This window comes from Pseudomonas sp. FW305-7, assembly GCF_058786735.1.
In genome coordinates this window covers 1-52,829 of record NZ_JBYSZA010000037.1, presented here as the reverse complement: position 1 = coordinate 52,829, position 52,829 = coordinate 1, and the positions used below count along the sequence as shown (strand labels likewise).

52 protein-coding genes are annotated in these 52,829 nt (G+C 59.3%); 20 read left to right on the top strand and 32 right to left on the bottom strand.

All coding sequences use genetic code 11. From position 1 onward, the window contains the following. Positions 1-193: 193 nt before the first annotated feature. From AC3WMT_RS28175 to AC3WMT_RS28155, 5 genes are all read right to left on the bottom strand, one after another. Entirely contained in the window at positions 194-601 is a 408-nt protein-coding gene (locus AC3WMT_RS28175; RefSeq protein WP_103306526.1) for an HvfA family oxazolone/thioamide-modified RiPP metallophore, read from the bottom strand. 280 nt (positions 602-881) lie between these two features. Then, positions 882-2,180 carry an NAD(P)/FAD-dependent oxidoreductase gene (locus tag AC3WMT_RS28170; RefSeq protein ID WP_016986237.1) on the bottom strand — a complete coding sequence of 433 codons (1,299 nt, stop codon included), beginning with the start codon at positions 2,178-2,180 and terminating at the stop codon, positions 882-884. Between the two features lie 63 nt (positions 2,181-2,243). Next, positions 2,244-2,417, bottom strand: coding sequence for a DUF3094 family protein (locus tag AC3WMT_RS28165; RefSeq protein WP_103306527.1), 174 nt, complete (start codon positions 2,415-2,417; stop codon positions 2,244-2,246). 51 nt (positions 2,418-2,468) lie between these two features. Next, entirely contained in the window at positions 2,469-2,996 is a 528-nt protein-coding gene (locus AC3WMT_RS28160) for an MOSC domain-containing protein (RefSeq protein ID WP_103306528.1), read from the bottom strand. Then, positions 2,993-3,619: a DUF1780 domain-containing protein gene (locus AC3WMT_RS28155; protein WP_103306529.1), complete on the bottom strand. Its 627-nt coding sequence runs from the start codon at positions 3,617-3,619 to the stop codon at positions 2,993-2,995. Before AC3WMT_RS28155 ends, AC3WMT_RS28160 begins: the two co-directional genes overlap by 4 nt. 130 nt (positions 3,620-3,749) lie before the next feature. Between AC3WMT_RS28155 and AC3WMT_RS28150 the strand changes: the two genes are divergently transcribed. From AC3WMT_RS28150 to AC3WMT_RS28140, 3 genes are all read left to right on the top strand, one after another. Next, positions 3,750-4,217, top strand: a complete 468-nt coding sequence (locus tag AC3WMT_RS28150) for an FAD/FMN-containing dehydrogenase (RefSeq protein ID WP_103306530.1) — start codon at positions 3,750-3,752, stop codon at positions 4,215-4,217. Beyond that, on the top strand, positions 4,214-4,903 hold the full coding sequence (locus AC3WMT_RS28145; protein WP_103306531.1) for an energy-coupling factor ABC transporter permease: 690 nt from the start codon (positions 4,214-4,216) through the stop codon (positions 4,901-4,903). The genes AC3WMT_RS28150 and AC3WMT_RS28145 overlap by 4 nt, the downstream gene beginning before the upstream one ends. A gap of 65 nt (positions 4,904-4,968) precedes the next feature. After that, a complete protein-coding gene (locus AC3WMT_RS28140; RefSeq protein ID WP_007959584.1) occupies positions 4,969-5,184 on the top strand; it encodes a hypothetical protein in 216 nt (71 codons plus the stop codon). Positions 5,185-5,190: 6 nt separating this feature from the next. Here the strand turns inward: AC3WMT_RS28140 and yacG are convergent, their stop codons facing one another. The 5 genes from yacG to pilB are packed head-to-tail and all read right to left on the bottom strand — an operon-like array spanning position 5,191 to position 9,802. Continuing rightward, positions 5,191-5,391: a DNA gyrase inhibitor YacG gene (gene yacG, locus AC3WMT_RS28135; protein WP_103306532.1), complete on the bottom strand. Its 201-nt coding sequence runs from the start codon at positions 5,389-5,391 to the stop codon at positions 5,191-5,193. Beyond that, positions 5,388-6,011: a dephospho-CoA kinase gene (gene coaE, locus AC3WMT_RS28130; protein ID WP_103306533.1), complete on the bottom strand. Its 624-nt coding sequence runs from the start codon at positions 6,009-6,011 to the stop codon at positions 5,388-5,390. Before coaE ends, yacG begins: the two co-directional genes overlap by 4 nt. Then, positions 6,008-6,880 carry a prepilin peptidase gene (locus AC3WMT_RS28125; RefSeq protein WP_103306534.1) on the bottom strand — a complete coding sequence of 291 codons (873 nt, stop codon included), beginning with the start codon at positions 6,878-6,880 and terminating at the stop codon, positions 6,008-6,010. The genes coaE and AC3WMT_RS28125 overlap by 4 nt, the downstream gene beginning before the upstream one ends. 1 nt (position 6,881) lies before the next feature. Next, positions 6,882-8,099 (bottom strand): type II secretion system F family protein, encoded by a 1,218-nt coding sequence (locus AC3WMT_RS28120; protein ID WP_103306535.1) that lies wholly within the window; start codon positions 8,097-8,099, stop codon positions 6,882-6,884. Positions 8,100-8,101: 2 nt separating this feature from the next. Continuing rightward, a complete protein-coding gene (gene pilB, locus AC3WMT_RS28115; RefSeq protein ID WP_103306536.1) occupies positions 8,102-9,802 on the bottom strand; it encodes a type IV-A pilus assembly ATPase PilB in 1,701 nt (566 codons plus the stop codon). A 226-nt stretch (positions 9,803-10,028) separates the two neighbouring features. Between pilB and AC3WMT_RS28110 the strand changes: the two genes are divergently transcribed. Then, positions 10,029-10,472 carry a pilin gene (locus AC3WMT_RS28110; protein ID WP_103306537.1) on the top strand — a complete coding sequence of 148 codons (444 nt, stop codon included), beginning with the start codon at positions 10,029-10,031 and terminating at the stop codon, positions 10,470-10,472. 298 nt (positions 10,473-10,770) lie between these two features. Continuing rightward, on the top strand, positions 10,771-11,127 hold the full coding sequence (locus tag AC3WMT_RS28105) for a BON domain-containing protein (protein ID WP_103306538.1): 357 nt from the start codon (positions 10,771-10,773) through the stop codon (positions 11,125-11,127). A gap of 265 nt (positions 11,128-11,392) precedes the next feature. Here the strand turns inward: AC3WMT_RS28105 and AC3WMT_RS28100 are convergent, their stop codons facing one another. The 16 genes from AC3WMT_RS28100 to dksA form a co-directional block, all read right to left on the bottom strand. Continuing rightward, the gene (locus AC3WMT_RS28100; protein ID WP_103306539.1) at positions 11,393-11,689 is read right to left on the bottom strand and encodes a DUF2845 domain-containing protein; all 297 of its coding nucleotides are present in this window, start codon (positions 11,687-11,689) and stop codon (positions 11,393-11,395) included. Continuing rightward, entirely contained in the window at positions 11,689-14,640 is a 2,952-nt protein-coding gene (locus tag AC3WMT_RS28095) for a DUF748 domain-containing protein (protein WP_103306540.1), read from the bottom strand. Before AC3WMT_RS28095 ends, AC3WMT_RS28100 begins: the two co-directional genes overlap by 1 nt. A 219-nt stretch (positions 14,641-14,859) precedes the next feature. Continuing rightward, positions 14,860-15,876, bottom strand: a complete 1,017-nt coding sequence (locus tag AC3WMT_RS28090; protein WP_103306541.1) for a class I SAM-dependent rRNA methyltransferase — start codon at positions 15,874-15,876, stop codon at positions 14,860-14,862. A 148-nt stretch (positions 15,877-16,024) separates the two neighbouring features. After that, on the bottom strand, positions 16,025-16,897 hold the full coding sequence (locus AC3WMT_RS28085; protein ID WP_103306542.1) for an oxygenase MpaB family protein: 873 nt from the start codon (positions 16,895-16,897) through the stop codon (positions 16,025-16,027). 49 nt (positions 16,898-16,946) lie between these two features. Next, entirely contained in the window at positions 16,947-18,884 is a 1,938-nt protein-coding gene (gene acs, locus AC3WMT_RS28080; RefSeq protein WP_103306543.1) for an acetate--CoA ligase, read from the bottom strand. 266 nt (positions 18,885-19,150) lie between these two features. After that, a complete protein-coding gene (pgi, locus tag AC3WMT_RS28075) occupies positions 19,151-20,815 on the bottom strand; it encodes a glucose-6-phosphate isomerase (RefSeq protein ID WP_103306545.1) in 1,665 nt (554 codons plus the stop codon). A gap of 229 nt (positions 20,816-21,044) precedes the next feature. Beyond that, positions 21,045-21,425 (bottom strand): aspartate 1-decarboxylase, encoded by a 381-nt coding sequence (gene panD, locus AC3WMT_RS28070; protein ID WP_003228271.1) that lies wholly within the window; start codon positions 21,423-21,425, stop codon positions 21,045-21,047. Positions 21,426-21,635: 210 nt separating this feature from the next. Then, on the bottom strand, positions 21,636-22,496 hold the full coding sequence (gene panC / locus AC3WMT_RS28065) for a pantoate--beta-alanine ligase (RefSeq protein WP_103306546.1): 861 nt from the start codon (positions 22,494-22,496) through the stop codon (positions 21,636-21,638). Next, a complete protein-coding gene (gene panB / locus AC3WMT_RS28060) occupies positions 22,493-23,293 on the bottom strand; it encodes a 3-methyl-2-oxobutanoate hydroxymethyltransferase (RefSeq protein ID WP_103306547.1) in 801 nt (266 codons plus the stop codon). Before panB ends, panC begins: the two co-directional genes overlap by 4 nt. 456 nt (positions 23,294-23,749) lie before the next feature. Further along, positions 23,750-24,235: a 2-amino-4-hydroxy-6-hydroxymethyldihydropteridine diphosphokinase gene (folK, locus tag AC3WMT_RS28055; RefSeq protein ID WP_103306549.1), complete on the bottom strand. Its 486-nt coding sequence runs from the start codon at positions 24,233-24,235 to the stop codon at positions 23,750-23,752. A 3-nt stretch (positions 24,236-24,238) separates the two neighbouring features. Further along, positions 24,239-25,639, bottom strand: coding sequence for a polynucleotide adenylyltransferase PcnB (locus AC3WMT_RS28050; protein WP_103306550.1), 1,401 nt, complete (start codon positions 25,637-25,639; stop codon positions 24,239-24,241). Positions 25,640-26,373: 734 nt separating this feature from the next. Further along, positions 26,374-27,810: a sigma-54-dependent transcriptional regulator gene (locus AC3WMT_RS28045; RefSeq protein WP_103306552.1), complete on the bottom strand. Its 1,437-nt coding sequence runs from the start codon at positions 27,808-27,810 to the stop codon at positions 26,374-26,376. A 22-nt stretch (positions 27,811-27,832) separates the two neighbouring features. Next, the gene (locus tag AC3WMT_RS28040; RefSeq protein WP_177431457.1) at positions 27,833-30,787 is read right to left on the bottom strand and encodes a sensor histidine kinase; all 2,955 of its coding nucleotides are present in this window, start codon (positions 30,785-30,787) and stop codon (positions 27,833-27,835) included. Further along, positions 30,771-30,947, bottom strand: coding sequence for a hypothetical protein (locus AC3WMT_RS28035; protein ID WP_003176118.1), 177 nt, complete (start codon positions 30,945-30,947; stop codon positions 30,771-30,773). Before AC3WMT_RS28035 ends, AC3WMT_RS28040 begins: the two co-directional genes overlap by 17 nt. A gap of 77 nt (positions 30,948-31,024) precedes the next feature. Next, positions 31,025-31,921 (bottom strand): tRNA glutamyl-Q(34) synthetase GluQRS, encoded by an 897-nt coding sequence (gene gluQRS, locus AC3WMT_RS28030; RefSeq protein ID WP_103306554.1) that lies wholly within the window; start codon positions 31,919-31,921, stop codon positions 31,025-31,027. Between the two features lie 213 nt (positions 31,922-32,134). Continuing rightward, entirely contained in the window at positions 32,135-32,578 is a 444-nt protein-coding gene (gene dksA / locus AC3WMT_RS28025; protein ID WP_003228250.1) for an RNA polymerase-binding protein DksA, read from the bottom strand. Positions 32,579-32,912: 334 nt separating this feature from the next. Between dksA and AC3WMT_RS28020 the strand changes: the two genes are divergently transcribed. Continuing rightward, positions 32,913-34,085: a pyridoxal phosphate-dependent aminotransferase gene (locus AC3WMT_RS28020; RefSeq protein ID WP_103306555.1), complete on the top strand. Its 1,173-nt coding sequence runs from the start codon at positions 32,913-32,915 to the stop codon at positions 34,083-34,085. Continuing rightward, positions 34,085-34,798 (top strand): DNA/RNA nuclease SfsA, encoded by a 714-nt coding sequence (gene sfsA, locus AC3WMT_RS28015; protein WP_103306556.1) that lies wholly within the window; start codon positions 34,085-34,087, stop codon positions 34,796-34,798. Before AC3WMT_RS28020 ends, sfsA begins: the two co-directional genes overlap by 1 nt. Here sfsA and AC3WMT_RS28010 read toward each other — a convergent pair. Beyond that, entirely contained in the window at positions 34,795-35,112 is a 318-nt protein-coding gene (locus AC3WMT_RS28010) for a Rieske (2Fe-2S) protein (protein ID WP_103306557.1), read from the bottom strand. The genes sfsA and AC3WMT_RS28010 overlap by 4 nt on opposite strands. 163 nt (positions 35,113-35,275) lie before the next feature. Between AC3WMT_RS28010 and AC3WMT_RS28005 the strand changes: the two genes are divergently transcribed. Genes AC3WMT_RS28005 through AC3WMT_RS27990 form a run of 4 tightly spaced genes read left to right on the top strand, consistent with a single transcriptional unit; the run spans position 35,276 to position 38,819 of the window. Continuing rightward, on the top strand, positions 35,276-36,148 hold the full coding sequence (locus AC3WMT_RS28005) for a heme/hemin ABC transporter substrate-binding protein (protein ID WP_103306558.1): 873 nt from the start codon (positions 35,276-35,278) through the stop codon (positions 36,146-36,148). Next, positions 36,145-37,182, top strand: coding sequence for a FecCD family ABC transporter permease (locus AC3WMT_RS28000; RefSeq protein ID WP_103306559.1), 1,038 nt, complete (start codon positions 36,145-36,147; stop codon positions 37,180-37,182). The genes AC3WMT_RS28005 and AC3WMT_RS28000 overlap by 4 nt, the downstream gene beginning before the upstream one ends. Further along, entirely contained in the window at positions 37,182-37,949 is a 768-nt protein-coding gene (locus AC3WMT_RS27995; RefSeq protein ID WP_103306560.1) for a heme ABC transporter ATP-binding protein, read from the top strand. The genes AC3WMT_RS28000 and AC3WMT_RS27995 overlap by 1 nt, the downstream gene beginning before the upstream one ends. Before the next feature lie 21 nt (positions 37,950-37,970). Further along, entirely contained in the window at positions 37,971-38,819 is an 849-nt protein-coding gene (locus AC3WMT_RS27990; RefSeq protein ID WP_103306570.1) for a ChaN family lipoprotein, read from the top strand. 177 nt (positions 38,820-38,996) lie between these two features. Here AC3WMT_RS27990 and AC3WMT_RS27985 read toward each other — a convergent pair whose 3' ends face one another. The 4 genes from AC3WMT_RS27985 to AC3WMT_RS27970 all read right to left on the bottom strand — a co-directional run bounded on the left by AC3WMT_RS27985 (position 38,997) and on the right by AC3WMT_RS27970 (position 42,402). Beyond that, the gene (locus tag AC3WMT_RS27985) at positions 38,997-39,836 is read right to left on the bottom strand and encodes a Crp/Fnr family transcriptional regulator (RefSeq protein WP_103306561.1); all 840 of its coding nucleotides are present in this window, start codon (positions 39,834-39,836) and stop codon (positions 38,997-38,999) included. A gap of 16 nt (positions 39,837-39,852) precedes the next feature. After that, positions 39,853-40,125, bottom strand: a complete 273-nt coding sequence (locus AC3WMT_RS27980) for a TfoX/Sxy family protein (protein ID WP_003228231.1) — start codon at positions 40,123-40,125, stop codon at positions 39,853-39,855. 285 nt (positions 40,126-40,410) lie between these two features. Next, positions 40,411-40,755, bottom strand: coding sequence for a pentapeptide repeat-containing protein (locus AC3WMT_RS27975; protein ID WP_007909940.1), 345 nt, complete (start codon positions 40,753-40,755; stop codon positions 40,411-40,413). A gap of 90 nt (positions 40,756-40,845) precedes the next feature. After that, complete coding sequence (locus AC3WMT_RS27970) at positions 40,846-42,402, bottom strand: bifunctional aminoglycoside phosphotransferase/ATP-binding protein (RefSeq protein WP_103306562.1); 1,557 nt, start codon at positions 42,400-42,402, stop codon at positions 40,846-40,848. A gap of 118 nt (positions 42,403-42,520) precedes the next feature. On the opposite strand from AC3WMT_RS27970, the gene mrcB reads away from it, so the two are divergent. The 3 genes from mrcB to AC3WMT_RS27955 are packed head-to-tail and all read left to right on the top strand — an operon-like array spanning position 42,521 to position 45,946. Next, positions 42,521-44,845 carry a penicillin-binding protein 1B gene (mrcB, locus tag AC3WMT_RS27965; RefSeq protein WP_103306563.1) on the top strand — a complete coding sequence of 775 codons (2,325 nt, stop codon included), beginning with the start codon at positions 42,521-42,523 and terminating at the stop codon, positions 44,843-44,845. 16 nt (positions 44,846-44,861) lie between these two features. Continuing rightward, a complete protein-coding gene (locus AC3WMT_RS27960; RefSeq protein WP_103306564.1) occupies positions 44,862-45,611 on the top strand; it encodes a tetratricopeptide repeat protein in 750 nt (249 codons plus the stop codon). After that, positions 45,611-45,946 (top strand): YqcC family protein, encoded by a 336-nt coding sequence (locus AC3WMT_RS27955; RefSeq protein ID WP_103306565.1) that lies wholly within the window; start codon positions 45,611-45,613, stop codon positions 45,944-45,946. The genes AC3WMT_RS27960 and AC3WMT_RS27955 overlap by 1 nt, the downstream gene beginning before the upstream one ends. An 18-nt stretch (positions 45,947-45,964) precedes the next feature. On the opposite strand, the gene AC3WMT_RS27950 is transcribed toward AC3WMT_RS27955, so the two are convergent. Further along, the gene (locus tag AC3WMT_RS27950; protein ID WP_103306566.1) at positions 45,965-46,381 is read right to left on the bottom strand and encodes a DUF4124 domain-containing protein; all 417 of its coding nucleotides are present in this window, start codon (positions 46,379-46,381) and stop codon (positions 45,965-45,967) included. Between the two features lie 399 nt (positions 46,382-46,780). Here AC3WMT_RS27950 and AC3WMT_RS27945 point away from each other — a divergent pair, with 399 nt between their 5' ends. The 6 genes from AC3WMT_RS27945 to msrQ all read left to right on the top strand — a co-directional run bounded on the left by AC3WMT_RS27945 (position 46,781) and on the right by msrQ (position 52,769). Next, positions 46,781-48,505 (top strand): acetolactate synthase 3 large subunit, encoded by a 1,725-nt coding sequence (locus AC3WMT_RS27945; protein ID WP_103306571.1) that lies wholly within the window; start codon positions 46,781-46,783, stop codon positions 48,503-48,505. A 2-nt stretch (positions 48,506-48,507) separates the two neighbouring features. Beyond that, on the top strand, positions 48,508-48,999 hold the full coding sequence (gene ilvN, locus AC3WMT_RS27940) for an acetolactate synthase small subunit (protein ID WP_003205610.1): 492 nt from the start codon (positions 48,508-48,510) through the stop codon (positions 48,997-48,999). 48 nt (positions 49,000-49,047) lie between these two features. After that, positions 49,048-50,064, top strand: coding sequence for a ketol-acid reductoisomerase (ilvC, locus tag AC3WMT_RS27935; RefSeq protein ID WP_003228216.1), 1,017 nt, complete (start codon positions 49,048-49,050; stop codon positions 50,062-50,064). Between the two features lie 147 nt (positions 50,065-50,211). After that, positions 50,212-51,069, top strand: coding sequence for a CDP-diacylglycerol--serine O-phosphatidyltransferase (gene pssA / locus AC3WMT_RS27930; RefSeq protein WP_103306567.1), 858 nt, complete (start codon positions 50,212-50,214; stop codon positions 51,067-51,069). 63 nt (positions 51,070-51,132) lie between these two features. Next, positions 51,133-52,146, top strand: coding sequence for a protein-methionine-sulfoxide reductase catalytic subunit MsrP (gene msrP, locus AC3WMT_RS27925; protein ID WP_103306568.1), 1,014 nt, complete (start codon positions 51,133-51,135; stop codon positions 52,144-52,146). Beyond that, entirely contained in the window at positions 52,146-52,769 is a 624-nt protein-coding gene (gene msrQ, locus AC3WMT_RS27920) for a protein-methionine-sulfoxide reductase heme-binding subunit MsrQ (RefSeq protein WP_103306569.1), read from the top strand. The genes msrP and msrQ overlap by 1 nt, the downstream gene beginning before the upstream one ends. The last annotated feature ends 60 nt before the right edge of the window (positions 52,770-52,829 follow it).

The window sequence follows — 52,829 nt, the reverse complement described above, 5'->3', positions numbered from 1 at the left end:
GGGGTATAGCGCAGTCCGGTAGCGCGCCTGCTTTGGGAGCAGGATGTCAGGAGTTCGAATCCCCTTACCCCGACCATATTAAAAATCCTCGTATCGAAAGATACGGGGATTTTTTTTGCCTGAAATTCATGAACAGGCAGACACAAAAAAGCCGCGCTTCCCGAAAGAGAGCGCGGCTTGGTTTTTCCGGCAATCAGGCGCCGTCTTGGTCTTTGAGGTGTTCGAACAGACCTTTGGGCATTTTCTTGCCATTGGCTTCAAAGTTGGCCTTCACGTTGTTGTAGGCCTCTTGCTCGTCGATGAAGCCATCGTGGTTGGTGTCGATTTTGTCGAAGTCGGACTTTGGCGCAACTTTCAGAAATTCGGCACGGGAAACCTTGCCGTCGCCATCACTGTCGGTCTTGGCCATCGAAGCGTCGCCGCATTTGCCTTCGCCACATTTGCCTTCAGGGGCTTTCACCGAGGTTTCTGCCGAAGCGACCATGTAGCCCTGAGCCAGCGGCTGTGCAGCGAATACCGAGCCGGACAGCATCAGACCGCCAGCCAATGCAGCGCCGAGCAGGCCAATGGATTTTTTGCCGAGAGTCGAAGTGCGGGACATTTACATTCTCCTGGGCTGCACAGCGCAACCACACGTTATGGACGTTCGCCTGAGCAGGTGTTGCTCGGGTGTGGCCATTAAGCGGTGGCGGTGTATCGCGTCTGTGTCGCGGAGCGGGGGAGTTTGTAAGCGAAGTCGGGATATAGAGGGCGCAGATACACTACGAGACAGAGTTGCGAAGCAAATCTAGGAGTGAGCCTGCTCGCGATAGCGCTGTGTCAGAGGACATATTTGTCATTTGACACACCGCTATCGCGAGCAGGCTCACTCCTACGGGTTTTTAGTGCAGCTTCAGGCGCGGCTCGGTGCCACGACCAATCTTGCTGCCCAGCATCAGCATCGCCGTGCGGAACGGCCCGTACAACGCCATCTGGTGCATGCGATACAGCGACACGTAAAACATCCGCGCCAGCCAGCCCTCAAGCATCACGCTGCCAGTCAGGTTGCCCATCAAGTTACCCACAGCCGAAAAACGCGACAGCGAAATCAGCGAGCCGTAGTCGGTGTACTTGTACTCCGGCAGGGTCTTGCCTTCGATGCGCAGCTTCAGCGATTTGGCCAGTAACGAAGCCTGCTGGTGCGCCGCTTGCGCCCGTGGCGGTACGTTGCGGTCGGTTCCCGGTTGCGGGCAGGCTGCGCAGTCACCGAAAGCGAAGATGTTCTCGTCGCGGGTGGTTTGCAGTGTCGGTAGCACTTGCAACTGGTTGATGCGATTGGTTTCCAGGCCGTCGATGTCCTTGAGGAAACCCGGTGCGCGAATACCGGCTGCCCAGACCTTCAGGCTGGCCTTGATCTCGTTGCCGTCGGCGGTGATCAGGCTGTCGGCCGTCACTTCGCTGACCGAAGCATTGGTCATCACATTGACCCCGAGTTTCTCCAGGGTCTTGTGTACCGGTCCGCTGATGCGCTCCGGCAGGGCAGGCAGCACACGTGGCCCGGCTTCGATCAGGGTGATGTGCATGTTTTCCGGTTTGATCCGGTCCAGGCCATAAGCCGCCAGTTCATGGGCGGCGTTGTGCAGTTCTGCCGCCAGTTCGACACCGGTGGCGCCGGCGCCGACGATGGCCACGCTGATCTGCTCGACCACATCGGTCTGCCCGGCGTGCGCCCGCAGATAGTGGTTGAGCAGTTGCTGGTGGAAACGCTCGGCCTGTTTGCGCGTGTCGAGGAACAGGCAGTGCTGCGCCGCGCCCTGAGTACCGAAATCGTTGGTGGTGCTGCCGACGCTGATCACCAGCGAGTCGTACTGCACTTCACGCGCCGGAACGAGTTCAACGCCGTTTTCGTCGTAGGTGGCGGCCAGCTGGATTTTCTTCTGTGCACGATCGAGCCCGCTCATGCGCCCCAGCTGGAACTCAAAGTGGTTCCATTTCGCCTGGGCAACATAGTTGAGTTCGTCTTCGGAGGAGTTCAGCGATCCGGCGGCCACTTCGTGCAACAGCGGTTTCCAGATGTGCGTCAGGTTCGCGTCGACCAGCATCACACTGGCCGTGCCACGTTTGCCCAGAGTCTTACCCAGACGGGTAGCCAACTCCAGACCGCCGGCGCCGCCGCCGACAATAACAATACGATGGGACATGGGGATAACTCGCAAGGTTTTTAAAGGAAATCGGTGCAGTCAACCGAGCGAGCGCGAGGCAGCTCATAGCGTCAGGTAACTGATAAGTCGGCTCAACAGGCCCAGACCAATGGTCACTGCCAGCACCAGCACCAGGAGCATCCACGACCGGAAAGGCCGGCGCTCGACACGGTGTTGGGACAGTTGCAGGTACTCTTCGACATGCTTTTGGTCTTCGGGGTTCAGGCGGCTGGTCATATTGGCCTCGTCAGGTAGACGTTGCTGAATGTGCAGAAGCTACAGCGGTTTTCAACCGGGGTTGAACGCAGCATAGCCGCTGTCCGGAACAGGCTCGACGGACACGCCATCATCAAGGCGAATGATCCCGCTTTGTAACACTCGCGCAGTAATTCCGCCATGCCCGCGCACTGCTTGAAAAGTGCCGGGGCCGAGGTTGTTTTGCAGGCGTGCGCAGGGCTGACACCAGCCGGTGGTTTCGAATATTGCCTGACCGATGCGAAAGCGCCGACCCTTGAGACTAAACAGATTGATACCGCTGATAACGAGATTGCGCCGCAGATCTTCAGGCTTCACCGGTTGATCGGCCGGGCGCCCCATCAATGCGCTGATCACCGCCAGATGTTCCCACTGAATCAGCGTCACCTGCCGCGCGTTGCGCACACCGGGGCGCGCATGATCACCGGTCAGCCCAGCCTCCAGCCGGGCTTCTACGGCATCGAGTTCGATCATCGGCCCCCGGGATTCAGGACGCACACCAATCCAGCGCACCGTGCCGGTTTGCGGAACATCGGCGATCAACTGCTGAAGTGGCGTCACAGGCTGATCCCGACATCAAAAACAATGCTGCGGCCCAGGTTGCTGCGCAGGAAATCCGGTGCATCCGGGTGGGCGAAGAGCACGCGGGCGAAAGTCGGGCCGACGAGTGACAGCGAACGCCAGCCCTGACGCAAATATTCGGTGGGCGGCGGGAAATGACTGTTCAGGTCGAGCACCTCACGTTTGAGGCTGGCGAAGGCAATGATGTCCAGTTCGCCCAGATCCATCCCGCGCTCCTTGTAGTTGTGCGCTTTTTTGCGCAGGGTCGGCGCCAGCCTCATCAGAAATTCGTTGGCCGGGATCCGTCGCGGCTTGGCTTCACGGCGCACCAGTTGGCTGAGGGAGAAGGCACTACGGCGACGCTGCAATTCATCGCGCCATTCGTCGTTGAGGCGTCGGCCTTCATCAAGGACGAAGAACACCTCGAAATTGGCATCACGAAACAGCACATCCGGCGGCTCGCCGGCGGGCGCGAATTCGTCGGCGCGGTAGGGAATGTTCAGGCCTTGCAGCAGGCGCTGACAGACCCAACGCTCACGCTCCCATTTGCGGGCATTGGACAGGAACGCGTTGGCCTGCTCGGCCGCGATGGTCAGCAGGCGTAAATAATCTGAGTCATCCATAGGCCCAAGCTTAGCGTTCAAATGCGACAAGCAGAAAGCCTTGCGTGGCAAAGTGCGTCAGTGGGCAATCCGAAGAGGCGGTATAGACTGTTGGAAAGCGTCCATTGATACCAAATCGAGGAGATTGAACGTGAATTCACGCTGGCTACTGTTGTTTGCTTTAGTTCCGCTGTTTGCCCATGCACTCGATACCGGCGAACGACTCGCACCCTGGACATTGCTGGATCAGTACGATAAGGCCTACACACTCGATAACGGCGCCACAACGCTGTTGGTGGCGCGGGACATGGATGCCGCCAAACTGATCAAGGAAGCCTTGAAAGATCAGCCCAAGGGCTATCTGGAGGCGCGCCACGCGGTATTCGTTGCAGATATCCAGCGCATGCCGGCGCTGATCGCCAAGATGTTTGCCGTGCCCGCCATGCGTGACTACAACTATCGGGTCATGCTCGACCGAGAGGGCCGGGTCGCATCGCGCTATCCCGGCGTAGAAGGCCAGGTGTTGTGGCTGCAACTGAAGGACGGCCGACTGCTCGAACAACATCAGTACGCCAACGCGATCCAACTGCGCGAGGCTTTGGAGAAGGCGCGGCCATGATCGGTGCCGAGGTGCTGTCGACTGCAAGCCTGGTGCTGGGCTGGCTGATTTATGTGCCAGTGCTGCTCTGGGCGATCTTTCGCGCACCGTGGGTCGAGTTGTTCAGTGACAGCCGCCGTCAGCATTTACTGTTCGGCACGGTGTTCGCGTTGTTTCTGTTGTGGCTGGTGCGCAGGGATTTCGACACCGGTGTGTCGTATCACTTCATCGGCATGACTGCCGTGACGCTGCTGCTCGACTGGCCGCTGGCGATTGTCGGCGGAGTGGTGGCGCAAGTTGGTTTGTTGCTGCTTGGGCGTCAGGATCTCGCGGCGCTCGGGGTCAATGGCGCGTTGTTTATCCTGCTGCCGGTGCTGATCACCGAGTGCGTGGCGATTCTCGTCGAGCGCGCTCAGCCCCGTAATCCGTTCGTGTACATTTTCTGTTCAGGATTCTTCGCTGCGGCGCTTTCAGCCCTTTTGTGCTTGATCCTGAGCCTGACACTGTTGTGGTACGACGGTCTTTTTGCCATGCCGGAGTGGCTGGAAGATTTCATCGGGTATCTGTGGTTGCTGCTGTTTCCCGAAGCGTTCATCAACGGCATGGTGATCAGCGCACTGGTGGTGTTCTGCCCGGAATGGCTGGAGACCTTCAACCGCACGCGCTACCTTTCGGCGCCGTGGAAGGACGACGATCCGAAGTCTTGATCCACATCAAACCCGCCACGCGCCGGAAATTTCATGCTCGCGCAAATCCCTTCAGGAGCAGCGGCATGAGTGTTTACGAGTGGGCTAGGCAGGAAACCCGGCAGAGTCTCGAGATGGCGCAGGAGGTGGGGTTCGATCCGGGCTTGAGCTTGCGCGCCTTGCTCAGTGCGGTGGTGCAACAGAGCAAGGCGGTGCGGAATGCCGAGGACTTGGCCGACGAGTTGCGCTTTCTCGCGGAAAACCTCGACGATGATCAGGACTACGGCTTCATGCGCCCCTGATCGGAATCAGTGACGCGGGTCGAAATCGCCGGAAAACATTTCATCTTCGGCGTCCGGTGCGACCGGGATCTTGTGCTCTTCGGACGCCCAGGCGCCGAGGTCGATCAGTTTGCAGCGATCGGAGCAGAACGGACGGAATTTGTTCTCGGGGGTGAATTCCACGGGTGCGCCGCAGGTCGGGCATTCAAGGGTTGGGATCGGGCTCATGATTGGCCTCCATTTAAAGTCAGGTAAAAGTCATGCAGGCGCTCGACCTCGCTGTGCAGCCAGGCGAGGTCGCGGTCGTTGACCACCACGTCGTCGGCACGGCTCACACGGTCTTCACGGCTCGACTGGGCCGCGAGGATCGCCTGAACCTGCTGTTCGCTGGTCTGGTCACGCTGCAAGGTGCGTTCGATCTGCAGTTGTTGCGGGGCGTCGATCACCAGGATGCGCTGGGTCATTGCGTATTGCCCGGACTCGATCAATAGCGGCGAAACCAGAATCGCGTAGGGCGATTTTGCCTGTGCCAGATGATCAGCGATTTCCTCGGCGATCAGCGGATGCAGCAGGGCTTCGAGCCAGCGGCGTTCCTCCGGGACCTCAAAGATCAGCTTGCGCAGGGCGGCGCGATCCAGCGTGCCGTCAGCCTGCAATACGCCAGCACCAAAGTGCTCGGCAATCTTCGACAAGGCTGGGCGCCCCGGCTCGACCACCCAGCGCGCCGCGTGATCGGCGTCGACCACATGGATGCCAAGGTCGATGAAGTGCTGGGCCGCAGCGCTTTTGCCGCTGCCGATGCCGCCGGTCAGACCGAGAATCCAGGGTTTTTCCACAGGGGTATTCATTGCAAACCGACAAACTGCCAATAGAAGTCGGTTATTTGACCACCCCAGAGCAAGGCAATCCAGCCGGCAATTGCCAGAAAGGGGCCAAAGGGGATCGGCGCCGAAGTTTTCTGTTCACGCACACGCAGCAGAATCACCCCGATGATCGCCCCCACCAACGATGACAGCAGGATCGTCAGCGGTAGAATCTGCCAACCTCCCCAAGCGCCAAGCAGCGCCAGCAGCTTGAAATCACCGTGACCGATGCCGTCCTTGCCGGTCAGCAGCTTGAACAGCCAGAACACCGACCACAGCGCCAGATACCCGGCCACCGCACCCCATAATGCCTCGTGTAACGACACGAACATGCCGAAACTGTTGACGATCAGCCCCAGCCACAACAACGGCAGCACCAGCACATCGGGCAGCAGTTGATGCTCGGTGTCGATCAGGCTCATCGCCAGCAAGCCCCAGGTGAGAAAGATCAACAGACAGGCCGGCCAGCCAAATCCGAAATGCCAGGCGATGAATGCCGAGAGCAGTCCACAGGCCAGTTCGGTCAGTGGATAGCGTTTGCTGATGGGCGTGGCGCAGGCCGAGCAGCGTCCACGCAGCCACAGATAACTGAGTAGCGGAATGTTCTCCCAGGCACGGATTCGATGTGCGCAATGTGGACACTCGGAGTGGGGCAGCATCAGGTTGTAGGTGGGCAACGGTGTTTCGCTGGGCAGACCGAGGACGTCCTGGGCCTGCTGGCGCCAATCGCGCTCGAGCATTTTCGGCAGGCGCCAGATCAGTACATTGAGAAAACTGCCGACCACCAGGCCGAGCAGCAACGCCGTGCAGACAAAAGCCAACGGATAGAGGGCAAACAGTTCGTCGATAGGCATGTCAGATCGCTGAGCCGAGTTGGAAAATCGGCAGGTACATGGCGACTACCAGACCGCCGACGATCACCCCCAGGACCACCATGATGAACGGCTCCATGAGGCTGGTTAGGTTGTCGACCATGTTATCCACTTCGTCCTCGTAAAACCCGGCGACCTTGTCGAGCATCTCGTCCAGTGCGCCAGACTCTTCGCCGATCGCGGTCATCTGCACGGCCATATTGGGAAAGACGCCGGTGGTGCGCATCGAAAAATTCAACTGCATACCGGTGGAAACATCCTGGCGAATACGCAACACCGCGCGCTTGAACACCACGTTGCCGGTGGCGCCGGCCACCGAGTCGAGGGCCTCCACCAACGGTACGCCGGCTGCAAAAGTCGTCGACAGGGTGCGGGCGAATCGGGCGACGGCCGACTTGTACATCAGTGTGCCCACCAGCGGCAGTTTCAGCAGCCAGGTGTCTTTGCGGTCGCGCAAGGCCTGAGACTTTTTCAGGGCGTGGCGGGTGCCGAAAATCGCCGCCGCCAGTACACCGAGAATCGCCCACCACCATTGCTGCATGAATTCCGAGAGGCTGATGACCATCAGGGTGAACGCCGGCAACTCGGCACCGAAGCCGGAAAACACCGACTGGAACTGTGGCACCACTTTCACCAGCAGAATCCCGGTCACCACCGCCGCGACCAGCACCACAGCGGTAGGGTAGGTCATGGCTTTCTTGATCTTGGCCTTGAGCGCTTCGCTTTTTTCCTTATAGGTCGCGACCCGCTCGAGCAACGTATCGAGGGCACCGGACTGTTCGCCGGCATCCACCAGGTTGCAGTACAACTCGTCGAAATACTGCGGCTTCTTGCGCAACGCGTTGGCGAAACTGTTGCCAGCGGCGACTTCCTGTTTCACCTCGTCGACCACTTTGCGCATCGCCGGGTTTTCGAAACCTTCGCCGATGATGTCGAATGACTGCAACAACGGTACGCCAGCCTTCATCATGGTCGCCATCTGCCGCGTGAACAGGGCGATGTCCTGCGCCTTGATGCGTTTACCAAAGCTCAGTATCGAGGCGGATTTCTTGCGCACCTTGCCCGGGTTGATCCCCTGTTTGCGCAACTGCGCCTTGATCAGCGCCGGGTTGAGCCCACTCAGCTCACCAGTCATTTTGCTGCCTTTCTTGTCCGTGCCTTCCCAGGCATAAACACTGATTTTCGCTGCCTTGACCGCCATGTTCAGTCCTTGGTGACCCGGTTGATTTCTTCCAGGCTGGTGATGCCTTGCATCGCCTTGTGCAGGCCGGAAGTGCGCAGGTCATCGAAACCGTCGCGACGCATCTGGATATCGATTTCCAGCGAGTTGCCTTCGGCCATGATCAGTCGCTGCAGTTCGGGTGTGTTCTTCACCACTTCATAAATCCCCACGCGCCCCTTGTAGCCGCCGTTGCAGTGATCGCAACCGACCGGTTCGTAGATCGTGAAACTGCCGATGCGTTCCTCGGGGAAACCTTCCTTGATCAGGGTTTCGCGGGGAATCTCGATGGCTTTCTTGCAATGGCTGCACAGCTTGCGCGCCAGTCGCTGGGCGATGATCAGGCTGACCGAGGTGGCGATATTGAAGCCGGGGATGCCCATGTTGTGCAGGCGGGTCAGGGTTTCGGCTGCGCTGTTGGTGTGCAGGGTCGAAAGCACAAGGTGGCCGGTTTGCGCGGCCTTGATGGCGATCTCGGCGGTTTCGATGTCACGGATCTCACCGACCATGATGACGTCCGGGTCCTGACGCAGAAATGAACGCAGGGCCTGAGCGAAATCCAGCCCCTGTTTGGGATTGACGTTGACCTGGTTGATGCCTTCCATATTTATCTCCACAGGGTCTTCGGCGGTGGAGATGTTGATGTCGACGGTATTGAGAATGTTAAGCCCGGTGTACAGCGACACGGTCTTGCCTGAGCCGGTGGGGCCGGTGACCAGAATCATGCCTTGTGGCTGTTTGAGTGCGGCCATGTACAGGTCTTTCTGCGCCGGCTCGTAGCCGAGCGCATCAATGCCGATCTGCGCACTGGACGGGTCGAGGATCCGGATTACCACTTTTTCGCCCCACAGGGTCGGCAGGGTGTTGACCCGGAAGTCGATCGACTTGCTCTTCGACAGGCGCATCTTGATCCGCCCGTCCTGGGGTTTGCGCCGTTCCGAGATGTCGAGGCTGGCCATGACTTTCAACCGTGCGGCGATTCTCCCGGCCAGTTGAATCGGCGGCTTGGCCACTTCGCGCAGAATGCCGTCGGTGCGTACGCGCACCCGGTAGTTCTTTTCGTAGGGCTCGAAGTGCAGGTCGGAGGAGCCGCTTTTGATCGCATCCAGCAGCATTTTGTGAACGAAGCGCACCACCGGCGCGTCGTCGGCGTCGAGTCCGCCGATGGCGTCCTGTTTGCTGTCGTCGATGGACTCGACATCAACGCCATCGAGGTCGACGTCGGCCATGTCTTCGAGGCCGCTGGCGTGGGTGTCGAAGAACTTTTCGATGGCATCGGTGAGCTTGTCGTCCTCCACCAGAATGGCTTCGGTGCTCAGCCCGGTGCTGAACTGGATGTCATTGATCGCCTGATGATTGCTCGGGTCGGAAATGCCCACGAACAGTTTGTTGCCGCGTCGCCACAAGGGCAGGGCGTGGTGCTGGCGCACCAGTTTTTCACTGACCAGGCCTTTGGGCTGGGTTTCCTTGTCCAGGCAATTAAGGTCCATGAAAGCCATGCCGAAGTGCTCCGAAGCGATCTCGGCCACCTGCCAGCTCTTCACCAGTTTGTTCTGCACCAGATAACTGACCAGCGACAGACGATTGCGCTGGGCCTGTTGCCAGGCTTGCTGGGCGCTTTTTTCCGTAAGCAGTTCGGCCTGCACCAATTGCTTGGCCAGACCGCTCAGAGCGATGTCATTCATGGGGATTCCGCACGCTTGCAGTTCATGACTTATAGCCTAGTCAAGTGACAGCGCCAAACACCCTCGGTGCAGGTGACAAAAAGTGTCAGATAGTGCGGTTGCAGGTTGTAGGAAATGGCGGCGTCCCGAGGACGCGCTCAGTCTTCCGGGCGTTGACCGGTTTGGCATGGGCTATGCTCAGTTCATCTCAGATCATGAGATTTCGACTCATGCATGGAGCGTGTCTATGAAAAAACAACAAGGTTTCACTCTGATCGAACTGCTGATCGTGGTGGCGATCATCGGGATTCTGGCGACCATCGCCTTGCCGCAGTACACCAAGTACCAGGCACGGTCGAAGGTGACGGCGGGGCTGGCGGAAATCAGCGCGCTGAAAGTGCCGTTCGAGGACACCATCAATCAAGGGACCGACCCGACGCTGACGCTGGTAACCGGTAGTGCAACCTATGTGACAACCAACTGCGGTACGGTGACTGCTTCGGGTACTGCGTCTTCGGGGGCAGGCACCATCGTTTGCACATTGGCCAATGCGCCCGCTCCCGTGTTGGGCAAAACCATCACGCTGACCCGCTCTGGCGGTGCGACGGGTAACACGGCCGGCGTCTGGAGCTGTGCATCGACGGTAAACGCCGACTACGCGCCTAAAGGTTGCCCTGGCAGTGGTACCTGATCATTCGGGTTAGTGTCGTCAAATGCCCCGCTTTGCGGGGCATTTTTCATTGCGTAGCACTTCACAAAAGCTTCAATAATTTCAGCGCTTTAGGAACTTTCCAAAAAACCGCAACTTGCATGTGAATTTTGCACATGTCATGCAATTTGCATGAATCCGGAAATTTGCGTTATTTGTAAGATATTGATTTATAACGATTTTATATGTTTTGAAAAGTTGGCACAGCGTTCGCAATATCTCCAGTAACCCTGCTGACAAGACATCCAGCAGACTTTCCAGAAAAACAGGAGTTACTCGTATGAAGAAGTTCGCTATCACTGCCGCTGCTGCTACCGCGCTGACCCTGACCATGGCTTCCGGTGCATTTGCACAATCCACCCAGGCTACCCAGGCTCCTATGACCCTGGCCGCCGGCGAAGTCACCAAGGCTAAAGAAGCTACTTCCGATACCTGGATCACTACCAAAGTGAAAAGCGATCTGGTCACCGAAAAAGGCATCCCAGGCACCGACATCAAAGTAGAAACCAACAAAGGCGTCGTTTCCCTGTCGTCGACTGTTGCTGTAACTGACGCTCAGAAAGCCACCGCTGTAGCGATCACCAAGAAAATCAAAGGCGTCAAAGCGGTCTCCGCTGACGGCCTGAAAGCCGAGTAAGGCATGACTTCTCGCCTGGACCGGGAGAAGGCGCGACAGACGGGCCGAGCAATACGTCTGCCGCAACTTTAGAGTTCATGCGAACGGTCACACGGATGTGACCATTACAGGCCCCGGCACTTGTGTCGGGGCCTGTTTTATTTGGCACGCAAAAACAATGTGGGAGCGAGCCTGCTCGCGAAAGCGCTCTGTAAGCCGACGAAGATGTCGACTGACGCAACGCATTCGCGAGCAGGCTCGCTCCCACATGGGTTTGGGTGTCGGGTCAGTTACCGCGCTTGCTGGTGATCTCGCGCAGGCGGTTGCCCTCAAAACGCAGGTATTGATACATGCCGTTGTTCGGGCCGTAGGTCCATTCCTCGACCTGAAACTCTTCTCGACGATTGGCGCTTCTCTTGTAGCCCAGTGCATCGCGGCTGACCGGTTCACCGCACTTCTGCAATACCTCGCTGGCGCGGTCGCCAAGGCTGACCAATTGACTGCCGCAGCGCAGGGTATCGGACGCTGAAGCCTGCCCGGCAACGAGCGTCAGCGCCATCGCGGCGAGCCACTTACCCTTCATCATTCGGCATCCAGGTGCATTTGCGTCACCACCCGACCATCGCTTTCGGCTTCGCCAAGATTGGCGTCGATGAAGTACACGCGATCGTCAGCCAGTTGGCCCTTGTCTACCAGATAATCCTTGATGCTGCTGGCGCGGTCCTGGCCCAACTGCCGCAGCAACACATCGCTCGAACTCCAGAACTGGATCACACCTGCGCGCATTTTCGCCGTGCGTTCTTCCTTGCCCAAGTCCTTCCATTCGGCCGGTGGCTGGGTTTTCAGACGCGTGCGGTAGATGCCTTCCAGCAGTGGACCCTTTTCGCTGTCCGGTACCTGCAGCAAGGAGGCCTGGGCGGGAACCTTGTCGCCGCGACGCTGGAGCATCTTGTAGTAGTTGTACTGGTATTCACGTTCCAGACGCTGTTCGGCGAGCAATGGGCCGTCGCTGCTTTTTGCGGCAGTGCCTTCGATTTCCAGGCGCAGGGCCGGACGTTCCTTGAGGGCTTGCGACAGTTTCACCAGTGCGGCTTCGGCATCCTTGTTCAATTCGCTGGAACCCGGTGCGAACGATACGGTGCCGAGGTCTTCGGAACCGCCACCGCTGACCAGCCCGCCAATCAGCTTGAACGGCGCCGCCGCGGCTTTGACGATCAGGTTGCGCAGGGTTTGCCAGACAATCGGCATCACGCTGAATTGCGGGTTGTTCAGGTCGCCGGTTACCGGCAGTTCGATGGAGATCTTGCCATCGACGTCCTTGAGCAAGGCAATCGCCAGTTTCAGCGGCAGGCTCACGGCATCCGGGCTGTCGACCTTTTCACCGAGTTGCAGTTGCTCGACCACCACTTTGTTCTCGGCTTTCAACTGGCCCTTGGTGATCAGGTAATGCAGGTCGAGGTTGAGCCGGCCCTTGCGGATACGGTACCCGGCGAATTTGCCGGAGTAGGGCGTCAGCGTGGTCAACTCGACCCGTTTGAAACTGGTGGTGATATCGAGGCTGGCCATCGGGTCGAATGGATTGACCGCGCCCTTGATGGTCACTGGCGCATAGCGATCAACCTTGCCCTTGATATCGACAGTGGCGGGTTTCACCTGTCGACTGTCGATGGTGCCAATCTGGCCGTTGAGTTGCTGCACGGCGGTGGCGAAGTTCGGCGTCAGGCTGAAGTCGGCGAAGTTGGCCGAACCATCGTTGATGGCAATGCCGCCGATGTGGATGCCTAGCGGTCTGTCTTTGCTGGCCGGTTTGGCCGTGGCGGTTTTTGTGCCGCTGTCAGCTGGTTGCGGAATCAGCAGGTCGTCGATATTGGTGGTGCGATCATCGTTGATCATGAAGCGCACATACGGCTGGAACAGGTTGACCTTGTCGATCGACAGGCTGTCACCGTGCTGATAATTCAGGCCTTCCACGACCACTTGCTGCCACTTGAGGAAGTCGCGGGTCTTCAGGGTGTCGAGAGTATGCAGTTGATCGACCTGAGCGCGGCCGGTCACGCTGAGCGCCAGTGGATTGGTGCTCTTGAGATTGACCTTGAGATCACTGCCGAGCATGCCGCTGCGCAGTTCCAGGCGAATGAACGGATTGATGTAGGACTGCGCGACACGCAGGTCGATGTCCTGGGTTTTTACGTTGAGCTGGGCGGTGACGGGGGCGAGATTGACCACGCCGTCGGCCATGACCTTGCCTTGCTTGCCCAGTCCGGTGTCGAGCTTGACCTTGAAAGGCGAGCCGTTGAGGCTGTCGAAATCCTGCAGGTCGGCGTTCAGCGGGCCGACATCCAGCGCTACCGGTGGATTGGCCGAGCGGTCGGCCACATGCACGGTGTAGTCGCGCAGTTGCACATCTTTAAGCAGCACTTGCCACGGCTTGCTCGGCGCGGTCGGTTCAGCTTTCGGCGAGTCGGCGGCGGCCGGTGTGCTTGCCGGCTCGGCGGCGGCTTTGGCGGCGGGTTTCGACGGTTGGCTGGCGAAGAGTTTCTGCCAGTCCAGTTGACCATCGGCTTCCAGAGCGGCCCAGGTTTCCAGTTTGTGGCTGCGAATCTTGCCGACCACCACTTGCTGTTTGGCCAGATCGACCGTGGTTTCACTGATATCGAGGCGTTCGAGCTTCGCCAGTGGGCGCCCGTCCGGTGCCTTGATCGCAAACGGCGCGATGCTCACCGCGACATTGTTCAGCAGCAGTTCGGTTTCTTTCGACAGATTGAGTTTGTACTCGGTACTGAGGCTGACCACGCCGTTCTCCAGCACCAGCGGCACGGCGTCGCGCACATAAGGCCAGAAGGACTTCATCTGCCCGTCGGTGATTTTCAGGGTGCCTTCGGAAGATATAGGGATCAGGCTGAAGTTGCCTTTCCAGTCGATCTGCCCGCCGGCCGGGCCAGCGGCGACCAACGTCATGTCGGCGCTGTCTTCGGGCAGGGTGCTGAGGTTTTTCAGTTCGAAGTCGAGTTTGTCGTAAAGGAATTCGATCGGTTCGCTGGGCCGCTCATCCTGAAAGTGCAGAGCGCCGCCAGCCAGTTTGATGCGGTCGATACGCAGCGGGAACGGTTTGGCGTCAGGGGCGGCCGGGGTCGGTTCGCTGGCCGGCAGCTTGAACAGACCCAGCAGGTTGAGCTGGCCGTTTTTGGCAAAGAGAATTTCGGTCTTGGATTTTTCCAGCTCGATATCGGACAGGTGCAGCGCTTTTGTCCACAGGCTGTCGAGTTGCAGGTTGGCGTACAGGCGTTCGAAACCGATCTGCTCCTTGCCCGGCTCGCCGATGACCAGGCCCCACAAGGTGACTTCAAGGCTGAACGGATTGAGTTCGATGCGCTGCAAATGCGCAGGCACCGTGGCGTAATTGGCCAGTTGCTGGTTGGCGATGCGCAGGGCGATGCCCGGCAAAATCAGAAACCCCAGCAGGCTGTAGAGGGCCAGAGCAGTCAACAGGGCGCCAATCGCGCGAATCAATCCTTTGGGCATGTGCGGCTTCATCTGTCTGAATCGGAGTGCCTTGGAGTATGGCACGCGATTCTGGTTCCGAAGTACCTGGCGTGGCACAGGATTGTTCAGATTCTTCTCCGATAGTGCAAAACACTGTGGGAGCTGGCTTGCCAGCGATGTGGGCGTTTCATTCGACAGGGATGTCGTCTGATCCACCGCAATCGCTGGCAAGCCAGCTCCCACAGGTTGTGCGCCGTTGCCAGCTTTTGGTCAGAGCTGGAGGATGAGGGTTTTCAGTGGCGGTTGTTGATCCATGGACGGGAAATCCGCGCCCGGGGTCATCACGCTCCATTCGCGCACCGGGCGCCCGGCCTTCTCCGCGCAGCGCAGCACCTGCTCACGCCAGTCATCCATGCTGACTTTTGCCAAGTTGTTGCAGCAGATCAGCACGCCGTTGTCAGCGGTGGTCAACAAGGCCGGTTTCAGCAGGCTCTGATAATCGCGCAGCAGATCTACGGTGCCGAACGCACTCTTGGCCCAGGCCGGCGGATCGAGCAACACCAGATCATATTGCCGCTGTTCGAGGCGTAGATAGCTCGGCAGTTTCTGCCCGCGTCGCTGACTGATCGGCAGGCCGGCAAGCTGGCGGATTGCCGGGAAGTAGTCGGACTGGATGAATTGCATCTCCGGCAGTTGCGGATTGAGCTGACCGTTTTCGCGACCGACCGCCAGATTGCCTTCGGCAAAATCCAGGTTGCACACCTCGCGTGCGCCACCGGCCGCCGCACTGAGGCCAACGCCACAGGTGTAGGCAAACAGGTTGAGGACGGATTTGCCCTTGGCGTGCTCCTTGACCCAGCCGCGGGTGTTGCGCAGGTCAAGGAACAGCAGCGGATCCTGCCCGGCATGGCGCCCGCGTACGCGGTAGTTGAGGCCCCATTCGTGACCGACCAGATCGGCCAGCGCCGCGTCGTCGGCGCGGTAGACGGTATCTTCACGGTCAATACGCGAGTTGCCCCGGGAACGATCGTTGTAGACCAGCAGGGTTTCGAAACCCAGAGTCTGGTTGACGATGGCATGCAATTGCAGCAGATCGTCACGCTCCAGCGTCTGGTGAAAGCTTTGCACCAGCAGTTGCGGACCATAGCGGTCGATGGTCAGGCCACCAGCGCCTTCCTGACTGCCGTGGAACAGTCGATAGCAGTCGGTGCCCTGGCTGTGCAGTTCGGCAAGCAAGTCCTGGCGTTGATCGAGGGCGGCGCGCAGCGCCTGATTCAAGGAAGACATGCGGGCGCCTTGCTGGTGAGAATTGGGGCGCGGGAGTTTAGCAGCTTGGCGGGCAATCGAGTGGCTACCATCGCGAGCAGGCTCACTCCTGCAAGGGATATATGTTGCATACGAATCTCCTGTAGGAGTGAGCCTGCTCGCGATGCTTTCAGGTGATCAAGCCCATTCGGCGTTTGGCCCGCTGCACCGAACCATTGCGCATCGCCCAACGCAGCATCGGCGCGCTGCGTTTGACGCTGGCGCGGATCAGTTGGCGTTGCAGCGAACTCTGGCGGACCTCGAGCATGTCGCTGGCCCAGTCCGGCAGCAGATCAATGCCAGCCTTCATCATCAAATCGCCAAACGGTCGCGCCAGAACGCTCGGTGCCGGCGCGTCGAGCAACAAGCGCAGGACTTCCCGGCTGCGTTCATCGCACAGCAACTGCGGGCGCATGCGTTGCAGATAATCCGCCACGGCTAGCCGAGACTTCGGCACATCGCGTGCGCCCAGACGCTCGGCGACCAAGGCGATTTCCGCGTAGTACCGATCCTGGTCCGCCCCTGACAACTGCGGATTGCGATAACGCAAATGCGCGGCAAGGAAGTTGCTGACTTCCGCCACATGCACCCACGTCAGCAGATCCGGCTCGCTGGCCGCGTAGGGCCGACCATCGGGCGCGGTGCCGACCACTTGCAGGTGAATGGTGCGAACCTTCTCGATCAGCCAGTCGGCGTCGCGGCGCGAGCCGAACGTGGTGCCGGAAACAAACTGGCTGGTACGGCGCAGGCGCCCGAGCATGTCCTGACGAAAATTCGAATGGTCCCAGACCCCGGCGAGCGCCAGCGGATGCAGGGCTTGCAGCAACAATGCGCTGATGCCTCCGATCAGCATGCTGCTGAAATCGCCGTGCACCTGCCAACTGATCGAGTCAGGGCCGAACAGGCCGGGATCGCCCTTGGGGTTTTCCAGGTCGAGCTGACCGAGGGACAGACCGGTCAGGCTCATGAGCTGGTTTTCGATACGGCTGCGGATAAATTCCATGGCACTCATTAATGAGGGGCGGGCGCGGCTGTTTGTCCGCACCCGGATGTTACTGATTGAGGCGCGTGTCGATCAGGCCCTGCACCACGCTCGGATCGGCCAGGGTCGAGGTATCGCCAAGGCTGTCGAGCTCATTGCAGGCAATCTTGCGCAAGATGCGGCGCATGATCTTGCCTGAACGGGTTTTCGGCAAGGCCGGGGCCCACTGGATCAGGTCCGGTTTGGCGAAGCTGCCGATTTCCTTGCTGACGTGGGCGAGCAATTCTTTCTTCAATTCGTCATTCGGTTCGGCACCGTTCATTGGTGTGACAAAGGCGTAGATGCCCTGGCCTTTGACGTCGTGTGGATAACCGACCACGGCGGCTTCGGCGATGCTGTCGTGCAGCACCAGCGCGCTTTCCACCTCGGCCGTGCCGATGCGATGCCCGGAAACGTTGATCACGTCGTCGATACGCCCGGTGATCCAGTAATCGCCGTCCTCATCGCGCCGCGCGCCATCACCGGTGAAGTAGTAGCCGGGATAAGGTTTGAAATAGGTGTCGACCATTCGTTGCGGGTCGCCGTACACACTGCGAATCTGTGCCGGCCAGCTGGATTTGATCGCTAGCACGCCGCTGCCGGCACCTTTGATTTCCTTGCCGTGTTCATCAAGCAGCACAGGCTGCACGCCAAACATCGGTTGGGTGGCGCAACCCGGTTTGATCCTTTGTGCGCTGACCAGCGGGCTGAGCATGATGCCGCCGGTCTCGGTCTGCCACCAGGTATCGACGATGGGGCAGCGCTGTTCGCCGACCACGTTGAAATACCATTCCCACGCTTCCGGGTTGATCGGCTCACCGACGCTGCCGAGTAATCTGAGGCTGGCGCGCGACGTTTCCTTCAACGGTTCGGCACCTTCGCGCATCAGCGCGCGCAAGGCGGTGGGGGCGGTGTAGAAAATGTTGACCTTGTGTTTGTCGATCACCTGCCAGAATCGCGAGCTGCTCGGATAGCTCGGCACGCCTTCGAACATCAATGTGGTCGCGCCATTGGCCAGCGGGCCATAGACGATGTAGCTGTGGCCGGTGACCCAGCCGACATCGGCGGTACACCAGAACACTTCGCCGTCGCGGTAATCGAGCACGTATTTGAAGGTCATCGCTGCTTGCAGCAGGTAGCCGCCGGTGGTGTGCAAAACCCCTTTGGGTTTGCCGGTGCTGCCGGAGGTGTAGAGGATGAACAGCGGATCTTCGGCGTCCATCGGCTCTGGCGGGCAATCATCACTGACATCGCGCACGGCCTGGTGATACCAGAGGTTGCGGCCTTCGACCCAGTCGACCTTGCCCTGAGTGCGCTCGACCACCACTACGGTGCTGACGTCCGGGCAACTTTGCAGGGCTTTGTCGACATTGCTTTTCAGCGGTACGAACTTGCCGCCGCGCACGCCTTCGTCGGCGGTGATCACGGTGCGGCAGTCGGCATCGAGGATGCGGTCACGCAGTGAATCCGGGGAGAAACCACCGAACACCACCGAATGGATCGCGCCGATCCGCGCGCAGGCGAGCATGGCGTAAGCGGCCTCGGGGATCATCGGCATGTAGATGCACACCCGGTCGCCTTTCTTCACGCCACGGCTTTTCAGCACGTTGGCCAGTCGGCAGACGTGATGGTGGAGTTTTCGGTAGGTGATTTGCGCCGATTCGGCCGGGTCATCGCCCTCCCAGAGCAGGGCGGTCTGATCGCCGCGTTGTTCGAGGTGGCGGTCGATGCAGTTGTAACTGACGTTGAGCTGGCCGCCGGCAAACCAGACCGCTTCACCGGTTTTCAGGTCGTAGCGCTGGACGGTCTGCCATGGCGTGCTCCAGTCGAGGAAGCGCGTGGCCTGTTCGGCCCAGAAAGTGCTGGGGTGTTCAATGGATTCGCGGTACAGGCGTCGGTAGTCGTCCTGACTCAACTGAGCAGCCCGGCGGACGGCATCGGCTTTGGGGAACGTGCTGATATCGAACATGACGGTTCCTTATTCTTGTTGTGCGAAGAATAAAGATGCGCCGAGCGGTCGACAGGTTCAAGCCGGATTCGGAATCCGATGACTGAAGCTGATTTTGAATGCACCCCAAAACAACTGTAGGAGTGAGCCTGCTCGCGATAGCGGTGTGTCATTCAACATCAATGCTGACTGATACACCGCGATCGCGAGCAGGCTCACTCCTACAAGGGATTTTGATTGCCCACAGGATTTGGGTTGGGCCAAATCCTGTGGGCAGAGACATCCAATTACCCGCGGTGACGACCGCGGAAGTAGTTGATCAGGCCTTGGGTGGACGGATCATCAGCAGTGGTTTCATCGCTGCCGACCAGACGGTTGTAAACGCCTTTGCCCAGCTCTTTGCCCAACTCCACGCCCCATTGGTCGAAGGCATTGATGCCCCAGACCACGCTTTGCACGAACACTTTGTGTTCATACATGGCCACCAGCGCGCCAAGACGGCGTGGGCTGATGCGCTCAACCACAAGGGTGTTGCTCGGACGGTTGCCCGGGATCACCTTGTGCGGTGCGAGTTTGTGCACCTGCTCTTCGCTCATGCCTTTGTCGCGCAGTTCCTGCTCGGCTTCCGGCAGGGTCTTGCCGAGCATCAGCGCCTGACTCTGCGACAGGCAGTTGGCGTACAACCACTGATGGTGGTCGGACACCGGGTTGAAGCTGACGATCGGCACAATGAAGTCGGCCGGGATCAGTTGGGTGCCTTGGTGCAGCAACTGGTGGTAAGCGTGCTGACCATTGCAGCCGACACCGCCCCAGATCACCGGACCGGTATCGGTCGACACCGAGGTGCCGTCCTGACGCACGCTCTTGCCGTTGGATTCCATGTCCAGCTGCTGCAAGTGCTTGGTGATGTTGCGCAGGTAGTGGTCGTACGGCAGGATCGCGTGGCTTTGCGCACCCCAGAAATTGCCGTACCAGACACCGAGCAGCGCCAGCAGCACTGGCATGTTCTGTTCGAACGGCGCGGTCTGGAAATGCTGGTCCATGGTGTAGGCACCGGACAGCAGTTCCTTGAAGTTGGACATGCCGATGGCCAGAGCAATCGGCAAACCGATGGCCGACCACAGCGAGTAACGCCCGCCGACCCAGTCCCACATCGGGAAGATGTTTTCTTCGCGAATACCGAAGGCGATGGCTGCCGCATTGTTACTCGACACGGCAATGAAGTGACGATACAGCTCGGCTTCCGAGCCGCCCTGAGCCAAGTACCAGGCGCGTGCGGCTTGAGCGTTCTTCAGGGTTTCGAGGGTATTGAACGACTTCGACGAAACGATGAACAGCGTGGTTTCGGCGCGCAGTTTTTGCGTCAGCTCGTGGAACTCGCTGCCGTCGATGTTCGCCAGATAGTGGCAACGCACGCCTTTCTGCGCGTACGACAGCAGTGCTTCGGACACCAGCTCAGGGCCGAGGAACGAGCCACCGATGCCGATGTTGACCACGTCAGTGATCGGCTTCTCGGTGTAACCACGCCACAGACCGTCGTGGATGCGGCCGACCAGATCGGTGATCTGGTTCAACACTTTATGCACTTCCGGCATCACGTTGACGCCGTTGACCGACAGCTTGTCGCCGACCGGGCGGCGCAGGGCGGTGTGCAGCGCCGGGCGACCTTCGGAGGCGTTGACGATTTCGCCGTCGAACAGCGCTTTGATCGCGCCTTTCAAATCGACTTCGTTAGCCAGACCCACCAGCAGATTGCGGGTCTCGGCGTTGATCAAATTCTTCGAATAATCGAGAAACAGCCCGCAGCTGCTGAGGGTGAACTGATTGAAGCGCTGCGGATCGGCGTTGAAGGCTTCGCGCATGCTGAAATCCTGCATGGCTTGGCGGTGATCTTTCAACGCTTGCCAGGCAGGCAGAGCGGTAACGTCGTGAGGAGTGCGGTAGTACGCCATCGCTGCGGTTTTCCTTTTTACTTGAACGGCCTTTTGAACACGGTACAGACCAGCACGCCATGATTGGGCATGGGCCAACTGTGTCGCCTCGGTTTCTGGACACAGGGTGAATACAGTAAACCTCGCGCTGCGTTCTGTCTTGACTTTGTCTGACCCGTTCCCTGTACTTTTTTAACATTGATACCGGGAACGGGCCGACCAACGGAAGGTGAGCTGGATGCTCAGCGGCTCAGGCGACCTGAACCGGGATGGCGTTGCTGGTATGGCTCAGCTCATTTCCAGGTGCCATGTAGAGCATGCGCGGCTTGAAATTCAGCAGTTCCGCTTCGCTGTAATGGGCGTAAGCGCAAATGATCACCCGGTCGCCGACCTTGGCCTTATGCGCGGCGGCACCATTGACCGAGATCATGCGTGAACCTTCTTCGCCACGGATGGCGTAAGTGGTGAAGCGCTCGCCATTGTCGACGTTATAAATCTGGATCTGCTCGTACTCACGGATGCCGGACAAGTCCAGCCACTCCCCATCAATGGCGCACGAACCTTCGTAATCGAGCACGGCGTGAGTGACTTCGGCGCGGTGCAGTTTGGCCTTGAGCATGATGGCGTGCATGAGGGTTTCCCGGGTTGGAATCGAACGGCGGGCAGTGTGCCCGAAGGCTTTGAGGGCGGCAATATGGCTTGAAATGCAATTTTCAGGACGCTGAAAAGCACTGTAGGAGTGAGTCCGCTCGCGATAGCGGACTGTCATTCAACGTCGATGTCGAAAGTCAGGCCCTCATCGCGAGCAGGCTCACTCCTACAGGGGGTATTGCGGTGTTTTTTAGACAGCGCTATCGAGATTCAGGTGCAGGTTATCGATCAACCGCGTGGTGCCCAGGAACGCTGCCACCAGAATCACCAGATCACGATCTTCAGCCACCGCCGGCCGCAAGGTCAGCGCATGGCGAATTTCCAGATAGTCCGGACGCAGGCCCGCGGCTTCCAGCGCTTGCAACTGTGCGTTGATCAACGCCGGGAAATCACGTTCACCGTGTTTGATCGACTCGGCAATCGCGTTCAGGCTGCGGTAAACCACCGGGGCCACGGCACGTTGCTCTTCGCTGAGAAAGCCGTTACGCGACGATAGCGCGAGGCCATCGGCGGCACGCACGGTCGGCTCGCCGATGATCTGGATCGGCATGTTCAGGTCATGCACCAGCGCGCGGATCACGGCCAGTTGCTGGAAGTCCTTCTGGCCGAAAATCGCCAGATCCGGCTGGACCATGTTGAACAGTTTGCTGACCACCGTCGCAACACCTTCAAAGTGTCCCGGACGACTGGCGCCGCACAGACCTTCGGAGAGTTGCGGCACGCTGACCCGGGTCTGCCCGGTCATGCCGTCGGGATACATCTCTTCAACTGTCGGCGCGAACAACAGGTCGCAACCGGCTTCCAGCAGTTTTTCCTGATCCGCTGCAAGGGTGCGCGGGTATTTGTCGAGGTCTTCGCCGGCACCGAATTGCAGCGGGTTGACGAAAATGCTCGCCACCACGAAGTCCACGCGTTGCGAGGCTTTGGTGATCAGCGCGACATGGCCGCTGTGCAGGTTGCCCATGGTCGGCACGAAGCCGATGCGCTTGCCTTCGCTACGGGCGCGGGCTACGGCGGCGCGCAGTTCGCGTACGGTTTTGACGGTGTTCATGCAGAGAATCCGTGTTCGATGCCTGGGAACGTGGTGGCTTTGACTTCGCTGACGTATGCCTTAAGCGCGGACTGGATGCTGTCCTGGCCATTCATGAAGTTCTTCACGAACTTCGGCACGCGGCCGGTGATCGACAGGCCGAGCATGTCGTGCAGTACCAGGACTTGACCGTCGGTGGCGTTGCCGGCGCCGATACCGATGACCGGGATTTTCACGGCCTGACTGATTTCAGCGGCCAGTTCACTCGGCACGCATTCGAGCAGCAGCATTGCCGCGCCAGCCTGCTCCAGCGAAATCGCGTCAGCACGCATCTGCCGCGCCTGGTTTTCGTTGCGGCCCTGCACTTTATAGCCACCGAGAATGTTCACTGCTTGCGGGGTCAGGCCCATGTGCGCGCAGACCGGGATACCGCGTTCGGCGAGCAGACGGATCGACTCGGCCAGCCACAACGCGCCTTCAACCTTGATCATGTGCGCGCCGGCCTGCATCAGCATGGCGCTGTTGGTCATGGTTTGTTCAAGGGTGGCATTGGCCATGAACGGCAGATCGGCGAGGATCAGGGCGTCGCTGTTGCCACGTTTGACGCAGGCGACGTGGTAGGCCGTTTCTGCGGTGGTCACCGGCAAAGTACTGTCGTGACCTTGCAGGACCATGCCGAGGGAGTCGCCCACCAGCAGCACTTCGACACCGGCCTCGTTGCAGGCGTGGGCGAAGGTCGCGTCATAGCAGGTCAGCATGGTGATCTTTTCACCTTTCTGCTTGAGGCTCTGGAGCGTGGTCAGGGTGATGGCTGGCATGTAAAAAATCCTCGTTCAGGCGCTTTGGAAACTACTGCGAGTAACGCGCGTGATTCGTCATCTATTCAGGCGCACGCTCTTTTGTCGTGCTTATAAGGCCTGGATTGCGCCCGTATGTGCCGGGTTGGCGGCAGCGGGACGCCTATAGTCGTGATGAGCCAACAGGAAGTCAATTGCGTGTGTTACCGCATTGTTACGCAGGGAGTGTTACCGGCGTTACTGATGCGATTCAGCGGCGCGGCGGGCCTGATTCAAGGCTTTTTGTCCGACAAAATCCTGGACATGGAACACCGCTTTTGTGGTGAGGGGATTTATCCCCGAAGGGCTGCGAAGCGGCCCCAAAATGGTAGTGCGCATTAATCAGTCAGACCGCATTTGCCGGTTTTGCGATTGCTACGCAGCCGATCGGGGATAAATCCCCTCGCCACAAAATCCTGCACCCAAGGGAAATGGGTGTCAGGGGTGGGGGAGGCGTTCGAGGCCGACGAACGGGCAGGCTGCCAGCAGATCGGTGAGGGTCCGGCCATCGGCAAGACGCAGATCTTGCGGCGCCAGTTCGGCAAGGGGATAGAGCACGAAGGCGCGTTCCTGAATCTGATAGTGCGGGACTTTCAGTCGCGGCTCATCGATCAATCGATCACCGAACAGCAGAATGTCCAGATCCAGTGTGCGCGGGCCCCAGCGCTCCAGGCGCTCGCGGCCTTGATCATTCTCGATGGCTTGCAAGGCATCGAGCAGATCCAGCGGCGCAAGATCGCTGTCGAGCGCTGCAACGGCGTTGGTATAACGCGGCTGGCCCGGCAGCAACGAGTCGCTTTGATAAAAGGCGGAAACGCCGGCAAGGGTGGTCTGCGGCAATTGTCCCAGCGCCTCGACGGCGCTGCGCAATTGTTCGGCCGGGTCAGCGAGGTTGCTGCCCATGCCGATGTAGATGCGTTCCATGCCTTACTCGCCCGTAGCGCTCGGTGCACCGGCGCGTTTGCGCTTGGAACCGCTGCTGCGTCGACGCTTGCGTGGCGCGCCACTGGCATCATCACCTTTGCCGCTGAGGTCGCGGATCATGTCGCGGCGTTCGCTGTCGTTGCCGTCCTGATAATCCGTCCACCATTCGCCCAGACCATCGGTCTGCTCGCCGGCGCTTTCACGCAACAGCAGGAAGTCGTAACCGGCGCGGAAACGCGGATTGTCCAGCAACAGGTCGGCGCGTTTGCCGCTGCGGCGTGGCAGGCGTTCCTGCATGTCCCAGATTTCGCGGATCGGCATGGTGAAGCGTTTTGGAATCGCGATGCGCTGGCACTGTTCGGCGATCAGTTCGTGCGCTGCTTCCTGCATGGCCGGAATCGGCGGCATGCCACGTTCTTGCAGACGCAACACCCGGGCCGGCAGGGCAGGCCACAGCAAGGCGGCAAACAGGAACGCCGGGGTCACCGGTTTGTTCTGCTTGATGCGCAGGTCGGTGTTGGTCAGCGCTTCGCTGATCAGCGTGTGGGTGTACTCCGGGTTGTGTTCCAGTGCGTCGGCACTGGCCGGGAACAACGGGGCGAACAGTTGCAGATCGACCAGCATCTCGAAAGTGATTGCGCCGTGTCCGGAGAGGAACAGTTTCAGCACTTCTTCGAACAGGCGTGCTGACGGGATCTCGCGCAGCATCGGCGCCAGTTCGCGAATTGGCTGCACGGTGTGTTTTTCGATGCCGAAGTTGAGCTTGGCAGCGAAACGCACGGCCCGCAGCATGCGTACCGGGTCTTCCTGATAGCGTTGCTTGGGATCGCCGATCAGGCGGATCAAATGATTGCGGATGTCGTGCACGCCGTTGGCGTAGTCGAGAATGCGCTCGCTGACCGGATCGTAATACAAGGCGTTGATGGTGAAGTCGCGGCGTTGCGCGTCTTCTTCCAGGGTGCCGTAAACGTTGTCGCGCAGAATCCGCCCGCTCTCGTTACGCGAAGACTGGTTGCTGTCTTCGTCGTCTTCGTTGACTGGGTGATTGGCGCGGAAGGTCGCGACTTCGATGATTTCGCGACCGAAATGGATGTGCACCAGTTTGAAGCGGCGACCGATGATCCGCGCATTGCGGAATTCGGCACGGACCTGCTCGGGGGTGGCGCTGGTGGCGACGTCGAAATCTTTGGGCGTGATGCCCAGGAGCATGTCACGCACGCAACCGCCGACCAGATAAGCCTGGTAACCGGCACCTTGCAGGCGTTCGACGATATTCACCGCGTAGCGGCTGAATTGCGTTTTCTGCAGCGAATGTTGGCCGCTGTTGAGCACTTCAGGGGTGCTGCGGATGTGTTGCGTACGACGCACGGGAGTTCGGAATGACTGGAACAGCTTCTTCAGCATGGGATGCACTGTTTGAAGGAATGTTCGGCCATACCAAAGAATGACCGCATGATGGGCGCAGATTCTAGCATTTAGTCGGGGGATGGTGTAGGACACGGCCGATTTGAGCTGCAAGCCGCAGGCTACAGGCATCGCGCGTGATAAAAATGGGGGATTTTGCTGCGGAGGAGAAACTACAAGGGGAGCCGAAGCTCCCCAAGAAGTAGTTGCGTGCTCTTTTTATTATTGATTCGGGCTTCTTGTTTTTGTTGAGTGCCCTCGTCATGAGGCTTTCGCTTCATGACCCTCCCAATCGGGAGCCAAGAGCAAACGGATTGCTTTGGTCGCTGAATTGCAGTGATCTCTCGATCCAACCAGTACAGGCTCTGTCTTAGGACAGTTTTTGTTGTTCTCGGCCTGGTCGTGGGGCAAGCCCCAAATACAACGCCTCTCCAAAAGAATCAGTTAGCTGCGCCTCTCGCCGTCTTGTTTTTATTGTGCGTGAGTCGATTCGTCTTATTTTTATTGTCTTGTGCATTGCTTGTTATTGTTCTTGTACTAAACATATAGCAGGTGCCGTGCCAACTTTTGCGAAACCCAATAAAACAAGGGGTTAGGTCGATATAACCGTTTTCGAGGGGCGAAAAAAAACCGAGGTTTCGTTACCGATAACCCCGGCTTTTGTTACGTGACAAGACTGAGGTAACAGTTTTTTCACATCTTCAAGCGTTACCCGCACACTCGACAGGTAACGTTCAGCTCTCGCTGGCGACCCCGGTCTTGCGCCGTGGAATGCCCAGACGCTGACGGCGTTCCCACAGGCATTTGCGGCTGACGCCCAGTTTGCGCGCCAGTTCGGTCTCGGTCATGTGGTCCTGATGTTCGAGGACGAAGTGCTGGAAGTAGTCTTCCAGCGACAGGTCTTCGGTCGGCTCGTGGCTGCTGTTGCTGGCATTGCCGGCGGTTTGCGGCGGCAGACCGATGAACTCGTCATCTTCCAGATCGCTCAGCTCGATGTCGATGCCCAGCAGGTCGGCGGAGATTTCCGGGCTTTCGCTCAGGATCACCGCGCGCTCGACCGCGTTTTCCAGCTCACGCACGTTACCCGGCCAGGAATAGTGCCGAATCGCCTGTTCGGCATCGGCAGCAAACTTCAGGTCGGTACGGTTGATGCGTGCGCTCTGACGAGCAAGGAAGGCATTGGCGATCTCGTTGACGTCGGCGCCGCGCTCGCGCAGGGCCGGCAATTTCAGCGCAATCACGTGCAGACGGTAATAAAGGTCTTCACGGAACTGGCCGATTTTCGCCAGGCTCTTCAGATCCCGGTGAGTCGCCGCGATCAGGCGTACATCAACCTTCTGCGACTGCACCGAACCGACGCGGCGAATTTCGCCTTCCTGCAATACGCGCAGCAGACGGGCCTGGGCCTCCAGCGGCAGTTCGCCGATTTCATCGAGGAACAGCGTGCCACCGTCCGCCGCTTCGACCAGACCGGCTCGACCGGCGCTAGCGCCGGTGAACGCACCTTTCTCGTGACCGAACAGTTCGGACTCGATCAGGCTTTCCGGAATGGCCGCGCAGTTCACCGAGATCATCGGTGCCTTGGCGCGCTTCGACAGGTTGTGCAGGGCGCGGGCCACCAGTTCTTTACCGGTGCCGGACTCACCCTGAATCAATACATTGGAATCGGTTGGCGCGACCTTGCGGATCTTGCTGTACAGATCCTGCATCGGCGGGCAGGAGCCGATGATGCCGATTTCGCCGTTACTGTTATCAACGGCGGATTTGCCGCTGCCATTGGTCGGTTTGCTGGCAACCACTTCGCCGGCAGCCGGTGCCGATTGGCGATCACGCAGGATCCGCGCGACGGCCTGAAGCATTTCGTCATGGTCGAAAGGCTTGGCGATGTAGTCCACCGCGCCCATCTTCATCGAGTCGACCGCCGAACGCAGGCTGGCGTAGCTGGTCATGATCAGCACCGGCGTCCCTTGGCCGAGCTTGATCAGCTCGGTGCCCGGGGCGCCCGGCAAGCGCAGATCGCTGACGATCAGATCGAACGTAGGAATGGTGAAGCGTTCTTGTGCTTCCTGCACTGAACCGGCTTCGCTGACCTGGTACTGATTGCGTTCCAGCAGGCGGCGCAAGGCGGAGCGGATAATTGTTTCGTCTTCGACGATCAAAATGTGCGGCATTGATTCGATACTCTCGACGGTCTCAGTTCACAGCGGACGTCGCTTCGACATGACGCGGTAAGGTCACCCGGATACGGGTGCCGCGTTGGCTTTGTACATCAGCCGGGCTGTCGATGGTGATTTGTCCATAATGCTCTTCAACGATGGAATAGACCAGTGCAAGGCCCAGACCGGTGCCTTCGCCAGGATCCTTGGTGGTGAAGAAAGGTTCGAACAATCTATCCATGATGTTCTTCGGAATACCGCTGCCTTCGTCCTCGACGATCAGATCGACCGTGTGTTCGCCGGCTTCGCTCTTGACCCGTACCGCACTGTGCGGCGGCGAGGCGTCGCGGGCGTTGGAGAGCAGATTGATCAAAACCTGGGCGAGTCGCTGCGGGTCGCCTTCGACCCAGTGATCCGGGTCGCACAGGTTGTAGAACTGCACTTCGAAATTGCGCCGGTTCAAGGCCAGCAGACCGATGGCGTCCTGCGCCACTTCCGCCAGACAAACGGGCTCGTCGCTGTGCTGATGGCTGCCGGCATGGGCAAAACTCATCAGTGACTGAACGATGCGTGACACGCGTTTGGTCTGTTCAAGAATCTGTCCGCTGATCTCGGTCAACTCGCCGTCGTCTTCGCGTTCTTCGCGCAGGTTCTGCGCCAGACAGGCGATGCCGGTGATCGGGTTGCCGATTTCGTGGGCGACGCCGGCCGCGAGACGACCGATGCTGGCCAGCCGCTCGGAATGCACCAGTTTGTCTTCGAGCATCTGCGTTTCGGTCAAATCTTCCACCAGCAGTACCAGACCGCTGTTGCCCGGCGCCAACGGTTCATCAATCGCTGCTTTGTGCAGGTTCAGCCAGCGAGTCTGTCCGTCGAGGGCCAGGTGCTGTTTGTGCAAGTGTTCGTCAGGCAGATTGATGAAACCTTGCAGCAATTCTTTCCACGGATTGCCGATGGTGCTCAGGCGCGAGCCGACCACCCGTTGCGCAGCGATCCCGGTCAGCTCTTCCATAGCCTTGTTCCACATCAGGATCTCTTGATCCTTGGCCAGCGAGCAGACGCCCATCGGCAGTTCCTGCAAGGTCTGGCGGTGGTAGCGGCGCAGGGCATCGAGTTCGGCGGCCAGACCTGTCAGGCGCGAGTGGTAATCCTCGAGGCGGCTTTCGATGAAGTGAATGTCTTCGGTGACGTAGTTTTCACCGCCGGCCTTGTACGGCAGGAAGGTTTCGACCATGTCCTGCGCCACACTCGGGCCCATCAGGCCGGAAAGGTTAGCTTCGATACGATCGCGCAGACGGCGCAAGGCATAGGGGCGACGTTCGTCGAACGGCAGATAAAGGTCGCGCAGCGCCTGCTCGACTTCTTTCTGCGCAGCCTTGGCGCCCAGCGGTTTGGCCAACTGCGTGGCGAATTCCTGCGGCGAAGCGGCGTGCAGTTCCCGGCGTTGCGGGCGACGGACGTTATCCACTGCGCAGGCTTCGGCTGCGGAAGCCTCTTCCGGGCTGGCGTTGGTGAATAGCGAGATCAGCGTGAACATCAAGACGTTGGCCGCCAGCGACGCGATGGCCGCCATGTGCCAGCTGGTGTCATCCAGCACGTAAATCATGTTCAGCAGCGGGATGTAGAAACCCTGCAGATTGCCGACCAGCGGCAATAGCATGGTGATCACCCAGACCAGAATCCCCGCCAGCAGACCGGCAATGAAGCCGCGACGGTTGGCGGTCGGCCAGTACAGCACTGACAACACGCCCGGCAAGAATTGCAACGTGGCGACGAAGGCCACGATGCCGAGGTTGGCCAGGTCCTGCCCGGCGCCGAGCATCAGGTAGAAGCAGAAGCCGGCCATGATGATCGCGACGATCAGTGCGCGGCGGGTCCACTTCAGCCAGCGGTAGATGTTGCCTTCGGCGGGCGGCTGATAAAGCGGCAGCACCAAGTGGTTGAGCGCCATGCCCGACAGCGCCAGGGTGGTGACGATGATCAGTCCGCTGGCCGCTGACAGCCCACCGACGTAGGCGAGTAATGCCAGCGGTTTGCTGTTGGCGGCTATGCCGATGCCGAGAGTGAAGTATTCCGGGTCGGTGGTAGCGCCAAGCTTGAGGCCGGCCCAAAGGATCAGCGGCACCGCCAGACTCATCAACAGCAGGAACAACGGCAAGCCCCAGCTCGCGCTGACCAGTGAGCGCGGGTTGAGATTCTCGGTGAACGTCATGTGATACATGTGCGGCATCACGATCGCCGAGGCGAAGAACACCAGTAGCAGTGTGCGCCACGGGCCTTCTTGCAATGGCGTGTGCAGCGCGGCGAGGGCGGTCTGGTTTTGCAGCAGCCACAGCTCAAGCTGTTGCGGGCCATCGAATACGCCGTACAACGCGTAGAGGCCAACACCGCCGAGGGCGATCAGCTTGATCACCGATTCGAAGGCAATCGCGAACACCAGCCCTTCGTGCTTCTCGCGGGTGGCGATATGCCGGGAGCCGAAGAAAATCGTGAACAGAATGATCAGTGCACAGAACGCCAGCGCTACGCGGCTCTGAATCGGCTCGCCGGTGAGAATGCCGATGGAGTCGGCCACCGCCTGAATCTGCAACGCCAGCAGCGGCAGTACGCCGATCAGCATGAATATCGTCGTCAGTGCGCCGGCCCAGGTGCTGCGAAAACGGAAGGCAAACAGATCCGCCAGCGACGACAGTTGATAAGTGCGGGTGATTTTCAGGATCGGATAGAGCAACACCGGCGCCAGCAGAAACGCGCCGGACACCCCGAGATAGCTGGAGAGAAAACCGTAGCCGTACTGATAGGCCAGGCCGACCGTGCCGTAGAACGCCCACGCACTGGCGTAAACCCCCAGCGACAAGGTGTAGGTCAGTGGGTGGCGAATGATCGCCCGCGGGATCATGCCCCGTTCGCTGATCCAGGCAACGCCGAACAGCACCGCCAGGTACGCAGCGCTGATCAGGATCATCTGGGTCAGGCTAAAGCTCATCGGCATCTTTTTGGCTCTGCAGGATGAAGGTCACGACAATCAGGATCAGCCAGAGCAGATAAGGGCGATACCAGGCGCCCGTAGCGTCGATCCACCAATCCATGATGGCGGGAGAAAACAGATAGATCCCCACGACCAAAAGCAGGACCAAGCGATAGATGTACATCCCGGCCTCTCTTTTTTATGCGCGTGCCCGAAAACGTGCGGCGATGGTAACGGATGGCGGCGCGACTGCAAGTGTCGTCATGACAGTTGCGCTTCGGGCAGGGTCAGTGTGCGCGGGATCTTGCTTGCGTCCCAGTGGGTGCTGCCCCAGGTGAGCAATTCTTGCGGCGAGGCATGAACCAGCTCGGGGCCAGGGTTTTGCCCCAATGCGCGCAGGGCTCGCAGCAGCAACGGCGTGGCTTGATCCGCTTCGAGCGGCGGTGAGCGGTAGGATTTGCCGAGCTTGTTGCCGTCCGGTTGAGTGATCAGCGGCAGGTGCAGATAGCGTGGCTGACGCAGGCCCAGCAGTTCTTGCAGGTAGAGTTGGCGCGGCGTCGAGTCGAGCAGATCGGCACCACGGACGATATCGGTGATGCCTTGCCAGGCATCGTCGAGGACCACGGCCAATTGATAGGCGTAGAGGCCGTCGCGGCGACGGATGACGAAATCGCCGACATCGCGGCCCAGATGCTGACGGTATTCGCCCTGCACGCGGTCGATGAAGTGGTATTCCAGCTCCGGCACGCGCAGGCGGATGGCGGCGTCTTGCTGGTCATGCCCGGCATTGCGGCACAGTCCCGGATAAATGCCGTGATAAGGCTCCAGTTGCTTGCGCGAACAGGTGCAGGCGTAAGCGAGACCGTGATTGAACAGGCTGTTGAGGACTTCGGCGTAGGCGTCGTGCCGATCGCTCTGGCGCACCATCTCGCCATCCCATTCAAAGCCGTAGCTTTCCAGCGCCGTGAGAATCGCCGCTTGTGCGCCGGGCTCTTCACGCGGCGGATCGAGATCCTCCATGCGCACCAGCCAGCGACCGCCGACCGAACGCGCATCGAGGTAAGAGGCGAGGGCAGCGACCAGCGAGCCGAAGTGCAAGTGGCCACTGGGCGTGGGGGCGAAACGGCCGATGTAGGCGGGAGAGGTTTTGGCAGTCATGGGAGCGATAGTACTTTTTCAGGGCTTGTGCGCACTACCTTGTGGGAGGGGGCTTGCTCCCGAATGCGGTTAATCAGTCAACAACTGTGTTTATGACACACCGCATTCGGGAGCAAGCCCCCTCCCACAAAGGCAGAGAAGACAGAGAAGGCAGGCAAAAGGCAGAAACAAAAACGGAGCGTTCGCACGCTCCGTTTTTCGTTCAGGTCGAGATTACTTGCCGACCTGCTTTTCCTTGATTTCCGCCAGGGTCTTGCAGTCGATGCACAGATCCGCAGTCGGACGGGCTTCGAGGCGCTTGACGCCGATCTCGATGCCGCAGGATTCGCACCAGCCGTATTCTTCGTCCTGAATCAGCTCCAGCGTCTTGTCGATCTTCTTGATCAACTTGCGCTCGCGGTCGCGGGCGCGCAGCTCGAGGGCGAATTCTTCTTCCTGACTGGCACGGTCGGCCGGGTCAGGAAAGTTGGCCGCTTCGTCTTTCATGTGATCAACAGTACGGTCGACTTCCTGCATCAAGTCCTGTTTCCACTTGTTCAGGATCTTGGTGAAGTGCGCGCGCATGGGGGCGCCCATGTACTCTTCGCCGGCCTTCGGAACGTAAGGTTCGAAGCCGCTGATCGTCGCTTGCTGCTGTTGCTTTGCTTGGGTGGGCATGAAATGGACCGCCTCTACTCTTGTAATCCATTGCGCAGGATTGCTCCATCACCGACACCTGCCGGCCCTGCGGCTGCAAGCGGGCGAACTTACCAGATCAATTCGGCCTGCGCTACTCCCGGATGTCGAGCCCCCGGCGGGTGGCGCTTGCAAATGTTTGGCAAGCCGTGTCTGGCGGTGTGGGAGACCTGTTCAATCACTGATTTTAGTCAATCCTGGAGCGTACGCTCATATCGTTACAGTCCAGCGTTCTTGAGGCTGTGACCGCGGTGGGTTCTCGCTCGTTCCGGGAGATGAGTAGAATCGTCTCTTTTTCCCCGTCGAAGGAAATCCAATGGCTCAGCCCTACAGTGCGCGCAGTCGTGCGATCGAACCGTTCCATGTGATGGCGCTGCTGGCGCGGGCCAATGAATTGCAAGCTGAAGGGCACGACGTTATCCATCTGGAAATTGGCGAACCGGACTTCACCACGGCCGAGCCGATCATCCGCGCAGGGCAAGCGGCGCTGACGGCGGGCAAGACGCGTTATACCGCCGCGCGCGGCATTCCTGAGCTGCGCGAGGCGATTTCCGGTTTTTATCAGTCGCGTTACGGGCTGAACATTGATCCGCGGCGAATTCTGATCACGCCCGGCGGTTCCGGCGCCTTGTTGCTGGCCAGCGCGTTGCTGGTCGATCCCGGCAAGCACTGGCTGTTGGCCGATCCAGGGTATCCGTGTAACCGGCACTTTCTGCGTCTGGTCGAAGGTGCGGCGCAACTCGTGCCGGTAGGCCCGGATGTGCGCTACCAACTGACGCCGGACCTGGTTGCGCGGCATTGGGATCACGACAGCGTCGGTGCATTGGTGGCCTCGCCGGCCAACCCGACGGGGACGATCCTGACCCGCGATGAGCTGGCCGGGTTATCCACAGCCATCAAGGCGCGACACGGGCATCTGGTTGTCGACGAGATCTACCACGGCCTGACTTATGGCACCGATGCGGCGAGCGTGCTGGAAGTCGATGACAGCGCCTTCGTCCTCAACAGTTTCTCCAAGTACTTCGGCATGACCGGCTGGCGCCTGGGCTGGCTGGTCGCACCGGATGCGGCGGTCAGCGAGTTGGAGAAACTGGCGCAAAACCTCTACATCAGCGCGCCGAGCATGGCGCAGTACGCGGCACTGGCCTGTTTCGAGCCGGACACCATTGCCATTCTCGAAGAGCGCCGGGCTGAATTTGGTCGGCGTCGGGACTTCCTCCTGCCCGCGTTGCGCGAATTGGGTTTCAACATCGCCGTCGAGCCGGAAGGTGCTTTTTACTTGTATGCCGATATCAGCAAGTTCGGCGGCGATGCCTTCGCGTTCTGCCGTCATTTCCTTGAAACCGAGCATGTGGCGTTTACCCCGGGACTGGATTTCGGCCGCTATCAGGCCAGCCACCATGTGCGTTTTGCCTACACACAAAACCTCCCTCGGTTACAGGAAGCGGTGGAACGGATCGCCCGTGGCTTGAAGAGCTGGCAAGGCTGATGCGCTTTTATCCTCCTCTGGAAGAGGCGCGGCTGATCCGTCGTTACAAGCGCTTTCTCGCCGATGTCGAAACGGTTGGTGGCGAATTGTTGACCATTCACTGTCCGAACACAGGCTCGATGCTTAATTGTCAGGTAGAAGGCGGGCAGGTCTGGTTCAGTCGTTCCAATGACCCTAAACGCAAGTTACCCGGCACTTGGGAAATCGGCGAAACCCCGCAGGGGCGGTTGTTTTGTGTGAACACCGGGCGCGCCAACGGGCTGGTCGAAGAAGCCTTGCAGGCCGGCGTCATCAGCGAGCTGAACGGGTTTACCGCGTTGAAGCGCGAAGTGGCGTACGGGCAGGAAAAGAGCCGCATCGATTTTCGTCTCGAATACCCGAGCGGCCCCGCTTATGTAGAAGTGAAAAGCGTCACCCTGGGCTTTGATGGCACCAATGTGGCGGCGTTTCCCGATGCCGTCACGCAACGCGGCGCCAAGCATTTGCGCGAGCTGGCGCATCTGGCGCGGGACGGGATTCGTGCGGTGCAGTTGTATTGCGTAAATCTCACCGGAATTGAGGCGGTGCGTCCTGCGGTGGAGATCGATTCGGCCTACGCCGATGCGTTACGCGAAGCGGTCGCCGATGGGGTCGAGGTCCTGGCTTATGGGGTGCGGTTGAATCATGAAGAGATGGTGATCGACCGGCGACTCGACGTGCTGCTCAACGGTTAAACATCGATCCACAGGCCCTGCGCATCCTCACGACAAGGAATAGCCGTCAGCGATTGCCCGGCGCAGGGCCCGGCAACACATTCGCCGTCCTCGATCAGAAACAGTGCGCCATGGGTCGCGCACTGGATCAGGCTGTTGCTCGGGTCGAGAAACTGGTCGGGATGCCATTCCAGCCCCACGCCCCGGTGCGGGCAGCGATTCAGGTAGACATACGCCTGGCCATTACGGCGCACGGCGAACAGCTTTTTGCCGGCGATATCGAAACCGCGGCTGCCGGCCTCGGCCAGCTCGACACCCGCGCAGAGAAACTTCATGGCTATCCTCTAATGTCCGCTCGTGTCCGGATATGTCCGAGCTTGACGTTTAAATGCAAACAATTATCAAATGGCGGCCATCGCCCAAAGGCGTCTGCCAGATGCCGAGGATACTTGGCCTTTCATCCTGATGCCCGGGAAAACCTTGTTCAAGGAAGCTGTTATGCGCCTGAGTACCCGCGTTGCTGTGCTGTGTGCCGGACTTTTCGTCAGTCTTCAGGCCGCATCGGCTGAATTGCCGCAACGTTGGGTCAGTGCCGGTGGTGCGCTGTCGGAATGGGTCAGTGCGTTGGGTGGCGAGTCGAAACTGGTGGGCGTCGACACCACCAGCCAGCATCCCGAATCGTTGAAGTCGCTGCCGAGCATCGGTTATCAGCGCAGTCTTTCTGCAGAGGGCATTCTCAGTCTGCGACCGGATATTCTCATCGGCACCGAAGAAATGGGTCCGCCACCGGTGCTGTCGCAGGTGAAAGCAGCCAAGGTGCAGGTGGAATTGTTCTCGGCTCAGCCGGATCTGCCGACACTGCAAAAGAACGTCACTCATCTGGGCCAATTGCTCGGCGCCGAGTCTCAGGCTGCGCAGTTGCTGCAACGTTATCAACAGCAACTCGATGCGCAGAAAGCGCGGGTTGCACAAGCACAGTCCAAGCAGAAGGCGCCGGGCGTGCTGTTGTTGCTCGGCCATGCCGGCGGCAAACCGTTGATCGCCGGCAAGGACACCGCCGCCGACTGGCTGCTGCAACAGGCGGGCGGGCATAACCTCGCGACACACACGGGCTACAAGCCATTCTCCGTGGAGTCCCTCGCCAGCCTTGATCCTGAAGTGCTGGTGTTCGCCGACCGGGCGTTGACCGGTGATGCGGCGAAAGCCGCGTTGTTCAAGGAAAACCCGATCCTCAATTCCAGTCGCGCGGCCAAGGCCGGGCGTGTGCTTGAGCTCGATCCGACGTTGCTGGTTGGCGGGCTCGGGCCGCGATTACCGGCAGCGTTGAAAACCCTGTCTGACGGTTTTTACCCGGCCAAGAGCGGCCAATGACCACACTGGTAAAGCCCCGTGGCCTGTTCGTCGGCCTGACGCTCCTGTGTTTATTGGCGATCTGGCTGTCGCTCGCGCTGGGGCCGGTCAGCCTTCCGTTTTTCGATACCCTGCGCGCGGCGTTGCGTCTGGTCGGCGTGCCGCTGGCGCCGGACGGCCTGGAGCAGGCTGAGCTGATTCTCGGGCAGATTCGTTTGCCGCGAACCCTGCTCGGGCTGGCGGTTGGCGGAGTGTTGGCGTTGTCGGGTGTGGCGATGCAGGGGCTTTTCCGTAATCCGCTGGCGGACCCGGGGCTGGTCGGGGTGTCCAGTGGCGCCGCGTTGGGTGCGGCGATCGCGATTGTCGGCGGCTCGTTTTTCGGTGGCTTGCCGGAGTGGTTCGGGCCTTATCTGCTGTCGGTGTGTGCATTTCTGGGCGGGCTCGGGGTGACCGCGCTGGTGTATCGGCTCGGTCGGCGCAACGGGCAAACCAATGTCGCGACCATGTTGCTGGCGGGGATTGCGCTGACGGCGCTGGCCAGTTCGGCAGTCGGCCTGTTCACCTATCTGGCGGATGACGCGACGTTGCGCACGCTGACGTTCTGGAACCTCGGCAGCCTCAATGGCGCCAGTTATGCGCGGCTGTGGCCCTTGCTGATCATCAGTGCAGGCGTTGCGCTGTGGTTGCCGCGTCGGGCGAAAGCGCTGAATGCCTTGCTGTTGGGTGAGTCCGAGGCCGGGCATCTGGGCATTGATGTCGAACGGCTCAAGCGCGAACTGGTGTTCTGTACGGCGCTGGGTGTCGGCGCGGCGGTGGCGGCGGCGGGGATGATCGGTTTTGTCGGGCTAGTGGTGCCGCATCTGGTGCGCTTGCTCGCGGGGCCTGATCATCGTGTGTTACTGCCGGCCTCGGTGCTGGCCGGGGCGAGTCTGTTGTTGCTGGCCGACCTGGTGGCGCGGCTGGCGCTGGCCCCGGCGGAGTTGCCGATCGGTATTGTCACGGCGTTTATCGGCGCGCCGTTCTTCCTTTATCTGCTGCTGCGAGGGCGTGCCTGATGTTGCGTGCGCACAATCTGCACATCCTGCGTGGCCGCAAGGCCGTGCTCAGCGGCGTCACCCTGCAACTCGAACCGGGCGAAGTGCTCGGTGTGCTGGGGCCGAACGGCGCCGGTAAGAGCACCTTGCTCGGTGCCTTGTGTGGTGAGTTGGTGGCGAGTGAGGGTGAAGTCTCGCTCGATGGTGAAACATTGGCGCACTGGACGGGCACACAGCGCGCTCAGCGATTGGCTGTGTTACCGCAGGTGTCGACACTGGATTTTGCCTTTCGTGTTGAAGAAGTGGTCGGCATGGGTCGCTTGCCTTATCAGAGTGGTCGAGTGCGTGATGACGAGATTGTTGCCGCAGCACTGACAGCGGCAGATGCCGGGCATTTGAGCGGACGCAGTTATCTGGCGTTGTCGGGTGGCGAGCGTCAGCGCGTGCATCTGGCGCGGGTGTTGGCGCAACTCTGGCCGGGGCAGGTCGGGCAAACGCTGCTGCTGGATGAGCCGACGTCGATGCTTGATCCGCTGCATCAACACACCACCCTGCAGGCTGTGCGCGAATTTGCCGACCGTGGGGCGGCAGTGATGGTGATCCTGCATGATCTGAATCTGGCGGCGCGCTATTGTGATCGCGTGTTGCTGCTTGAGGGCGGACAACCGGTCGCACTGGATACGCCGCAGCAAGTGCTGCGACCGGATACCCTTAAAGACGTGTTTGGTCTCGAAGTGCTGGTGCAGCCGCACCCGGAGCGTGGGCATCCGCTGATCATCGCCCGCTGAATGTTTCGTCGAGGTGAGTGCATGCGTGGGATGTGGCTGTTGGCGATGTTGTGGCTTGCGGGATGTCAGCATGTAGCAGCGCCGCCGCCAATCGGTGGCGAGATTCGCGATCTGCACAGTGGCCAGGTGCTGACGGCGCAGCAATTACTCAAACGCCTGGCCAAGCCTGAGCAAGTAATCATCGGCGAGCAGCATGACAACGCCGATCACCACGCCGCCGAGTTGTGGCTGCTGCAGTCGCTCGGCGAGCAGCGTTCTCAGGGAAGTCTGCTTTTGGAAATGCTCACGCCGGATCAGCAGCCGAAGGTGGATGCGGTGCGGCAACCCGCGCAGTTGCCCAACGATCTTCCTGGCGCGCTGGCCTGGCAGGACGGTTGGGACTGGAATCTCTATGGACCAATGGTCCGCTTCGCTCTCACACAACCTTATCCGTTGCTGGCGGCCAATCTGGATAACCCTGAAATCCGCGCGTTCTATCGCCATCCGCCAGTCTTGAACGGTCAGCGCAGCAATGCTGAAGACGTGAAGACGACTCTGCTGGGGCAGATCAGCGAGTCTCACTGTGGCTTGCTGCCTGAGTCGCAGATGCCAGCGATGCTGGCGGTTCAGCAACAACGTGACCGACGCATGGCCGAGCGTCTATTGGCAGCGCCGATCCCTTCCTTGTTGCTGGCCGGTGCGTGGCATGCGCGCAAGGATGTCGGGGTGCCGCTGCATGTTGTGGACTTGGGCGCGCAGGCGCCCACGGTGCTGATGCTGGCGGAGCAGGGTGCCGACGTTACCGCGAAGATGGCCGATTACGTCTGGTACACACCGGCGACGCCCAAGCGCGATTACTGTGAAGAGATGCGCAAACAGTTCGGCAAATGACTTTTCCACAGGCAAAAAAAAGACCCGGTAAAAACCGGGTCAAATAACCGTGATTAGCCTGATGAGGAGATAATCTGAGAGTCCGAACCAAGGGCTTTTCAGAATATCGACTGATCTCGCGACCAGTTGTGATAATCATAGCGATTCTCATTACCAAGTCAACCGCTGTTTCTGCATTTATTTTATCTGGTCTCTGGAATGGCCTGATTGCCCTGTAAATGAAGGGCTCGGCGTTGCGCTCAACCGAATGATCTGACGGTTGAGTTGGTCGATACGCCGGGCCATGCTCTCGATCAGGCTGTGGGCGATCTTCGGATTGCTGCGGGTCATGCTCAAAAACTGATCAGCGGGAATCAACATCACCGTACTGCGTTCGCGGGCAATCACGGTCGCGTTACGCGGTTCTCCAGTGAACACAGCCATGGCACCAAAAATTTCGTCCTTTGGCACTTCGCCAACCTTCTGCCCGTCGACAAAAGCTTCGGCATGCCCGTCGATGATCACAAATACATGATCGGCGGCGGCGCCTTGGTGAATCAGGATTTCACCGGCCTCGACCCGTTTGAAGCCGTTGGTGCTGCGAAACTCCCGCGGTTTCAGCTCGGCCACCGCGTGGGCGAGCAAAGCCACTTGCCCCAGCATGTATTGGAGAAATTGTTCCGCCCGGTTGGCGTCGGCAAACAAATGCTGCAACACATCACTGCGCCGATAGGGCGTCACACGCAACGGCCCGTCACTGCACAGGCGCGAATCGCCCCAGTCATCACCGCGCAGAAGGCCGATGAAGTCACCCTCCTGCCAATAAAACAGTGCGCGTGCGCCGATGTATCCGGTGATCACACCTTCAGTCAGCAAAAACAACTGATCGCCGGACAACTGCGTCATCAAGTCCTCAGTCGCCTCCAGCTCAAGCGCCGGCCCGCACGGTTCGAGGCCTTGCAGCCACTGTGCAGGCAAACTCTGCAAGCGGTTGATCAATGCGTCGGCAAGCGCCGATTGTTCCCCAAGCAGGTACATGACGGTCAGCGCCCGTTCAATTCTTGTGACGCGAGGAAATGGCTTCGAGTTGCTTGTTCAAGGCGTCCTTGCGTTCGGCCGGGATGTCGTTCCAATGCACATCCATCAGCGCGCCCTCGATCGCATACAGCAACACCTTCGATGCACGAAACCCGCGGGTACGCACGGCCCGGTAGGCATCGACAGCGCCCAGGCGCCGCAAGTCCGAAGCGCTGTGGATGCCCACGGCATGCAGCCATTGCGCCGACGTCTTGCCAAGATTCTTCAGGTGTTGCAGTTCATCATTCATCAAGCCTCCTTGCGACGGCCGAATGGTGCGTGGGCGAGCTTCTCAGGAGTGTAGCCATCAGTAGGAAAAGCGTGGTTGTTTGGTCGGATTCAACCCAAACGCTTCTAAGAAAGTGCGCCGCAGAGGCGCCGAAGACCTGCGAACGCAGAAAGGCGGGAAGAAATACATATCAATGTAGGAGCGAGCCTGCTCGCGATGCGGACAGACAGGCAACACATTAGTTGAATGTTGAGCCGCCATCGCGAGCAGGCTCACTCCTACAGGGGCAGGCGCTGGATGGTTATCTCAGCGGGTGCGATAACGCAGGCGCGTGCCGAAATTCATCGACATCAGAATCTCGTCAGCACTCAGCTCCGGCGGGAAGTACGCCCCGGAGATCTGCGCGTGAGCCAGACTTGCGCCCTCCAGCGATGCGTTACGGAAGTCGATGCCACGCAAATCGGCAGAACGGAAATACGCGTCCCTGAAATCCACGCCATCGGCGTTCAGTTCGCGCAGATCGAGGCCACGGAAGTCGCCGCCGACCATGTCGATTGGTCCGTCTTGCGGGCGCTCTTTATTGAAACCTGTGATGTCATCTTTGTGCAGCAAGGCATACAGCGGGGTGTCGAGAAGTTTCGGCTGGCTCATGTCATATCACCGTTGGTTTTATGACGCCAGTATAGTGCCACTATTTGACGGCCGTGAAGCAAGCGAGGGCTTCACGGCCGAAATAGTTTCTTACAGGCCTGGAAGGCGCTGACGGATCTGCGCGACCACGGTGTCCAGCGTGCCGGATTCATTGGTCTGCACGCGTTTGCTGCGCAGAATCTCTTCCGGCGTCAGTGCTTCGCGGTTGGCCTGCTGGGCTTCGATCACGGCCAGTGTGGCGTCGGACGGATCCTTTTGGTCAGCCTGACGAATCGCCAGCCAGCTCTCGATCACCGCTTGCGGCGCGTTGCAGTCGAGGATCAGGAAAGGTGTGCCGGTGGCTTCGGCGATTTCTGCGGCGCTGTCGCGTTGCTCACGCTTGAGGTAAGTCGCATCGATGACCACCGGGAAACCGGCGTGCAGGATGACTTCAGCGATCTCATGCAGGCGCGCGTAGGTCTTGGCGCTGGCGTCGGCGCTATAAATGCCCGCCTGCACATCATTGGCCACGGTTTGCTCGCCGAACAGACGCTTGCGCTCAACATCGGAACGCAGACGGATCGCGCCCAGCGCTTCGACCAGACGCATGGCCACGTGGCTTTTACCGACAGCGGAAACACCGTGGGTGATAGCCATGAAACGCGAAGGAATGGTGCTGTAGCTTTCCGCCAGGTTGGCGTAGTTGCGGTACTGGCGCAGGGTAGTGGCGCGCTGCACCGGGGTCGCGTCCGCCGGCATGCTGAACAGCGCAACCTTGGCGCGAACCAGTGCGCGATAGGCTTTATAGAAGTTCAGCACTTCCAGGCCCTGATAGTCGCCGGTCAGCTCCAGGTATTGGCTGATGAAGCGGCGCGCCAACGATTTCAGGCCGCGGTCTTCCAGGTCCATCGCGAGGAAACCGGTGTCGGCCCAGACGTCGGTGAAGCGGAACGGTTCGTTGAATTCGATGCAGTCGAAGATCACCACTTTGCCGTCGATGACGGTGGCGTTGCCCAAGTGGATATCACCGTGGCATTCACGGGTGAAACCCTCGGTTTTACGCTGGGCGAACAGCGGCTTGAGGCGTTCGAAGCTGCTTTCGGCCCAGGCTTTGAGTGCTTCGAGTTGCAGCAGATCGTTCTTGTCGCTGAGGAACGGCAGGATCTGCTCGAAGTTTTGCGATACCGGCGCCATCACGCTGGCCGGGGTGCCGGCGTCGTGTTCGGCCGGGACTTTGGGTGCGGTGAGATGGAATTTGGCGATCTGTTCGGCCATTTCATCGATGTGTTGGGTGGTCAGCTCGCCATTGGCCTGCAGGGTGCTGAGCAAACCGGTCTGCGGGAACTGGCGCATTTTCAGCACGTATTCGATAGCCGGACCGTCGCCGCCCAGTTGCGGGGCTTCGATGCTGCCGGTGACCGGCAACACTTCCAGATACAAATCGTCGGTCAGGCGCTGGTTCAGGCGCAGCTCTTCAGCGCAGAAATGTGCGCGCGATTCGAGGTTAGTGAAGTCGAGGAAGCCGAAATTCACGGGCTTCTTCACTTTATAGGCGAAGGGGCCGGTGAGGATCACCCACGAGATATGGGTTTCGATGACCTGGAACCCTTCGACGGGGTGCGGGTAAAGGGCCGGGTTTTGCAGGGCAGCGATCAGTGATTGGCTCACGGGCGATCCTTCAGAGACTGGGGGAAATTCGAGGTCGCCATTATGGCCGCTCGCCAGCCCGACGCAAACCTCGGAGCGCTCCTGTTGAGGATGAATAAAGTGCGTATAATCCGCCGCCATGACTCGAACTCGATCCCCCCGTACCAAGAAAAAACCACCATCCAAGGGCCTGCGCCCATGGCTGAGCTGGGCCATTAAACTCAGTCTGGTCGGCCTTGTGGTGCTGGCCGGCTTCGCCGTTTACCTCGATGCCGTGGTGCAGGAGAAGTTCTCCGGCAAGCGCTGGACCATCCCGGCCAAGGTGTACGCGCGCCCGCTCGAGCTGTTCGTCGGACAAAAGCTCAGCAAGGACGATTTCCTCACCGAACTCGATGCCCTCGGCTATCGCCGTGAAGCCGTCAGCAATGGCCCGGGCGCCGCAGCGGTTTCCGGCAACACCGTCGATTTGAATACCCGTGGCTTCCAGTTCTATGAAGGACTGGAAAAAGCGCAGCCGGTGCGCGTGCGTTTCTCGGGTGATTACGTCGCCGAGCTGTCGGCGACCAATGGCTCCAAGCTGTCCGTGGTGCGACTGGAACCGCTGATGATCGGCGGGATTTATCCGAAGAATCTCGAAGACCGCATTCTGATCAAGCTCGATCAGGTGCCGCCGTACCTGCTGGAAACCCTGGTCGCCGTCGAAGACCGCGATTTCTACAGCCACTGGGGCGTGTCACCGAAATCGATTGCACGTGCGATCTGGGTCAACACCTCCGGCGGCAAGATGACTCAGGGCGGCAGTACGCTGACGCAGCAGTTGGTGAAAAACTTCTACCTGACTGGCGAACGCAGCCTCAGCCGCAAGCTCACCGAAGCCATGATGGCGATGCTGCTGGAAGTGCATTACGACAAGAAGGAAATCCTTGAGGCCTACCTCAATGAGGTCTTTGTCGGTCAGGACGGCCAGCGTGCGGTGCACGGCTTCGGTCTGGCCAGCCAGTTCTTCTTCGGTCAGCCATTGTCCGAGCTGAAACTGCATCAGGTTGCGTTGCTGGTCGGCATGGTCAAGGGCCCGTCCTACTACAACCCGCGTCGCAACCCGGAGCGTGCGCTTGAGCGCCGCAATCTGGTACTCGACGTACTTGAGCAGCAAGGTGTGGCAACGGCCGAGCAGGTTGAAGCGGCGAAGAAAATGCCGCTGGGTGTGACCACTCGCGGCAAACTCGCCGACAGCTCCTTCCCGGGCTTTATCGATCTGGTCAAACGTCAATTGCGCGAAGATTATCGCGACGAAGACTTGACCGAAGAAGGCCTGCGGATCTTCACCAGTTTCGACCCGATCCTGCAGATGAAGGCCGAGGCGTCGGTCAACGACACCTTTAAACGTCTGGCCGGGCGCAAAGGCTCCGATGACGTTGAAGCGGCGATGGTCGTAACCAATCCGGAAACCGGCGAAGTCCAGGCGATGATCGGCAGCCGACAGGCGAGTTATGCCGGCTTCAACCGGGCGCTGGATGCGGTGCGGCCGATCGGCTCGTTGATCAAGCCGGCGGTGTACCTGACCGCGCTGGAGAAACCGAGCCATTACACGCTGACCAGTTGGCTGTCAGATGATCCGCTGTCAGTCAAAGGCGCGGACGGTCAGGTGTGGAAGCCGCAGAACTATGATCGCCGTTCCCACGGCACCGTATTCCTCTATCAAGGTTTGGCCCACTCCTACAACCTTTCGACCTCGCGCCTCGGGCTCGAAGTCGGTGTGCCAAATGTGCTGAAGACTTTGGCGCGTCTGGGCGTGACACGCGAATTCCCGGCTTATCCATCGATGTTGCTGGGTGCCGGCGGCATGACCCCGATCGAAGTGGCGACCATGTATCAGACCCTGGCCAACGGTGGTTTCAATACGCCGATGCGCGGGATTCGCAGCGTACTGACCGCCGAAGGTGAGCCGCTCAAGCGTTATCCGTTCCAGATTCAACAGCGTTTCGATCCGGCTTCCATCTACCTGATCCAGAACGCCATGCAGCGGGTCATGCGTGAAGGTACCGGCAGTTCGGTTTATAACGTGCTGCCGAAAACCCTCAACCTGGCCGGCAAGACCGGGACCAGTAACGACTCGCGTGACAGCTGGTTCGCCGGGTTCAGTCAGGATCTGCTGGCCGTGGTGTGGCTGGGGCGTGACGACAACGGCAAAACGCCATTCACCGGTGCCACCGGTGCGTTGCAGGTCTGGACCAGTTTCATGCGCAAGGCCGATCCGCTGCCGCTGGACATGCCGCAGCCAGACAATGTCGTACAGGCGTGGGTCGATTCGCGTACCGGGCAAGGCTCCGATGCCAACTGCCCGGGGGCGGTGCAGATGCCGTATATTCGCGGCAGCGAACCGCCACCCGGCGCCGCATGTGCAGGTGAAACACCTGCCAGCGGCGAATCGGTGATGGATTGGGTCAAGGGCTGGATGAATTAAGCAAAGAGGATTTCAAGTGAACAAGTGGTTGATTCCAGCGGTGACCGCCGTGGCTTTGCTCAGCGGCTGCTCTACCGTACAGCGTGGTTCGATCCCGGTGGTCGATTCGGGTACGGCGGTGTCCAACAGCGAACGCATTTCGGCCAATGGTGGCTTCCGTCAAACGACGGTCAAGCGTCCTGCGCAGGCTCAGACTCAAGCCATTCCGCAAGGTGATACCGGCGTGGTGGTGATGGTGCCGGGGGGCGGCGCGACGACATCGGCACCGATCAGTGCTTCGCCGATCGTGCCGGGTCCGGCGTCGGGCGGTATCACGCCGGGGCCTTACAATCCTTCGCCGGTCGAGTCGGCGCCGATCAACTCCGGCAGCTACAGCATGCCTTCGACACCGAGTGGTATTCCTTCCGCTAGCAGTGGCGGCGGTCTGTCGGCGGACGAGCAGCTGGACGGCCCGGTGCTTGCCTTGCTGACCACCGCTCAACAGCAACAGGCCGGTGGCGACCTCAATGGTGCGTCTTCCAGTCTGGAGCGTGCGCAGCGTGTCGCGCCGCGTGAGCCGCAAGTGCTTTATCGTCTGGCGCAGGTGCGCATGGCTCAAGGCGATGCGCCGCAAGCCGAGCAATTCGCTCGCCGTGCGCTGACCATGGCCAACGGCCGTCCGGACTTGCAGGCCAATCTGTGGGAGATCATCGCTCAGTCCCGTGAGAAACAAGGTGACTCCGCTGGTGCAGCCCAGGCCCGTCAGAAGGCCAAGGTCTCGCTGTGATGGATGCCCGTTTCCCGAAAATCGCCGATCAGTTGCTGCTGATCGAGCGTGAACTGCGCACACAGGGATGGTGGGATGAAGTTCAGCCATCGGTCGAAGCCTTGAGCAGTGTCGAGCCGTTTTCGGTCGACACCCTCGATTTCGAGCAGTGGTTGCAATGGATCTTCCTGCCGCGGATGAAGATGATCCTCGAGCAGGATCTGCCGTTGCCGAATGCCTCGGGCATTCAGGAGATGGCCGAAATGGTTTTCGCCCAGCGCAACGTGCAGGGCAAGGATCGACAGCTGCAGGTGCTGCTCAAAGAGTTCGACCTGCTGATCACCGCCTCGCGCTAACCCGGAAGCTGCCAGTCATCACTGGCAGTTTTCTGCTATCTGCTTCTGCGCTTCTACGATGCGCTCCTGACGCTGTGCATCATCCAACCTGCGCAATTGCCCCTCCACTTCCTCCCTCAAACGCGGATTGTTCTGCAACTGCGCAAGATTGGTGCGTGCCTGCTCGCAAAACTGCTTGAGCTGCGCCTGTTGGTCTGCGACCTGCTTCTTCACTTTGTCATCGATTGCCTTCTGATCACCGAGCGCGCCGCTACCCGGCATCGCCGCAGGTTTCGGCACAGGCGAGGAGGGTGTCTGCACGGTGGTGGAAGGCTGACCCCGTGGCGGCTGCGCATCGAAGTGCGTGACACCTTGGGTGTCGACCCATTTGTAGATTTGAGCGGCCATGCACCACGGGCTGAGGCCGATCAGCAGAGTGAGGAGGAGCGTTCGCATGCTGATTCCTTGGCAAAATTGCGCAATTGACACTAACAGAGTAGCGGTTTTCAGGTTTTTTCTTGCGTTCTCATGTGCTTACCCACAATTAAGCACATAGACGGCTTGACTTGGAGAGGGCGAAACAGAAGAATCCAAAGTCCGCTGTAGAGGGACTGCCAGAAGCAGACCCACTCGGTAGATCATGAGGCGCACATCCGCGCCGACCTGTTACACCCGCAACGCGTTACCTCGCGCTGGGTGGGAAAGGCCCGCAACACTTGGGACGATCCCAATACTTGCTCAGTCAGTGCTGACGTAGTCGGCGACCACCGTCGCTCATGCTCTGCCGAGAAGTAAACCTATTAAGACCCGCCCCTTTTTTGTGGACGGTATTCTGGCGTTTTAGAGGTGAACAACGTGGAGCTTTTATCTGGCGGTGAGATGCTCGTCCGCTTCTTGCGTGACGAAGGCGTCAAATATATCTACGGGTACCCGGGTGGTGCTCTCCTGCATGTTTACGATGCCCTGTTCAAAGAACCGGAAGTGACTCACATCCTGGTTCGTCACGAACAAGCGGCGACCCATATGGCTGACGGCTACGCCCGTGCCACCGGTAAAGCCGGCGTGGTATTGGTGACTTCCGGTCCAGGCGCCACAAACGCCATCACCGGTATCGCCACCGCCTATATGGACTCGATTCCAATGGTGATCATTTCCGGTCAGGTGCCAAGCACCATGGTCGGTACCGACGCGTTCCAGGAAACCGACATGATCGGTATCTCCCGGCCGATCGTGAAGCACAGCTTCATGATCAAGCACGCTTCGGAAATCCCGGAAGTCATGAAGAAGGCCTTCTACCTGGCGCAATCCGGTCGTCCGGGCCCGGTCGTGGTCGATATTCCGAAAGACATGACCAACCCGGCCGAGAAGTTCGAATACGTCTTCCCGAAAAAAGCCAAGCTGCGTTCCTACAGCCCGGCCGTTCGCGGTCACTCCGGGCAAATCCGCAAGGCAGCAGAAATGCTTCTGGCGGCCAAGCGCCCAGTGCTGTACTCCGGCGGCGGCGTAATCCTCGGCAACGGTTCCGCACCGCTGACCGAGCTGGCAAAAATGCTCAACCTGCCCGTGACCAACACGTTGATGGGCCTGGGTGGTTTCCCGGGTACTGATCGTCAGTTCATCGGCATGCTCGGCATGCATGGCAGCTACACCGCCAACCTGGCGATGCACCACGCTGACGTGATCCTCGCTGTCGGCGCGCGTTTCGACGATCGCGTGATCAACGGCGCATCGAAGTTCTGCCCGAACGCCAAGATCATCCACATCGACATCGACCCGGCTTCGATTTCCAAGACCATCAAGGCCGACGTGCCAATCGTTGGTCCGGTCGAGAGCGTGCTGACCGAAATGGTCGCGATCCTCAAGGAAATCGGCGAGACCCCGAACAAGGAGTCCGTGGCCAGTTGGTGGAAGCAGGTGGATGAATGGCGCGGTGATCGCGGCCTGTTCCCTTACGACAAGGGCGACGGCAGCAAGATCAAGCCGCAGACCGTGATCGAAACCCTGTGCGAAGTGACCAAGGGCGATGCCTTTATCACTTCCGATGTGGGCCAGCACCAGATGTTCGCTGCGCAGTACTACACGTTCAACAAGCCGAACCGCTGGATCAACTCCGGTGGTCTGGGCACCATGGGCTTCGGTTTCCCGGCGGCCATGGGCATCAAGTTGAGCTTCCCGGAAGACGACGTTGCCTGCGTCACCGGCGAAGGCAGCATCCAGATGAACATCCAGGAGCTGTCGACCTGCCTGCAATATGGCTTGCCAGTGAAAATCGTCATCCTGAACAACGGTGTTCTGGGGATGGTTCGTCAGTGGCAGGACATGAGCTACGGCAGCCGTCACTCGCACTCGTACATGGAATCGCTGCCTGACTTCGTCAAACTGGCTGAAGCTTATGGTCACGTTGGCATGCGCATCACCGACTCGAAAGACTTGAAGTCGCAGATGGCAGAGGCGTTCGCCATGAAGGATCGTCTGGTCGTGCTGGATATTTCGGTCGACACCAGCGAGCACGTCTACCCGATGCAGATCAAAGACGGCTCCATGCGCGATATGTGGCTGAGCAAGACGGAGCGTACTTAATCATGCGGCACATTATTTCCCTGCTTCTGGAAAACGAACCCGGCGCTTTGTCTCGCGTAGTCGGCCTGTTCTCGCAGCGCAACTACAACATCGAAAGCCTGACCGTGGCCCCGACCGAAGACCCGACCCTGTCGCGTCTGACGCTGACCACCGTTGGTCACGATGAAATCATCGAGCAGATCACCAAAAACCTGAACAAGCTGATCGAAGTGGTCAAGCTGGTGGACCTGTCGGAAAGTGCTCACATCGAGCGCGAACTGATGCTGGTCAAGGTCAAGGCCACTGGCGCCCAGCGCGCCGAGATCAAACGCACTACCGATATTTACCGTGGACAGATCGTCGATGTCAGTGCCAGCGTGTATACCGTTCAATTGACCGGTACCAGCGACAAGCTCGACAGCTTCATTCAGTCCATCGGCACCGCATCGATTCTGGAAACCGTCCGTAGCGGCGTGACTGGCATTGCCCGCGGCGACAAAGTACTCAGCATCTAAACCAAATTAGCGAATGGCCTGAACGGCCTGGATATAAAGGGGAAATTCATGAAAGTTTTCTACGATAAAGACTGCGACCTGTCGATCATCCAGGGCAAGAAAGTTGCCATCATCGGTTACGGTTCCCAGGGTCACGCCCAAGCGTGCAACCTGAAAGACTCCGGTGTCGACGTTACCGTTGGTCTGCGTAAAGGTTCGGCCACCGTTGCCAAAGCCGAAGCTCACGGCCTGAAAGTGACCGACGTTGCTTCTGCCGTTGCTGCTGCCGACCTGGTCATGATCCTGACCCCGGACGAGTTCCAGTCCTCGCTGTACAAGAACGAAATCGAGCCGAACATCAAGAAAGGCGCCACCCTGGCCTTCTCCCATGGCTTTGCGATCCACTACAACCAGGTTGTTCCGCGTGCCGACCTCGACGTGATCATGATCGCGCCGAAAGCCCCGGGCCACACCGTACGTTCCGAGTTCGTGAAGGGCGGCGGTATCCCTGACCTGATCGCGATCTACCAGGACGCCTCGGGCAACGCCAAAAACGTTGCACTGTCCTACGCTGCCGGCGTTGGTGGCGGTCGTACCGGCATCATCGAAACCACCTTCAAGGACGAGACTGAAACCGACCTGTTCGGCGAACAAGCCGTACTGTGCGGCGGTACCGTTGAACTGGTTAAAGCTGGTTTCGAAACCCTGGTTGAAGCTGGCTACGCGCCGGAAATGGCCTACTTCGAGTGCCTGCACGAACTGAAGCTGATCGTTGACCTCATGTACGAAGGCGGTATCGCCAACATGAACTACTCGATCTCCAACAACGCTGAATACGGCGAGTACGTGACCGGTCCGGAAGTGATCAACGCCGAATCTCGTCAGGCCATGCGCAACGCCCTGAAACGTATTCAGGACGGCGAATACGCCAAAATGTTCATCAGCGAAGGCGCAACCGGCTACCCTTCGATGACCGCCAAGCGTCGTAACAACGCCGCTCACGGTATCGAAATCATCGGCGAGCAACTGCGCTCCATGATGCCGTGGATCGGTGCCAACAAGATCGTCGACAAAGCCAAAAACTAAGTCGTCGTCCCTTGTACGAAAAACGCGGCCTCGGCCGCGTTTTTTCGTTTGCGCCGGTGGTTCTGGTATAAAGCTGCATCGTTTGTGGCCGAACCGTCGTCCCAGACACCTGTCGAATTTTTTCCAAACCGTTGCAAGGTAATGTCCATGAGCGAACGTCCCGAAGAGCCGAACAAGGCTTCTGACGCCGAAAGCCTGCTGCCCATCGATGAACACATCGAAGAAGGGCACGACGCAGAAGGTCGTAAAGTCCGGCATCGTGGTATCTATCTGCTGCCGAATCTGTTCACCACTGCCAACCTGTTCGCAGGCTTCTATTCCATCATCAACTCGATGAGTGCCCAGGCTGCCTTGAGCGCCGGGGACTCCGCCAACGCGAGCAAGTACTTCGCGTTTGCTGCGATCGCGATTTTCGTCGCCATGGTGCTCGACGGTCTCGACGGCCGCGTGGCGCGCATGACCAATACGCAAAGTGCGTTCGGCGCCGAGTATGACTCGCTGTCGGATATGGTTGCTTTTGGGGTTGCGCCGGCGTTGCTGGCGTTTGGCTGGGCATTGGGTGACATGGGCAAAGTCGGCTGGATGGTTGCCTTCATCTATGTAGCCGGTGCAGCCTTGCGCCTGGCGCGCTTCAACACTCAGGTTGGTACCGCGGACAAGCGTTACTTCATCGGTCTGGCCAGCCCCGCAGCGGCCGGAGTGGTCGCGGGCATCGTCTGGGCGTTCAGCGATTACGGCATTCAGGGTTCGAAGATGTCGTTCCTGGTCGCGCTGATGGTGGCGGCGGCCGGCATGCTGATGGTCAGCAACATCAAGTACAACAGCTTCAAGGAGCTGGACTTGAAAGGGCGCGTACCTTTCGTTGCGATTCTCGCAGTCGTGTTGGTGTTCGCCGTGGTCTTCAGCGATCCGCCGCGCATTCTGCTGCTGGTGTTCCTCGCCTATGCGGCTTCGGGACCGATTCAGTACCTTTTACATCTTCGTCGGCACAAAAACGTCGAGTGATGTAATTTCCCTCATACTCCGCAGTCTATGGGTGCATCAGTCCTCCAAAGCTGCGGAGTTGTCATGTTGATCAAAATCCCTAAAGCGTCTGACTGCCACGAGTCGGATGTCACGCCTGAATCCATTTATCTGTCTCGCCGCCAATTGCTTGGGGCCACGGCTGCCGGTATCGCCGTCAGTAGTCTGCCTCGCTGGGCCAATGCCGACGACGCGGCGCAGTATGCCGATGTCGAGCCGGGCAAAGCGCCTGCATGGTTTGCCGAGAAACTGCCCTCTACTAAGTGGGGCGCAGTCAGCGTCAAGGATGAGGCGGTCACGCCTTATAAAGATGCAACCCATTACAACAACTTCTATGAGTTCGGCACCGACAAGGGAGATCCGGCGGCGAATGCTGGCTCGCTGAAAACCGAACCGTGGAGTGTGGTGGTTGACGGGGAGGTGGGTAAACCAGGGCGTTATGCGCTGGAAGACTTCATGAAACCGTATCAATTGGAGGAGCGTATCTATCGCCTGCGCTGTGTCGAGGCGTGGTCGATGGTCATTCCGTGGATCGGTTTTCCGATTTCGGCGTTGCTCAAGCAAGTCGAACCCACCTCCAATGCCAAATACATCCGCTTTGAAACCTTGCAGGATCCCAAGAGCATGCCGGGCCAGCGTTCCGGTTTTGCTTTGATCGATTGGCCTTATGTAGAGGGCTTGCGACTGGATGAGGCGATGCATCCTTTGGCGATTCTGGCGGTGGGCATGTATGGCCGCGAGCTGCCGAATCAAAATGGCGCGCCACTGCGTTTGGTGGTGCCATGGAAGTACGGCTTCAAAAGCGTGAAATCCATCGTGCGTATCAGTCTGGTCAGCGAGCAGCCGAAGACAACCTGGCAAAGTATTGCGGCCGATGAATACGGCTTCTACGCAAATGTTAACCCGACTGTTGATCACCCGCGTTGGACGCAGGCGCGTGAGCGCCGGCTACCAAACAGTCTGTTCAAGCCGAATGTGCGTGATACGCAAATGTTCAACGGCTACGCGGATGAAGTTGCTTCTTTATATACAGGGCTCGATCTGCGGAAGAACTACTGATGCGATATCCGTTATGGCGTGTAGGCGTTTTCATTGCGGCGGCGGTCTGGCCATTGCTGTGGTTCTATCAGGCTTTTGCGGATTTGCTTGGGCCTGACCCTGGCAAGGTGCTGGTTGATCGCTTGGGGCTTGGGACATTGGTGCTGTTATTGATCACCTTGAGCATGACGCCTTTGCAGAAAATGACCGGTTGGGCGGGGTGGATCGCTGTTCGCCGGCAGTTGGGGCTTTGGTGTTTTGCCTATGTGGTTTTGCACTTGTGCAGCTATTTGGCATTTATTCTGGGATTTGATTGGTCACAACTGGGTGTTGAGCTGCGGAAGCGGCCGTACATTATTGTCGGGACGCTTGGTTTCCTTGGGCTGTTGGCTTTGGCGGTGACTTCCAATCGCTACAGTCAGCGCCGGTTAGGTGCTCGCTGGAAGAAGTTACATCGGCTGGTTTACGTGATTCTGGGGCTGGGATTGCTGCACATGCTGTGGATCGTTCGGGCTGATCTCAAGGAATGGGCAATTTATGCCTTTATCGGCGGACTGCTTCTTTTGCTGCGCCTTCCTCCTGTTGCACGTCGAATCCCGCGTTTATTGGCTAAAAAACAGATTCTGCAAGAAAAGCGAAATTAACGGTTGACGGCAGATTCCAGAGGTCTATAATTCGCCCCACTTCCGGCGCAGTCGAAACGG

What these genes read in the sequence shown, in the direction of transcription:
- AC3WMT_RS28175 (WP_103306526.1), bottom strand. Translation starts at nt 601, where the DNA reads ATGTCCCGCACTTCGACTCTCGGCAAAAAATCCATTGGCCTGCTCGGC.
- AC3WMT_RS28170 (WP_016986237.1), bottom strand. Translation starts at nt 2,180, where the DNA reads ATGTCCCATCGTATTGTTATTGTCGGCGGCGGCGCCGGCGGTCTGGAG.
- AC3WMT_RS28165 (WP_103306527.1), bottom strand. Translation starts at nt 2,417, where the DNA reads ATGACCAGCCGCCTGAACCCCGAAGACCAAAAGCATGTCGAAGAGTAC.
- AC3WMT_RS28155 (WP_103306529.1), bottom strand. Translation starts at nt 3,619, where the DNA reads ATGGATGACTCAGATTATTTACGCCTGCTGACCATCGCGGCCGAGCAG.
- AC3WMT_RS28145 (WP_103306531.1), top strand. Translation starts at nt 4,214, where the DNA reads ATGATCGGTGCCGAGGTGCTGTCGACTGCAAGCCTGGTGCTGGGCTGG.
- AC3WMT_RS28140 (WP_007959584.1), top strand. Translation starts at nt 4,969, where the DNA reads ATGAGTGTTTACGAGTGGGCTAGGCAGGAAACCCGGCAGAGTCTCGAG.
- yacG (WP_103306532.1), bottom strand. Translation starts at nt 5,391, where the DNA reads ATGAGCCCGATCCCAACCCTTGAATGCCCGACCTGCGGCGCACCCGTG.
- coaE (WP_103306533.1), bottom strand. Translation starts at nt 6,011, where the DNA reads ATGAATACCCCTGTGGAAAAACCCTGGATTCTCGGTCTGACCGGCGGC.
- AC3WMT_RS28125 (WP_103306534.1), bottom strand. Translation starts at nt 6,880, where the DNA reads ATGCCTATCGACGAACTGTTTGCCCTCTATCCGTTGGCTTTTGTCTGC.
- AC3WMT_RS28120 (WP_103306535.1), bottom strand. Translation starts at nt 8,099, where the DNA reads ATGGCGGTCAAGGCAGCGAAAATCAGTGTTTATGCCTGGGAAGGCACG.
- pilB (WP_103306536.1), bottom strand. Translation starts at nt 9,802, where the DNA reads ATGAATGACATCGCTCTGAGCGGTCTGGCCAAGCAATTGGTGCAGGCC.
- AC3WMT_RS28110 (WP_103306537.1), top strand. Translation starts at nt 10,029, where the DNA reads ATGAAAAAACAACAAGGTTTCACTCTGATCGAACTGCTGATCGTGGTG.
- AC3WMT_RS28105 (WP_103306538.1), top strand. Translation starts at nt 10,771, where the DNA reads ATGAAGAAGTTCGCTATCACTGCCGCTGCTGCTACCGCGCTGACCCTG.
- AC3WMT_RS28100 (WP_103306539.1), bottom strand. Translation starts at nt 11,689, where the DNA reads ATGAAGGGTAAGTGGCTCGCCGCGATGGCGCTGACGCTCGTTGCCGGG.
- AC3WMT_RS28095 (WP_103306540.1), bottom strand. Translation starts at nt 14,640, where the DNA reads ATGAAGCCGCACATGCCCAAAGGATTGATTCGCGCGATTGGCGCCCTG.
- AC3WMT_RS28090 (WP_103306541.1), bottom strand. Translation starts at nt 15,876, where the DNA reads ATGTCTTCCTTGAATCAGGCGCTGCGCGCCGCCCTCGATCAACGCCAG.
- AC3WMT_RS28085 (WP_103306542.1), bottom strand. Translation starts at nt 16,897, where the DNA reads ATGGAATTTATCCGCAGCCGTATCGAAAACCAGCTCATGAGCCTGACC.
- acs (WP_103306543.1), bottom strand. Translation starts at nt 18,884, where the DNA reads ATGTTCGATATCAGCACGTTCCCCAAAGCCGATGCCGTCCGCCGGGCT.
- pgi (WP_103306545.1), bottom strand. Translation starts at nt 20,815, where the DNA reads ATGGCGTACTACCGCACTCCTCACGACGTTACCGCTCTGCCTGCCTGG.
- panD (WP_003228271.1), bottom strand. Translation starts at nt 21,425, where the DNA reads ATGCACGCCATCATGCTCAAGGCCAAACTGCACCGCGCCGAAGTCACT.
- panC (WP_103306546.1), bottom strand. Translation starts at nt 22,496, where the DNA reads ATGAACACCGTCAAAACCGTACGCGAACTGCGCGCCGCCGTAGCCCGC.
- panB (WP_103306547.1), bottom strand. Translation starts at nt 23,293, where the DNA reads ATGCCAGCCATCACCCTGACCACGCTCCAGAGCCTCAAGCAGAAAGGT.
- folK (WP_103306549.1), bottom strand. Translation starts at nt 24,235, where the DNA reads ATGGAACGCATCTACATCGGCATGGGCAGCAACCTCGCTGACCCGGCC.
- AC3WMT_RS28050 (WP_103306550.1), bottom strand. Translation starts at nt 25,639, where the DNA reads ATGCTGAAGAAGCTGTTCCAGTCATTCCGAACTCCCGTGCGTCGTACG.
- AC3WMT_RS28045 (WP_103306552.1), bottom strand. Translation starts at nt 27,810, where the DNA reads ATGCCGCACATTTTGATCGTCGAAGACGAAACAATTATCCGCTCCGCC.
- AC3WMT_RS28040 (WP_177431457.1), bottom strand. Translation starts at nt 30,787, where the DNA reads ATGCCGATGAGCTTTAGCCTGACCCAGATGATCCTGATCAGCGCTGCG.
- AC3WMT_RS28035 (WP_003176118.1), bottom strand. Translation starts at nt 30,947, where the DNA reads ATGTACATCTATCGCTTGGTCCTGCTTTTGGTCGTGGGGATCTATCTG.
- gluQRS (WP_103306554.1), bottom strand. Translation starts at nt 31,921, where the DNA reads ATGACTGCCAAAACCTCTCCCGCCTACATCGGCCGTTTCGCCCCCACG.
- dksA (WP_003228250.1), bottom strand. Translation starts at nt 32,578, where the DNA reads ATGCCCACCCAAGCAAAGCAACAGCAGCAAGCGACGATCAGCGGCTTC.
- AC3WMT_RS28020 (WP_103306555.1), top strand. Translation starts at nt 32,913, where the DNA reads ATGGCTCAGCCCTACAGTGCGCGCAGTCGTGCGATCGAACCGTTCCAT.
- sfsA (WP_103306556.1), top strand. Translation starts at nt 34,085, where the DNA reads ATGCGCTTTTATCCTCCTCTGGAAGAGGCGCGGCTGATCCGTCGTTAC.
- AC3WMT_RS28010 (WP_103306557.1), bottom strand. Translation starts at nt 35,112, where the DNA reads ATGAAGTTTCTCTGCGCGGGTGTCGAGCTGGCCGAGGCCGGCAGCCGC.
- AC3WMT_RS28005 (WP_103306558.1), top strand. Translation starts at nt 35,276, where the DNA reads ATGCGCCTGAGTACCCGCGTTGCTGTGCTGTGTGCCGGACTTTTCGTC.
- AC3WMT_RS28000 (WP_103306559.1), top strand. Translation starts at nt 36,145, where the DNA reads ATGACCACACTGGTAAAGCCCCGTGGCCTGTTCGTCGGCCTGACGCTC.
- AC3WMT_RS27995 (WP_103306560.1), top strand. Translation starts at nt 37,182, where the DNA reads ATGTTGCGTGCGCACAATCTGCACATCCTGCGTGGCCGCAAGGCCGTG.
- AC3WMT_RS27990 (WP_103306570.1), top strand. Translation starts at nt 37,971, where the DNA reads ATGCGTGGGATGTGGCTGTTGGCGATGTTGTGGCTTGCGGGATGTCAG.
- AC3WMT_RS27985 (WP_103306561.1), bottom strand. Translation starts at nt 39,836, where the DNA reads ATGTACCTGCTTGGGGAACAATCGGCGCTTGCCGACGCATTGATCAAC.
- AC3WMT_RS27980 (WP_003228231.1), bottom strand. Translation starts at nt 40,125, where the DNA reads ATGAATGATGAACTGCAACACCTGAAGAATCTTGGCAAGACGTCGGCG.
- AC3WMT_RS27975 (WP_007909940.1), bottom strand. Translation starts at nt 40,755, where the DNA reads ATGAGCCAGCCGAAACTTCTCGACACCCCGCTGTATGCCTTGCTGCAC.
- mrcB (WP_103306563.1), top strand. Translation starts at nt 42,521, where the DNA reads ATGACTCGAACTCGATCCCCCCGTACCAAGAAAAAACCACCATCCAAG.
- AC3WMT_RS27955 (WP_103306565.1), top strand. Translation starts at nt 45,611, where the DNA reads ATGGATGCCCGTTTCCCGAAAATCGCCGATCAGTTGCTGCTGATCGAG.
- AC3WMT_RS27950 (WP_103306566.1), bottom strand. Translation starts at nt 46,381, where the DNA reads ATGCGAACGCTCCTCCTCACTCTGCTGATCGGCCTCAGCCCGTGGTGC.
- ilvN (WP_003205610.1), top strand. Translation starts at nt 48,508, where the DNA reads ATGCGGCACATTATTTCCCTGCTTCTGGAAAACGAACCCGGCGCTTTG.
- ilvC (WP_003228216.1), top strand. Translation starts at nt 49,048, where the DNA reads ATGAAAGTTTTCTACGATAAAGACTGCGACCTGTCGATCATCCAGGGC.
- pssA (WP_103306567.1), top strand. Translation starts at nt 50,212, where the DNA reads ATGAGCGAACGTCCCGAAGAGCCGAACAAGGCTTCTGACGCCGAAAGC.
- msrP (WP_103306568.1), top strand. Translation starts at nt 51,133, where the DNA reads ATGTTGATCAAAATCCCTAAAGCGTCTGACTGCCACGAGTCGGATGTC.
- msrQ (WP_103306569.1), top strand. Translation starts at nt 52,146, where the DNA reads ATGCGATATCCGTTATGGCGTGTAGGCGTTTTCATTGCGGCGGCGGTC.